Source organism: Lentzea rhizosphaerae (genome assembly GCF_042649515.1).
GTDB lineage: Bacteria > Actinomycetota > Actinomycetes > Mycobacteriales > Pseudonocardiaceae > Lentzea > Lentzea aerocolonigenes.
Genome location: NZ_JBHRZI010000009.1, coordinates 72,901 through 115,911, shown reverse-complemented (window position 1 = coordinate 115,911; position 43,011 = coordinate 72,901). Strand labels below are relative to the sequence as shown.

Here is a 43,011-nt window from a genome sequence, read left to right as displayed (position 1 = left end):
GGACTTGTTACAAAGACGCTACGCATCCACTGTGCGGTTCTGGAAGAACAACCAGAACCGGTTTGAGCTTCGGCTCATCGTTGGTTGTAATTTCATAGTGTTTCGGTGGTTATAGCGTTGGGGAAACACCCGGTCCCATTCCGAACCCGGTAGTTAAGCCCTTCTGCGCCGATGGTACTGCACTGGTTACGGTGTGGGAGAGTAGGTCGCCGCCGAACTTACGTACAGAAACCCCTGAGGGTAGAGCGAACAGCTCCCCTCAGGGGTTTTCTGCGTTGCGCCACCAACCATCACCCATCAGCGTGAACCTAGTCCGGATCCACGCCTGACACCGTCTAGTAGATGTCCCGAAACCATGGTCATCTTCGCCCGCCGCAAAAGGAAGGGGGCGCGAACCGGCATCAAGCGCACCAGCCACAACCCACCCAGGCCACCACCCACCCACGCCGGGAGAAGGAACGTCAGGTGCCCGGTACCTTCTGTGCCATGCACAACGAGCAGCGAACCGCCCGCCGGTCCGCCGGCGTCGGCCGGACCGCCGACCTCGCCACCAACCCTTTCCGCATCGACCGCGACCGGGTGGCGAGCTCCCCGTTCTTCGCGCGGCTCGGTGGGGTGACGCAGGTGGTCAGTTCCACCGGGTCCGGGTTGCTCGTGCACAACAGGCTCACGCACAGCCTCAAGGTCGCCCAGGCGGCGCGGGCCATTGCCGAGCGGCTCATCGGACGGCCTGAGCTCACCGCGGTGCTCGAGAAGCTTGGTGGGTGCGATCCCGACGTGGTGGAGGCCGCGGCTCTTGCGCACGACCTCGGGCACCCGCCGTTCGGGCACCTCGGGGAGCAGGTGCTGGATCGGCTGGCTCGGCATCGGTTCGGGTTGCCGGACGGGTTCGAGGGGAATGCGCAGTCGTTCCGGATTGTGACCACCACCGATGTGCGGGGGCCCAAGGCGTTGGGGCTTGATCTGACGGTGGCGGTGCGGGCCGCGATGTTGAAGTATCCGTGGACTCGGCATCAGGCGCTTGGGCTCGAGGTTGCGCCGCGTGGTGCGTCGGAGCCCGATGACATGCCGGGGACCGGTAGTTCGAAGTTCTCGGCTTACGTCACCGAGGTCGACGATCTCCGGCAGTCTCGGGAGCCCTTCGAGGGGCGGATCGAGGGGTGGCAGCAGACGGTCGAGGCCAGTGTCATGGACACCGCGGACGACATCGCCTACGCGATTCACGATCTCGAGGACTTTCACCGGGTCGGGGTTTTGCAGCACGCCACGGTCTCGGCCGAGCTCGGGACCTGGCAGGCGCAGGCGCTGGATTTGGCCGGGTTGAGCGATGCCGAGCTCGGCGCGGAGATCAGGATGCCCGGACGGTCACTTGAGACGTTGAGGCGCAGGTTGCACCTCAAGGATTCCTGGGTGATGAGTGACGAGGCGTTCGCGTTGGCTGTGCGGAAGGTCAGCAAGGAGCTCGTGGACGGGCTGTTGTCCGTGCCGTTCGACGGGTCGGTCGAGGCGGAGCAGGCGGTTGCCGGGTTCAGTGCTCGGTGGACGCGGCGGCTGGTGGACGCTGTTGGGGTCATCGAGGAGCCGACGCCGCGGTCCGGGCACGTCGTGCTGGCTGTGCAGCAGTGGCACGAGGTGCAGGTGTTGAAGTTCGTCCATCGGCGATTTGTGTTGCTGCGGCCCGATTTGGCGTTGCACCAGCGTGGTCAGGCGCGGTTGCTCACGTCGCTGGTGGACGCGTTGGAACAGTGGGTCACCGATCGGACCGAGGCCGATCGGTTGCCGCGGCGGTTGCACGATCTCGTCGAGCTGGCCGAAACGGAGTACGCAGGGCTCGCCCGGACGGAGCCGTCCACATTGGTCGGTCCGGCCGGTGAAGTGCCGGTGGGGCCTGATGTTGTGCGCGGGCTGGCGCGGGGGCGGGCTGTGGTGGACTTCGTCGCGTCCTTGACCGACAACCAGGCCGCCGCGTTGCTGGAAGCCCTTTCCGGGCGAACCGGTCAGTTGTGGACTGACGCTTTTGTTCTGTGAACTGTGATTGTGTCTGCTAAGTGAGAAGTAGCCCAATCGGATGCTGACTGTGATCAGTCGTGCGCCATACGTTGGCGCCTCGACCGGGATCATCCGGTCGCAGGCAGCGTGCTCGGGGGCACGCACAACGTTCGGGGGAGAAGCCCTGTGCGCCGATCTCGAAGAGGCACGACGTTAGTCACCGCAGGTACAGCAGTTCTTCTGGCCGCTCTCACCGCTGTCACGCCGGCTTCGGCAGACCCGGTCAAGGCGTCGAAGTCCATCACCGACCGCACCGCGGCGCAGATCGCCGCGCTGCAGAGCATCAAGAAGTCGCTCAGCTCCGCTGAGTCCAAAGTAGACAGCACGCTCGTCGTGGAGGCGCGCAAGCGCGGCCAGATGGGGACGATGAGCGCCCTTCCTCAGGTGCAGACCGGCGTTGCCGTGACGCCGCAGTCCACGACCCTCGTGGACATCCGCGCCAAGCAGTACTCCGAGGACCTCGTCAACGCTGTCCGCGCGGTGGGCGGACAGATCCGGGCGGTCTCCTCCGAGAACCGCACCGTGCGTGCCGAGGTTCCGCTCGCGAAGGTTGCCGAGATCGCCGGGCGCAACGACGTCACCCGCGTCGAGCCCGGCAGCGACGCGATGACGCAGGAAGTGAAGAACAAGCGGGACACCAAGTCCCGCAAGCAGGCTCCGTCCAAAGAGGACAAGGCGCGGGAGATCGAGCGCCGGTTGTCGGAGAAGCAGCTCTCCGTGCAGGCCGCGAAGGTCGCCGAGAGCGACAAGGCCCACAACGCCGAGGCCGCGCGTGGCTCGTTCCACGTGACCGGTGTCGGTGTGAAGCTCTGCGCGCTCTCGGACGGCGTGAACTCGCTGACCGTGTCGCAGGCCGCGGGTGAGCTTCCCGCCGTCGACATCGTGCCGGGCCAGGCGGGCTCCGGTGACGAGGGCACCGCGATGCTCGAGATCCTGCACGACATCGCGCCCAACGCCGAGCTCGGGTTCGCCACGGCGTTCAACGGCGACGCGAGCTTCGCGGACAACATCAAGAAGCTGCGGTTCGACCTCGGCTGCGATGTCATCGTTGACGACGTCATCTACTTCAACGAGTCGCCGTTCCAGGACGGCATCATCGCGCGCGCCGTGGACGCGGTCGCCGCGGACGGTGCGCTGTTCTTCTCCAGCGCCGGCAACCAGGGCAACGTCGCGGACGGCACCGCTGGTCACTGGGAGGGTCAGTTCGTCGACTCGGGTGTGGGCGTCGGCAAGTTCGCCGGCACCGCGCACGACTTCAACCCGGACCCGAACGCCAAGCAGCTGTTCAACCCGCTGTCGAACTACTCGGGCGACACTCCGGTGACGCTGCACTGGGCCGACCCGCTGGGGCAGTCGTTCAACGACTACGACCTCTACCTGGTCAACGCTCAAGGCAACGTTGTCACCTTCAGCCAGAACAACCAGGACGGCGCGCAGGACCCGTACGAGCGCCTCAACACGCCGGCCTCCTCGACCGGCACGCGTCTCGCGGTTGTGAAGTTCCGCGGTGAGGACAAGTACTTCGCGTTGTCGCTGTTCGGTGGCAGGTTCGCCGACTCCAACGACGGTCTCAAGAAGTTCGTCACGCCGGGCATGACCCGCGGCCACTCCGCGGCCAAGGGCGCGATCTCGGTCGCGGCCGCCCCGGCCGCCGCGGCGCTGCCGTTCGACCTGGAGCCCGGTGACCCGGCCAACCCGAAGGGCCCGTACCCCAACGCCTTCGACGGCACGCAGAAGCCGGAGCGGTTCACGTCCGACGGTCCGCGCAAGACGTTCTTCGCGCCCGACGGCACGCCGCTCGCCGAGACCCGGCAGAAGCCGGACATCACCGCGGCCGACGGTGTGACCACGTCGGTGCCGGGCTTCTCGCCGTTCTTCGGCACGTCCGCGTCGGCTCCGAACGCCGCCGCGATCGCCGGTCTGATCCTGTCCGGCAACCCGACGCTGAAGCCCGCCGACGTCAAGGAAGCCCTTGTCAACACGGCGATCGACATCGTCGAGTCCGGTGTGGACAACCGCACCGGTGCCGGCATCGTGATGGCCGACCGCGCCCTGCAGTACACGGGTGCTTCGCCGCAGGCGCTGGCTCGCGCGCAGAAGCCGTCGATCGTCAACGACGCCGACGGCAGCCAGTACCTCAAGCCCGGCACCACCGCCACGGTGACGCTGCCGGTGACCAACGGCGGCGACGGCTCGGCCGCGTCGACCTCGGTCGTGCTGACGACCCCGAGCGCGGGTGTGACCATCGCGCCGCGGTCGAAGTACTACGGCAACATCGACGTGGGCCAGACCGTCAGCAACACCTTCAAGGTGACCGTGCCGGCCGGTGCCGCGCTCGGTTCGGCGGTCAAGCTGGACGCGAAGGTGACGTACTCGGGCTCGACGTCGCCGACGACGTCGTCGTTCACCTTCCGCGTCGGTGAGCCGTCACGCGAGTTCAAGACGTTCGCGTACAGCGGCGCGCCGGTGGCCATCCCGGACAACGACCAGACCGGTGTGTCGATCTCGCTGCCCGTCACGGGTGTCGGTGGCGCGTCGAACCTGAAGTTCTCCGTGGACGGCGCCACGTGCTCGACGGCGGACGGCGCCACGACGGTGGGCATCGACCACACCTTCGTCGGTGACCTGGTCGGCACGCTGACCTCGCCGTCGGGCAAGTCCGTCACGCTGTTCTCGCGCTCTGGCAGCACCGGCAACAACATCTGCCAGGCCGTGTTCGACGACACCGCCACGAAGTCGTTCTCGACGGTGCTGAGCGGCGACGCGCCGTTCACCGGCAAGTGGCTGCCCGCCACCGGCACGCTGTCGTCGCTGCTGGCGGACCCGGCGGACGGCACGTGGACGTTCAAGGTCGCTGACGTGGTCGGGTCCGACAAGGGCTCCATCCGCGCCGTGACCCTGCACGTCGCCGGCTGGGTGTAACTGCTAAACGATGAACGGCGCTTTTGTCCACCTCAGGTGAACAAAAGCGCCGTTCATCGTTTTGGCTAGCGGTTCGGCCACTCCCAGCGGATGCCGAACACGCCGGGTCCGAACCCGAGCGCCACGGCGTGCACGCCGCCACCCGAGTCCAGCGTGAGGTTCCGGCGCCGCGACGGCGTCTCGTCTCCCGCCGGCACGCTGTACTGCTGCACGCGCGACGGCAGGTTCGCCTCGTCGAAGCGGACCTCGATCACGTACTCCCGCACGGGAAGCCGGAACTTCCGCGCGAACGTGTTGTTGCCCTTGGGAGCGTGGCCCTCCGGGAACACCAGCTGGTACTCCATGATGAGGGTCTCGCCGCGGGTCAACGGCCGTTCGAACATCATCTCCGCGACCATGATGTTGGCCTCGTGGTCGCGGGCGATGCGGCCGAGGTGGCAGTTGCGCACGTTCACGATCTCGGGGAGCACGTCGGACTCCTCGGTCTCGAAGACGAGCGCCCAGCGATCGGGGCCGTCCTGTTCCGCGCGCAGGATCTGCCGCACCCACACGGATTTCTGCCCGCCGTCGGCAGAGATCTCGATGCGGTCGTGCTGGCTGATCCGCCCGAGCTTCAGGTCGGAAGACGTGTCGACCTTCGAGAGCAGGTTCGCGACCCGCTCACGACGCGCCCAGAGGGCGTCGATCGGCATCATCGTCGTCGGGCGGCAACGGCGGCCTCGCGGACGAGGCGGTCCGAGCAGCGCCGACAGACCCGACTGAGGCACGCCCAGGACCGACTCGAGGTGCCGCAGCGCCTCCAGTGATTCAGGGCGTTCAGGCCTTCGCCGTCCTGACTGCCAGTAGCTGAGCGTCGCGACGCTGATGGTCACGCCGCGCAGTGCCAACCGGTGCTGGATGCGGTCGAGGCTGAGTCGGCTCGCCTTGATCGCAGCCCTCAACGCTTCCGGGAATGGTCCCGTCGTCAAGAGTTGCGTAAGGCTGCCGTGGCCCGTTGAGTCAGTGTCGTCAACGGTCAGTGTTGGTCGACCGGCAGCAGTGGTCATGGTGACTCCCCGCTGTCATAAGATCACGCCCCAGTGACCCTACCCGTCCGTGAACATCGCTGGTCGGCGCCGGATGGAGTCAATGGTTAATCCATACGGTTGATGAGTTCACGCTTTCGAGGCTCATCTGTCAAGCGATCCGAACCGATCAGTAACATTGATGTGCAGTTCACGCCTCGTGTCGGGTTGGCTCTAGTGTGTGCACGGTGAACGACCTCGACGTGCTGACCTCCGTGGCCGGTGCGGTGCTCGGACCCGGTCCGCACGCGGTCGTCGACCTGCTCGACGTGGTGCCCGGCGTCCAGGTGGACGCGGTGCGGGCGGCGGACGACCTCCTGCCCAGGCTGGCCCACGAGGAGTCCCTCGCGAACATCCTGCTCCTCGCCCACGCGTCGCTGCGGCCGGGCGGGGTGCTGGTGGCCGCCGTGCCCGAGTTCGACCGGCTCGGTGTGCTCAAGCCCACGGCGCCGCCGCCCAAGGTGAACGGCGACCGGGTCACCGTGCAGCTCTGGGACTGGGCTCCCGACGGCCTGTCGTACGGCCTGGAGGTCGTAACGCTGCTCCGGGGTATCTCGGGGTGGGAGATCTCCGGAACGGCTGCCACGCGCCACAGGGTCCTCTCCGCGGCGGAGATGGAGAACGGCCTGCACGCCGCGGGGTTCGTGAGCGTTCAACGACTCGCGCCCGGTGAGAGCGGTCACCGCGTCCCGGTGTGGGTGGCCGTCAGATGAGCCGGGTGCGGCCGGTTCCCGGTGGACGGGCCGTCGAGGTCGAGCCGGAACGCGTCGAAGGCTGGATCGGCAGGTTCGCCGACCGCCACGGCGCCGTCGAGATCCGGGTGGGGGAGACCGAGGTCGAGATCACCGCGGCCGACGGCGCGACCGCCAGGTTCGAGACGCGCGGCGGGGCCTCTGTAGAAGAAGTGGTTGAGAAGTTGACGGCACCGCGGCGCATCGGGCTCGTCCTCGTGCGGCTCGGCGGGCACAGCGTCGGTGTGGCGTTCGGAGTGAAGGTCGAGGTGTCCGCGACCGACCGCAAGCAGGTGCACGGCCGCATCAGGGCCGGCGGGTGGTCGCAGCAGCGGTTCGCCCGGCGCCGCGAGGGGCAGGCCCGCGTCGCGCTCCAGGCGGCCGCGGACGACGTCTTCCGGGTTCTGGTTCCGAGGCTTGCCCAGTTGGACAGCGTCGTGCTCGGCGGCGACCGGCAGGCGTTGGACGTCCTGCGCAACGACCGCAGGCTCTCAGACGTCTTCGCGAAGGCCGAGGACCGCGTCCTGGACGTCCCGGAACCCCGGCGCGCGGTGCTGGACGAGGCCGCTGAACGGGCCCGTTGCGTCGAGATCGTGATCCAGGACACACGGGCAACCGAACCGGGACCCGGCCGCATGGATACGGGTGAGGGTGCCTGACCGAGGCACCACCGATCACCCGCTGGAGTCGAAAAGTGCGCAAACGAATGGCGATCGTGGCTGGAGCCGTGGCGCTGGGTGCCGTCGGCATCGCGGTGCCCGCGCTGGCGCTGAGCGGTGGCGGCTCGACCGCGCCCACGACGACGAGCTCGACGCCCGCGACGACGCCTCCGGTGTCCTCGATCAGCACTTCCCCGGCGACCACACCTCCCGCGTCGTCGACCCCGCCGGACACGACCGTGACGACGTCGCCGGCACACGGGCCGACGTCCTCGCGGCCCGGCGCCCCGGCGACCACCCCGATGCCGTCGTCGCCGTCGTCGATCCAGACCTCGCCGCCGGTGTCCTACCCGCCGAGCACGACGACGGTGACGACGTCGCCGGGCTCGTACCCCTCGACGACGGCGTCGCCGACCTCGTCGGCCCCTGCGAAGTAGGAGTCACCCCTGAACTGGGAGGCCGAGTTCACCGACTGCTTCAACCGGTGCGCCGACTCGATGCGCTTCACGGCGTTCTTGTTGTGCGGCAACTGGCACGAGGCGGAAGACCTCATGCAGTCGGCGTTCTTGAAGCTCTACCTGGCCGGTCCGAAGATGTCGGACCGGTCAGGGCTCGAACCGTACCTGCGCCAGATCGTCGTGCGGACGTTCCTCGCGGAACGCCGCAAGGTGCGATGGCGCAGGGAGAAGCTGACTGACACACCCCCCGAGGGCCTGTCCTCCGTCGCAGGGGCGGAGGACAGGCTCGTGGTGTGGCAGGCGCTCACCGCCGTGCCCGCACGGCAGCGTGCTGTCCTCGTGCTGCGCTTTTGGCACGATCTGAGCGTCGAGGAGACTGCGACGGCGCTGAAGTGCTCGACGGGCACGGTGAAGTCGCAGAGCAGCAAGGGCCTGGAGACGCTGAGGCGCAAGCTGGGGCCGGAGTTCGATCATCTGAGGCTGGAGGTGTGATGGTTCGCGAAGACGACCTGCGGGCGACTTTCTCCGCTCTGCACGCGGAAGGGGCGCCGCCGCGTGCCATCACCGCGGCCGACCTGATCCAGCGCGGTACGGCCGTGCGGGCCCGGCGGCGCACCGTCGCGGTGGTCGGCACCGGGCTCGCGACCGTGGGGGTCGTGGCCGTGGCGCTGGCGATCCTGCCGGCCGCGACGCCGCCGGAACCCGCGGTGCCGGGGCCGTCCACCAGCACCACGACGACGACCACGACGCCCTCACCGCCGCCGCCGATCTCGACGTCACCGGACGTGCCCAGCTCGATCGAGTCGACGCGGACCACGACGTCACCGGGAACCTCCGCGCCGGGCACCCCTCCGATCCACACGACGACGCCCGGCACATCCGTGACAGGGCCCGAGACGACGGTCAACCCGACGTCCTCCGTGACCGGTAATTCGATGCCGCCGACGTCGCGCTGAGCGGCACAATCCGGGCATGACCGCTCAGATCCGCCTCGTCGAGGTGACCGACGCCAACCGCGACGCGGTGATCGCCGTGCGCGTGGCTCCGGCCCAGGAACGTTTCGTCGCGTCCGTTGAAGCGTCGTTCCGGCACGCGCGGGAGCAACCGGAGGGCAATCCCTGGTACCGGGCGGTCTACGACGGCGACGAGCCCGTCGGGTTCGTCATGCTCAGCTGGAACGTGACGCCGCGGCCCGGCCTCCTCGGGCCGTACTACCTGTGGCGGCTGCTCATCGGCGCCGGGCACCAGGGCCGCGGTTACGGCACCGCGATCCTCGACGAGGTCGTCGCGCTGGTCCGCGCGGACGGCGCGCGGGAGCTGATCACCAGCTGCGTGCCGGGGGAGGGCACGCCCGAGCCGTTCTACCGCCGCTACGGGTTCGTGCCGACCGGCGAGATCGACGAGGAGGGCGAGACCGTCCTGAGGCTGGATCTCAGCTCGCGACCGTGAAGTGCCGGTCCTGCCGCGGCTGCTCCAGCTCGTCGAGCACCGCCACGGCCAGGTCTTCCGCCGAGATGCGTTCACCGAGCAGCTCGTCGCGGCCGCGGCGGTAGCTGCCGGTGCGCTCACCGGGTTCGAGCAACGCGGGCGGGCTGAGGTAGACCCAGTCCGCCGCGTGCTCCTGGCACACCTCGAACTGTTGGACGCTCGCCGCCGCGATGGGCCGGATGTGCGGTGGCACGTAGCGACTGTCGTCGAGCACGAGACCACCGTTCGGTGAACGCAGCGGTGCAGCGCCACCGACGACGAGAATCCTGGTGCCCGCGGCCAGTGCGGCGTCCAGCAGTGCACGTGTTGTCGGTCCGGCTTCGGCTTCCTGGCCCGGTCGTGGCCGGGTGGCGGCGACGACGGCGTCCACTTCGGACAGCGCCAGCGGTGAGCCCCGGTGCACCGGAGTCACGTCGTGGCCGCGGTTCACCGCTTCGGCCACGACTCGCGATCCGACCATTCCGGCGGCGCCGACGACTGCGATCTTCACTGCAGTACTCCCCTGGAGAGAACGGGTGCGGGACGCTGGCTCGCGACGATCGCGGCCAGGGCGAGCGCGAAACCGGTGAGCTGCACCGGATCCAGCGTCTGGCCGAGCACGACGACGCCGAGCACCGCTGCGACCATCGGGGACAGCAGGCCGAGCATCGAGACCGAGGTGACCGGCAACGTGGTGATCGCCCGGAACCACAGGACGTAGGCGAGCAGCCCGCCGACTCCGCCGAGCCACAGGTAACCGAGCACCGCGGAGAGACCGATCGACGGCGGCAGGCCCTCGAACAGCAACGTCACCGGCACCAGGAACAGCCCGCCCGAGGTGAGCTGCCAGCCCGCGAACGCCGTCGGCCCTGCGTTCGCGGGCCTGCCCCACTTCTTCGTCAGCGTGACCCCGAGCGCCATCGTCGCGGCACCGCCGAGCCCGGCCAGCACGCCGACCAGGTCGAACCCGGCGGCCGGCCCCAGCACCACGAGCCCGACGCCGATCACGCCGATGACGCCCCACGCGAACCGCCACGCCGACGGGCTCTCCTTCAGCACGCCGACCGCCAGCAGCGCCACCACCAGCGGCTGCGCGGCGCCGAGCGTGGCCGCGACCCCGCCGGGCAGGCGTTCGGCGGCGATGAACAGGAACGGGAAGAAGAGGCCGATGTTCAGCACGCCGAGCGCGGCGGCCTTCGCCCACCACGAGCCTCTGGGCAGGGTTCTGGTGATGGCCAGCGCGATCAGGCCGGCGGGCAGTGCGCGGAGCAGGGCGGCGAAGAGCGGGTGTCCCACGGGCAGGAGCTCGGTGGTGACCACGTAGGTCGATCCCCAGACCACCGGTGCGAACGCCGCCAGCGCGGTGCGGGACAGGTCGTTTGTCATGTGGCCCAGTCTTGGACCGTTCGATCAATGAGTCCAACACATGCTTCTCATCCGATCTATCGTGATCCACGATAGATCCCGTGGAACTCCAACAGATGCGGTACGTGGTGGCGGTGGCCGAGACCGGCAGCTTCACGCAAGCGGCCCGGCGGTGCCTGGTCGTGCAGTCCGCGTTGAGCCATCAGGTCGCACGCCTGGAACGCGAACTGGGCGCCCGGCTGTTCTCGCGGACGAGCCGCAGCGTCCGGTTGACCCCGGCGGGCGCCGCGTTCCTGCCGTCGGCCAGGCAGTGCCTCGACTTCGCCGAACGGGCTTTCGCGGAGGTTGCCGCGGCGGTGGGGGAGGTGCGCGGACGGGTCGTGGTCGGCGTGATCCCGACGGTCGCGGCGGTGGACCTGCCTGGCGCGCTGAAGGTGTTCCGGGAGCGGTACCCGCAGGTGCGGGTGGCGTTGCGGATGATGCCGAGCCACGAGCTCGTCGACCAGGTCCGGCAGGGGGCGCTGGACCTCGCGTTCCTCGGCCTGCCACCGGGGGTGCAGCCCTCGGGTGTGCGGGGGCGCGAGCTGGCGCGCGATGAGCACGTGGCGGTGGTGTCGCCTTCGCATGCGCTGGCGGGGCAGGTCTCGGTTTCGTTGGCTGAGCTGGCTTCCGAGCTGTTCGTGGACTTTCCGGCCGGGTCGCCGGGACGGATGCAGTCGGATCAGGCGTTCACGGCTGCGGGGCTGGAGCGGGAAGTGGCGTTCGAGGTGACCACCGCGGAGCTGATGGCCGGGCTGATCTCGGAGGGGCTCGGGGTTGCGGTGCTGCCTTCTCGGTACGCGCCGCGGTTGAGCGGGGTGGAGACGGTGCCGGTGGTGGGTGGGCCTTCGCGGGTGGAGCACCTCGTGTGGAGCGCGGCCGGGCTGACGCCTGCGGCTGAGGCGTTCCTGGAGGTGCTCGGTGTGCCCGAAATTGTCGGTGGTGCCTGAGAGAATGAAAGCAGGGGACCCCCTGGAGGGGACCCCTGCGTGAGCGTGGGTCAGCCCGCCGTGCCCGTCGCGAGCATGCCGCCGTCCACCCGCACCGTCTCACCCGTGATCCACGAAGCAGCGTCCGAGCAGAGGAACGCCACGAGAGAGGCGACGTCCTCCGGCGTGCCGAACCGCTTCATCGGATAGGCCTGCACGCCCGTCTCCTCGCGGCCGCTCCACAGCGCCTCCGCGAACTTCGTCTTCACCACGGCGGGCGCGACGGCGTTCACACGCACCTTCGGGCCCAGCTGCCACGCCAGTTCCTCGGTCAGGCGGATCAGAGCCGCCTTCGACGCGCCGTACGCGCCGATGACGCCCGTGGAGCGGAGGCCGCCGATCGACGCGACGTTCACCACCGCGCCGCCGTGCTTGCTCATCCACGCCTTCCACGCGAGCTGCGTGAAACCGAGGGCGGCCACGACGTTGACGTCGAAGATCTTGCGGACGGCGTTGAGGTCGGCGTCCATCAGGAACCCGAACTGCGGGTTGATGCCGGTGTTGTTGACGAGCACGTCGAGGCTGCCGAACTCCTCGACGGTGCGTGCGACGACCTCCTCGCGGGACGCGTCGTCGCCCGCGTTGCCCTGCAGGCCCAGGACGCGGCCACCGGTGGCCTTCAGTTGTTCGACCGCCTCGGCCAGCTGGTCGGCCTTGCGGCCGGTGATCGTGACGGCGGCGCCGCGGGAGAGGAGCTCGCGTGCGATGCCGAAGCCGATGCCGCGGGACGCGCCGGTGACCAGCGCCGTCTTGCCCGAGAAGTCTTCGCTCATGGCCGCAATCTATGCGGCTGGACACAGGTGGGAAATTCGATGGCCGGCAACCCGTAGAATGGGTTGCGTGATCCTCCTGGAGTAGACCGACGAGTGCGTGCCGTGTCTTTGCCGTACCCATCTACCCGGAGTTTCTCTTGATCACCGCAACCGACATGGAGTTGCGCGCGGGCTCACGCATTCTCGTGAGCGGCGCCAACCTGCGCGTTCAGCCCGGCGACCGCATCGGCCTCGTGGGCCGCAACGGTGCCGGCAAGACCACCTCACTTCGCGTGCTCGCCGGCGAGGGCCAGCCCTACGGCGGTGCCGTCACGCGCAAGGGCGAGCTCGGCTACCTGCCGCAGGACCCGCGCGAGGGCGACCTGTCCGTCATCGCCAAGGACCGCGTGCTGTCCGCGCGCGGCCTCGACCAGCTGCTCCGCGACATGGAGAAGGCCCAGTCGAAGATGGCGGAGCTGGTCGACCCCGACGAGCTCGCGGTCGCCGTCACCAAGTACGGCAAGCTCGAGGAGCGCTTCGCCGCGCTCGGCGGGTACGCCGCCGAGTCCGAGGCCGCGCGCATCTGCTCGAACCTCGGCCTGCCGGACCGCGTGCTCGAGCAGCAGCTCAAGACGCTGTCCGGTGGTCAGCGCCGCCGCGTCGAGCTCGCGCGCATCCTGTTCGCCGCGTCCGAGGCGGGCATCGGCGCCAAGTCGAGCACGATCCTGCTGATCGACGAGCCGACCAACCACCTCGACGCCGACTCCATCATGTGGCTGCGGGGGTTCCTCAAGTCCCACGACGGCGGGCTCGTCGTGATCTCGCACGACGTCGAACTGCTCGACGACGTCGTGAACAAGGTGTGGTTCCTCGACGCGATCCGCGGCGAGGTCGACATCTACAACCTCGGCTGGAAGAAGTACCTCGAGGCCCGTGCGACGGACGAGAAGCGCCGTCGCCGTGAGCGCGCCAACGCCGAGAAGAAGGCCGGCGCGCTGATGACGCAGGCCGCCAAGATGGGTGCGAAGGCCACGAAGGCCGTTGCGGCGCAGAACATGGCGAAGCGCGCGCAGAAGCTGCTCGACGGTCTCGACGAGGTCCGCCAGAGCGACAAGGTGGCGAAGATCAGCTTCCCGTCGCCCGCTCCGTGCGGCAAAACTCCTTTGACGGCAGAGGGTCTGAGCAAGTCCTACGGCTCGCTGGAGATCTTCACCGGCGTGGACCTGGCCATCGACAAGGGCTCCAGGGTCGTCGTGCTCGGCCTCAACGGTGCCGGCAAGACGACGCTGCTGCGGTTGCTGGGCGGCAGCGAGAAGGCGGACGCGGGCTCGGTCGTGCCCGGTCACGGTCTGAAGATCGGCTACTTCGCGCAGGAGCACGAGACGCTCGACCACGGCGCGTCGGTGTGGGAGAACATCCGGCACATGGCGCCGGACGAGCAGGAGCAGCGGCTGCGGTCGTTGCTCGGCACGTTCCTGTTCAGCGGCGAGCAGCTCGACCAGCCCGCGGGCACGCTCTCCGGTGGCGAGAAGACGCGGCTGGCGCTGGCCGGTCTGGTGTCGTCGGCCGCGAACGTGCTGCTGCTGGACGAGCCGACCAACAACCTCGACCCGGCCTCGCGCGAGCAGGTGCTCGAAGCGTTGCGGCGGTACGAGGGAGCGGTCGTGCTCGTGACGCACGACCCCGGTGCGGTCGAGGCGCTGGAGCCCGAGCGGGTGATCCTGCTGCCCGACGGCACGGAGGATCACTGGTCCGAGGACTACCTCGAACTCGTGCAGCTGGCGTGATCTCCACCCCTCAAAGGATTACCGAGCGCGTCCTTTGATCAACTGAGTGTGATCGAATCGACCGTTCGGCGATCTCTTTGCTTGATCACCTGGCGTTCTGCCGGTTCCTGTTCGATCATTGCGACGACAGGGGCCGTAGAACGGCCCGACCTGCTCGTACGGAAGGCGGGACAAGGTGGCTGACCTGAAGAAGGGTGCCCGGATCACCGGCGCCACGCGGGACAAGCTGGCCGCTGACCTGAAGAAGAAGTACGAAAAGGGCGCGAGCATCCGGGCTTTGGCTGAAAGCACCGGGCGTTCCTACGGCTTCGTGCACCGGGTTCTGTCGGAATCCGGCGTCACGCTGCGCGGTCGCGGTGGCGCCACCCGGACGAAGAAGAAGTAGCTTCAACCCAGACTGCTACTCTCCGGTAACCAGTCCCTGGTTCGCCGGAGGTAATGACCGTGCCAGTGCCTTCCATCGACGCTGGCGTGCTCGAGCGCGGTGGCGTTCGGCTCGCGATTGCCGGACCGCTCGCCACGATCACGCTCGATCGTCCCGACGTGCTCAACGCACAGACGCCCGCCACCTGGCAGGCGCTGCGGCACATCGGCGAACAGCTGGACCCGGACGTCCGCGTCGTGGTCGTCCGGGGATCCGGCCGCGCCTTCTCAGCGGGGCTGGACCGGCGGATGTTCACCGGTGAGCCGGTCGACGGCGAACCCGGTGGCCTGGGTGCGTTGCTGTCCGTGCCCGCTGCGGAGGCGGACGCGAAGATCGCTTCGTACCAGGCCGGGTTCACCTGGCTGAGCGACCCGGCACGCGTGACGATCGCGGCGGTGCAGGGGCACGCCATCGGCGCCGGCTTCCAGCTGGCGCTGGCGTGCGACTTCCGCGTGCTCTCCGAGGACGCGCAGTTCTGCATGGCCGAAACCGGGCTGGGTCTGGTGCCCGACCTCGGTGGGACGCTGCCCCTGGTGCGGCTGGTGGGCTACTCGCGCGCGGCCGAGATGTGCGTGACCTCCCGGCGGATCTCCGCCGAGGAGTCGCTGCGCATCGGCCTCGCGAACTCCGTCGTGCCCGCTTCCGGTCTGGACGCGGCTGTCGAGGAGCTCGTGGCCGCCGTGCTGAAGCCGATGCCGGGTGCCGTCACGGAGACGCTGGCGCTCATCGCGTCGGCGGCGTCCGGTCCCGCGCCCGAGGCACAGCTCGCGCTGGAGCGCGCCGCACAGCTGCGCCGGCTGCAGTCTTTCGCGGCCATGTCCGCCCAGGGCTGAACTTTTCTGCTTCCCTAGCCGCGCGCGAAGGAATTGTCAGACCGCTGTGCTGTTCTAGTCAGCGTGGACGGCTACAGCTCTTGGCGATTCATGATGGGGGCGACCGCGGACGCGCCGACGAAGGTGCGCCGCGGCACGTTCCGGCGCGTGTTGGCGTTCGCTCGGCCGCATCGAGCGAAGCTGCTGGTGTTCCTGCTGCTGACGGTGATCTCGTCGGTGCTGGCGGTGACGACGCCGTTGCTGGCCGGTCGCGTGGTCGACGCGATCGTGAACGGCTCGGCGCCCTCGGTCGTGGTGTGGCTCGCGGTCGTGATCGCACTCATCGCGCTGCTCGACGCCGGCTTGGGCGTCGTCGAGCGGTGGCAGTCGACGCGCATCGGTGAAGGCCTGATCTACGACCTGCGGCGGGCCGTGTTCGGTCACGTGCAGAAGATGCCCGTCGCGTTCTTCACGCGCACGCGCACCGGTGCGCTGGTGTCGCGGCTGAACAACGACGTGATCGGGGCGCAGCGCGCGTTCACCTCGACGCTGTCGGGTTTCGTCACGAACATCATCCAGCTGGCGTTGTCCCTGGGCGTGATGTTCACGTTGTCGTGGCAGGTCACCGCTCTGGCCCTGGTGTTGCTGCCCGTCTTCGTGCTGCCCGCCAAGCGGATGGGCAAGCGGATGGCGGACATGCAGCGGGAGGCCTCCTCGCTGAACGCCTCGATGGTCACGCAGTCGACCGAACGGTTCTCGGCGCCGGGGGCGACGCTCGTGAAGCTGTTCGGGCGGCCGAATCGTGAGGAGCAGGAGTTCTCCGAGAAGGCGGCCAAGGTCCGCGACATCGGGATCCGGACCGCGATGGCTACGCGGTGGTTCATGACCGGGTTGACGCTGGTGTCGTCGCTGGCTCAGGCGCTGGTGTACGGGCTGGGTGGGTACTTGGCGCTGACCGGGCACCTGGCGGCTGGTGCTGTGGTGTCGTTGGCGTTGTTGCTCACTCGGTTGTATGCGCCGTTGACGGCGTTGGCCAACGCTCGGGTGGATCTGATGACGGCGTTGGTGTCGTTTGAGCGGGTGTTCGAGGTGTTGGACCTGGAGCCGATGATCCAGGAGAAGCCTGATCCGCGGACTGTGCCGTCCGGGGCCGTGTCGGTGGAGTTCGACGACGTGCGGTTCGCGTATCCGTCCGCGGAGAAGGTGTCGCTGGCCTCGTTGGAGTCTGTGGCCACTTTGGACACTCGGGGTGGCGAGGAAGTGTTGCACGGCATCAGTTTCAAGGCTGAGGCCGGGCAGCTGGTGGCTGTGGTCGGGTCGTCTGGGGCTGGTAAGTCCACGTTGGCTTCGTTGGTGCCTCGGTTGTACGAAGTGGATTCTGGGGCGGTTCGACTGTCTGGTGTGGACGTTCGGGATCTGTCGTTCGACTCGTTGCGCTCCACTGTTGGTGTGGTTACGCAGGATGGGCATCTGTTCCACGACACCATTCGGGCGAATCTGGAGTATGCGGCGCCTGGGGCTTCCGATGACGAGTTGTGGGATTCGTTGCGGCGGGCGCGGTTGCTTGACCTGGTGGCGTCGTTGCCTGATCAGTTGGACACCGTGGTGGGAGAGCGGGGGTATCGGCTGTCTGGTGGGGAGCGGCAGCGGTTGACCATCGCACGGTTGTTGTTGGCTCGGCCCCGTGTGGTGATTTTGGACGAGGCTACTGCGCATCTTGACTCGGAGTCTGAGGCTGCTGTGCAGGAGGCTTTGACTGAGGCGTTGTCGGGGCGGACTGCGTTGGTGATCGCGCACCGGTTGTCGACTATTCGGTCGGCTGATCAGATCCTGGTGCTGGAGCACGGAGAGATTGTTGAGCGTGGGACCCATGGTGAGTTGATGGCGGCGGAGGGGCGTTACGCGGATCTCTACAACACCCAGTTTGCTGAGCCTGTTGGAGCGCCGGTTTCGTAGGTGGTCGGCTCGCCGTTTCGGGTTCCTGTTCAGAGATTGGGACTCTGCCCTTACCCCGCCGATCTGATCAAAGACCGGCCAGCGCCGCGGGCAGGCTGATGGCACGCCTGACGCTTTGGGCGGCTTGCGGTTGCGTAGGGCGTGGGGTTCGGGTGGGTTGGTCCCCACCCGAACCCCACGCGAAGAGCTTGCTCGGCTTCGGCTTCGGCCCTATCCCTATCCCTTGAGGAAGGCTGCTGTGGCGGTTAGGGCGCTTTGTGATGAACCCGCGTTTTCTACGAACACTGCGAACGCCACGTTGTTCTGGTAGCCGACGAACCAGCCGTGGGCCGAGCCGCCGCCGGCTTCTGCTGTACCGGTTTTTCCTGCCAGGCCTGGGATTCCTGCCAGCTGCTTGGCCGTTCCTCCGGTGACCACCTCACGCATCATCTGGCGCAGGGGCTGCAGGACTGACTGGGGTGGGGCTGCTGCCACGTCGTTGGGTACGGGGGGCTTGCCGCGCATCAGCGTGGGGCTCGGGGTTTTTCCTGAGGCGGCTGTGGCGGCCACCAGGGCCATGCCGAAGGGGCTGGCTACCACGTTGCCCTGGCCGAAGCTGTTCTCCACCTGTTGGTCGCCGGTTGCCGGTGGGACCTTGCCGGTGTTGGTGTCGGCGCCCGCGATGGTCCAGTCGGCGCCCAGGCCGAAGCGTTTGGCCATGTCCGGGAGGGCGTTCGGTGGGAGTTTGGAGCCCAGTTCGCCGAACGTGGTGTTGCAGGAGACTGCGAAGGCAGTGTGGAACGGGAGGCTGTCGTAGCCGAAGTCCGCGTTCTTGATGCGGCGGGTGCCGATGGTGGCCTCTGCCGGGCAGGCCACTGCGGCGTTGGGTTGTACCAGGCCTGCGTTGAGGGCGGCGGCAGCGGTGACGATTTTCAGCGTTGAGCCCGGGGCGTAGCGGCCTACGAACGGGTTGGTGCCCGTCAGGGTCTTGTTCTGGGCCACGGCCAGGATTTCGCTGGTGTTGGCTTCGATCGCGACGATCGCTGCGCCTTGGGGGAGGGCGTCCACTGCCGCTTGGGCTGCTGCTTGGCGGGCCGGGTCGATCGTGACGGTGATCTTTTCGCCTGGCTCTGGTTTCTTGCCGTCCAGCTGGGTGAAGGCCGTGCCGTTGGCGATGCCGACTTCCCAGCCTTCTTTGCCCTTCAGGTCGCCTGCTTGGCCGGTGATCGTTTTGTAGAGGCCGTCCGGGATGGTGCCTTCGACCAGGGGCTTGCCGTCTCTGCCCAGGAGGGCGCCATCGGCGAGGGCCTTGCGGTAGACGAGGGTGGCGCCCTCGGTGAGTTGCGGGTGGATGACGGCCGGGGTCCAGTGGATCTTCCACGTGTCGGCCGTGCGTTGCATCGGGATCTTGATGTCGTACTTCAGCAGGGCCGAGTTCGGCATCGTCCAGGTCACGGAGGCCGCGATCTCCGTGGTGGTGGCGTCTGCTGACGGTGGCTGCACGGGGGCCAGGCCGGCCTGGTAGGCGGAGGACTCCATGCCCGACTTGGTGGCGGCCAGGACCTTGATGGCCTGGTCTGGTGCGTCGGTCAGCTGGCCCGCTGCGGTGGGGTCGGTGAAGGCCTTGTTCACGAACGACTGGGCCACCTGGGCCGGGGAGTCCGGCTGTTTCTTCGGTTGTTGCTCAGTCGAGTCGGCTGGGCCGCTGCCCCACAGCAGCGCGCCCGCCACGCCGAGGACGGCGGTTGTGGCGAGCGCGCCGCTGATCAGGATCCATCTGCGAGTCTTCTGCTCCACTGTCAAATCCCCCCAGGTAAGTGCTTTCCCCGGTGGGAGACTAACGCGGTGGGGGCGAGGGGGACTGAGTATTGCTACTCAACCCAGTTGCGGGATGCGGGTTTGGTAGTGCCTGAGGAGGTCGGCGTTGGCCGCGTCGCCGCCTTCCACGTTCGCGCTGCGCCACAGGGGCAGTTGGACGCCGGTTTCGGCTGCCTTGTCGACCAGGCGGACCATCAGGAGGTTCCAGAGGAACGCGGTGGCCACGGTGGAGATCGCTGCCGTGACCGGTGCCTGTTCCGGGTAGGTCGAGTCGCCGGGCGGGACCAGGTTGTCGAGGACGACGGTGGCCACTTCGGCGAGGGTCACGCCTGCTCGGCGGGGGGCCTGGGCGCTGGCGGACACCGAGGTCACGGCGACCACCGGGCAGCCGGCGTTCGCGGCTTCCTGGGCCAGTTCGACCGGATAGTGGTTGACGCCCGAGGTCGAGAAGACGAACAGGACGTCGTGCGGGGCCAGGCCCGCCTCGCGCAGGACCTCGCTCGCGAGGCCCGAGCGGCGTTCGGCCGAGGTGCTGCTGATGGCGCCGTGCATCGGGAGCAGTTCCGGGTGGTAGATCGGGCGGACGCAGGCCAGGCCGCCTGCCCGGTAGAAGGTTTCGGCGACCGCCGCCAGGGAGTGGCCCGCGCCTGCCGTGAGGATCATCCCGTCCGCCTGCACGGCGGCCAGCACCAGCTCGGCCACGTCGTCGAGCGCGGCCGCGTTCTGCTGTTCGACGCGCGTCAGGTGCGTGCGCACGAGGTTGCCGTAGTCGGAGCCGGGCACGGTGTCGGTCGTCATGCGGCTCAGTAGTACCGGATCATCGATGACCTCACCAGTAACCCGCGCACCACAAAGCTCGATAGGCGCGATAACAGGGACGAACGGCTCTGGCGGACGGGGGTGGGTTTGATCAGACGGCACTTCTACGTCTGGGTGGTGCTGACGGCCGTGTTCGCGGCCGCGGGCGCCACGAACATCGCGCTGGCCGTCACCTACTCCGAGCTGTGGCCGGTGTGGGTGGCGTCGGCGCTGCTCGTCGTCGCTTTCGGGTGTGCGCGGGCGGCGGTGCACGCACGGCCTTAGGCCAGCAGTTCGACGCCCAGGGCCGAGGCGGTGTGGAGCACCGAGTTGCGGTGGCGCTGGGCCACGGCGAGGCCCGCGTCGCGCAGCACCGTGGCGTGGGCGCTGGCGGACGCGGCGGAGATGCCCAGGCGGCGGGCGAGCTCGGTGGTCGTGCAGCCGCCCGCGATGACCTCCAGGGCGGCGGCGCGAGTGCGGCCCAGCAACGCCTCCAGCGAACGTTTGCCCGCGCTCGTCACGTGCAGGTCGCGGGCCACCGGGTAGACGAGCACCGGGGCGTGGCGCTGGTCGCGGAGCATGATCGGGCGCTCCCAGCAGAAGTACGACGGGACGAGCACGAGCCCTTTGCCGCGCAGGTGGACGTCGCGTCGCGGGATGCGGGACTCGATCGACAGCACCGGCGGCGCCCACGAGATCGTCGGGTGCAGTGCCGAGAGCATGCCCTCGCAGCCGCTGTCCAGAAACGAACGCGCCCGCACCGCGCGGTCCGCGTCGACGACGGCGCGGACCTCGTCCCAGATCGGCGCGAGCGCGTGCCCGTAGTAGGCGCGCAACGCCTCGCCGAGCGAGTCCAGAGTGGCCACGTCACCGCTGGCCAGCCGGTGGGTGCGCGGGTCGAGGCGTTGCTGGCTGCCCAGGTGGGCGAGATCCGCGCGCAACGACTCCAGCGGCGTGGACAGCACCGCGTCGATGCCGGCGTCCACCGCGCACGAGCCGGCGGTGGGCGTCAGGAAGTCGGGGGAGTAGCCGACCGGCGGTGCGAGCTGCATGAGCCAGCGCGTGTCTTCTGGCAACGTCGTCCGCACGGCCGCGCGCCACGTGCCGAACACCGGCGCCGCCGAACGCTGCCGCAGCACGTGCAGGCTCAGCAGGATCTCCCACATCGGGTCGGGACCTGCGGCGACACGCACCCTCGCCAGGTCCTCCGCCGTGAAGTGGACACGCAACACGGCAAGCAGACTGGCACAGCGCCACGGGGCTCGTCCCGGATTCGAGACGACTCGGTCCCAATGGTGCACCGTGCCCACCCTGAGTGGGTGTTGACGCGGTCCTGAGTGGTCCTACCTGGCTTTTTAGGGTGTGGCCGAATGTGGTGGCGACCCGATCACGGCCGCCGCCAAGCTTGCGCCGAGCGCCGCGCCAGGGGGTCGGCGCCACCACTGAGGGGAACGAACGATGAAGCTTGCGAAGATCACCGGGGCGGTCGCGGCCGTCGGTGTCGCGATGACGATCCTCACCGCGCCGGTCGTGCTGGCCGCTCCGGGCGAGACCGTCATCCCGGCCGCGGCCGAGCTCGGCATCCAGGGCGAAGGCGTTCTGCCGCACGAGTTCCAGGTCCAGAAGACCGGCTACTGGTGCTCCGCTGCCGCCGCCCGCATCGCCCTGACCGCGCGCGGCAAGAAGGTCGAGCAGTCCACGCTGGCCTCCTACATGAAGGTCACGACCAACGGCCTGCCGAACATCAAGAACCTCGAGAGCGCCCTCGACCACTACACCGGCTCGACCTACTACCAGGTCAAGCAGTGGTCGAGCGACACGCAGCTGCTGCAGCGGCTCAAGGAAGACGTGATCTACAACGCCAACAAGGGTCACGCCGTGGTGATCAACGTGATCCGCCTGAACGGCCGCAGCTACTCCGGCGGCCACTACGCCACGATCGTCGGCTACCGCGCGGGCGGCAACGAGTTCGCCGTGGCCGACCCGGCCTACGCGGGCGGCCGGCTCGCGTGGCTGAGCGCTTCCAACGTCTCGTCGGGCATCAAGCTCCGCCGGTACGTCGCCTGATCCCGGGCCTGAGGTCCTCCGGCCGGTCCACGTCCGCACCGTCCGCCACGTCAGCGCACTCGACGTGGCGGACGGTGTTGGCCTTGAGGTAGTCCCGCGCGCCCTGGTCACCCGCCGCCGACGCCATCACGCCCGCGAAGTGGCCGGAGCCGATCAGCACCGGGTGCCCGATCTCGCCGTCGTAGGTGGCACGCGCGAGCACGGTCGGCTCGGCCAGCTCCATCAGGCGGTGCAGGGCTCCGACGGTGACGCCGGGGGTGTCCACGGGGAGCACGAGCACGGCGTCCGCGGTGCCGATCGCGTGCAGGCCGGTGCGCAGCGACGACCCCATACCGGTTTCCCAGTGGGGGTTGTCGACCACGGTCACGCCGTCCAAAGTGGCCTGCGCCCTGACCTCGCCGGCCTGGGCGCCGAGCACGACGACGACCGGTTCGCATCCGGCGGCCCGCAGGAGCTCGGCGGCCGAGTCGACGAAGAGCTTGCCGTCGAGCGGAACGAGGGCTTTCGGGGTGCCGAACCTGCGGCCGGCCCCCGCGGCTAGCAAGAGACCGGCCACGCGCATGCCTGTGAAACTACCTCTTCTGGAACTGTTCGTTCATGATCAGGAACGCGCCGATGCCGTGCAGGTCGTTCACCGCCCGCGGCCGCGCGAGGTAGAACGGCAGGTCACCGACGTTCGTGCCGATGCAGATCTCCGAGATCTCGGTGAGGCCGTCGGCGTTGATCTTGACGCGGTCCAGCACACCCCGGTGGCCCCGCCGCGCCACCACGTCGTACTTGCGCGAGACGTACCCGCGTTCCACGGCGCGGGAGATCGCCATCGAGTACATCGACGAGCACGACGTCTCGGTCCAGTTCTCCGGGTGCGTTCCCTTGTCCACGACCTGGAACCAGCGTCCCGTCCTGCGGTCCTGGTGCCTCGCGAGCGCGGCGACGAGCTTCGCCAGGATCGCGATCAGCTTCGGCCGGCCGGGGTGGGTGCGCGGCAGGTCCTCCAGCACGTCGCAGCACGTGATCGCGTACCAGCCCATCGCGCGGCCCCAGAACTCCGGCGACACCCCGGTCGTGGGGTTCGCCCAGCTCACCGTGCGGGACTCGTCGTAGGCGTGGTGGAACAGGCCGCTCTCGTGCTGGAGGTTCTTCGCGTAGACGAAGAGCTGCTTGAGCGCCTCCGCGGTCGCCCAGTCCTTCTCCCCGAACGTGTAGCCGTGCCGCATGATGAACGGGACGACCATGTAGACGCCGTCGGACCAGTTCTGCCAGTCGCGGGTGCCGCCCTCCGCGTGCCAGAAGCCGCCCTCCTTCGTGCGCGAGTAGGTGGTCAGGCGTTCGCGGATCTGCGTCGACGCCACGCGGTACCGCACGTCACCGGTCGCGTTGTAGAGCAACGGCAACAGCTGGCCGGCGCGCATCGAGTCGAGGTGCGTGAACGAGCGGCTGAACCTGCCGTCCGGTCCGACGAACCTGTCCACCCACGCCTTGATGAAGTCGAAGTACTTCTTGTTCCTGGTGCGCTGGAAGACGAGCCACTGCCCCCACAGGTACAGGCCGCGCGTGTAGCCCCAGCCGCCGAGCGTCTCCGGCGTGTACTGCCTCATCGTCGACTCGACGACCTCGACGGACCAGTCGATCCGGTCCGCGGCCGAGGCCGTGCCCGTGTCGAGTGCGAGGCCACCGGCGAGTGCGGCGCCGCCGAGTCTGACGAAGTCGCGCCTGGACGTGGTCATGGGTGTCCCTCCAAGGGGCGTGCCGTGGCGGCGGCACTCCAGACCTAACCGAGGGACAACTCCGATGTCTAGACCTAATCGGTGACGCGGGCGAGCTGGAACCCGAGCGCCATGCGTGATCGCGTGCCGTAGCGCTGTTGCAGCTGTGCCACGACGGAGCGCACCGTCCGGCTGCTCATGCCGAGGCGGGCGGCGACCTGGTGGTCGGTGGCGCCGTCCAGCAGAAGTCCGATGACTTTGGTCTCACGGCTCGACAGGCCCGTATCGCCCGGAGTGCCGTCCGGAGTGCGGGCGTCGGACCACATGAGTTCGAAGAGCTCGCCGTAGGTGACGGCGAGCGGGCTGCGCAGGAGCATGGCGCCCGCGTTGAGGTCGCTCGCGTCGAGCGGTAACACGGCGGTGCGGTCGTCGAAGACGAGCATGCACCGGGCGGGCCTGGCGAGCACCCTGGCCGGCACCTGGTGGGTCGATCCGACGTGTCTGGCGAGGTCGCCGTCGAGCAGCAGCCGTCCGCGTTCGACGGTGCTGGTCACCAGCTGGAGCAGGGCGTGGTCGACGCCGCCCTGGCTCGACAGCACACCGCGAACCGAGGCGGAACGAACCACGAGGTTCTCCACCGTGCGCATCGTTGTCGAGCGGTCGTGCAAAAGCTCGACGAATTCGGTGCGGACTGCTGGAGATCGTCGCAACACGACTCGCCTCTCTTCCGTCTGCTGACCGGCGTAGTCATGCTGGCATTCGTCGTAGCGGTTGCTCTACCTCCATCCAGGGGATATTTCGGCATCGAACGACTTCGAATTCTCGACGAAGTCACCCGCAGTGAGACTGCCATAGAAATCATTAATGGCGAGTAACTCGTCGTGCGTGCCCTGGGCGAGTACTTCGCCCGCGTGCAATACCACGATCCGATCGGCCTCGCGAATTGTCGACAGCCGGTGGGCGATGACCAGCAATGCGCACTCCTGTGCGGCACGGGTGATCGCGCGGTGCAGCGCACGTTCGTTCACCGGGTCGAGGTGTGCCGTGGGCTCGTCGAGAAGCAGCAGCTCAGGGCGGGTGAGCAGGGCGCGGGCGAGTGCGATGCGCTGGCGTTCCCCGCCGGACAGCGCCCGGCCGCGTTCGCCGAGAGGGGTGTCGAGACCTTCCGGAAGGCGTGCCACGAGTTCGTCGAGATTTGCGAGTTCCAGTACTTCGTGAAGATCGCAATCGCTTGCGTTCGGCATTGAGTAACGAAGATTGTCACGGAGTGTGCCGTTCAGCACGGGGCAGTCCTGGTCGACCAGTGCGATTCGGCCTCGCCAATCGTTGGTCGAAAAGTTTCGGAGGTCCGTGCCGTTTGCGAGGACTGCTCCAGAATCGGGCTCGTAGAACCGTTCGATCAGGGAGAACAGCGTCGACTTGCCGGCTCCGGACAGACCTGCCAGTGCGACGTGCGAACGCGGCTCGACGGTGAACGACACACCGCGCAGCACCGGCCGGTCGCGATAGCGGAACCAGACGTCACGGAATTCGAGCGTGATTCCGGTCCGCTCCGGCACTGCCGCGCCCGAGTCGTCCTCGACCGGCAACGACTGCACCTCGGCGACCCTGCCGAGCGCGCCCATGCCCTTCTGGAGCAGGCCGATGCCCTGCAACACCGAGGTGAAGGGGATGACGAGATAGGTGGCGTAGAGCAGGAACGCCATCAGGTCGCCGACCGACGCCGCGTCCCTCGCCACCCGCGCGCCGCCGACCAGCAGCACGACGAGCAACGACCCGCGCATCGCCAGTTCGACCGCCGGGCTCATGACCGACGTGATCCGCGCGGCCCGGATCCCGGCGGCGCACGCCTGCTCGGCGCGTCGCCCGATCAGTTCCTCTTCACGTTCCTCCGCACGACACGCGCGCACGGTGCGCAACGCCCCGAGCGCGCGCTCCAGGTCCGCTGTCATGTCACCGACCCCGCGCTGCATCTGCTCGCCCGCCACCCGCAGCCTGCCGACCAGCGAGTAGACGACCACGGCCGCGACCACGACCGTCGTCAGCACCCACCCGAACAGCACCGGGTCGATCAGCAGCATCAGCACGACGGTGCCCACCCCGGTCAGCGTGCCGGTGATCAGCTGGACCGAGGCGGTGGAGACCACTTCGCGCAGCACCGTCGTGTCGGTGCCGACCCGCGACATCAGGTCGCCCACCCGGTGCTCGTCGAACTCCTTCATGCGCAGCCGCAGCAGCCTGGCCACCAGCCGTCGGCGCACCCCGAGCACGACGCGTTCGCCGGTGCGCTCCAACAGGAACAGCCCGACGCCGTCGACGCTCGCCTGCACCGCGAACAACGCGGCCATCGCCACCAGCAGCTGCCACGGCACCGACGACGTCGCGGCCGCGTCGACGGCCTCGCGCACCAGCTGGGGTTGCAACAGACCGAGTCCGGACGCCACCAGCGTCGCCGTCACGGCCAGGGCGAGCGCGCGGACGTGCCCGGTGGCCAGGCGGAACAGCTCGAGTGTCCTCATACGGTCATCAGCGGCCGGAAGTACTGCGCGGGCAGGTTCTCGTCGACCGGCACGCCGTCGGCCTCGACCCACGCGTGCGCACCGAACGGCGGCATGATCCGCACTCCGGCACACCACTTCGGCCACGTGCCGGACATCCGGCACAGCAGCACCACGGCCACCGATCGCGGCAGACATCCTTGCGGGCCAAGACAACGCAGGCTCACGGCGAGCACCGCGTCCCGTGCCGTCTTGGCCGTGTCGTAGCCGGCCGGCCGGGCACCGCGCTGAACGACGCCGAGCACCTGGCGGAGCCTGCGCGGCTTCAGCTTCACCAGCGGTGTCGCGAGGGCGACGGCGAACCGGGCGGCCATCCGGCGTCCCAGCGGCACACCGGTCGGGCGGCTCAACGAGCTGGGTGTGGTCACGCCGTCACCAGCCCCGCGCCGCGCAACCCCTCGACCAGCGCCGACACGTCCTGCCGCGCCTGCGCCTCGCCGACGGAGTACGTGGAGGTCAACGCGGCGACCGCGGCGTCCTCGTCGGCGCCGTCGAGCAGTGCCCGCACCACGACCACCCCGGTCGGGTTGAGCTGCCAGTAGTGCCCGGTGCGTTCGTCGAGCAGCACCTGCCCGTAGTCGGTGTCCGCCACGGAGACATCAGCGCGCAGTCGCATGGTCCGCTTCCTGGTCCAGGCTGCGCAGCCACACCTCGCAGCCGATCGTCGAGTACAAGATCCCCGTCCGGAGCTCGGGGGTGTCGGGCCGCAACGCGAGGTCGGTCAGCCGGCGCCGGTCGACCAGCCCGAGGTCGGCGAGCTTCGAGCCCTCCCACAGCTCCGCGAGATCGCCGCGGTGCTTGCGCAGACCCGCGGTGGCCTCCAGTGACGCCGTCGCCTTGTTCGTGCGGGCAAGGCACTCGTCCGGAACGACGCCGCGCATCGCCTCGGTGAGCACGGGCTTGTAGCGCCACGGCGTGACGCGTTCCTCCGGCCGCACCGCGAAGCACGCCTCGATCACCCGGTCGTCGAGGAACGGCGACTGGATCGGAAGTCCTGCCCGCGCGCTCATCTGCTCCCACTGCCGGATGATGCGCGAGCAGGACAAGATCGCTTCGAGGTCCACGTGCTCGCCTCTGGTGCGCCCCAACGGTTCCGCGGTCGCCGCGGCTTCCTTCAACGCGTCGCGGGCCAGCGCGTGCGCCTTCGGCGTGATCCAGTCGAACAGCCGCGGCCCGGTGCTCCAGCCGAGCGTGCCGGTCACGGTCGGCTCCCGCCTCGCGCGCAGGTTCTCGGCCTCGTCCGCGAGCCAGGCACCGTAGGACCGCGAGTCGGCGAGCGCCGCGATCATCGGTCGCAGCGGCCAGTGGAACAACGCGCGGAACGCCCGCAGCTGCCGGATCGCGAACAACGGCCGCCTGCGCAGCATCGAGTGGTAGTGCGCCTCGGAGCACCAGGCGACGTGATCGCCACCGATGCCGGTCAGCCGGACACGGCATCCCTTGTCCGCCAAGCCGTTCAGGTCTTCGAGGAGCCGCTGGCGGTCCATCATTCCGATGGTCGGCTCGTCCATCGGGTCGTCGATGCCGAGCAGGTTGTCGTACACCAGCGGGATGCGTTCGGGAGGCCACACGACGTGCTCGACCTCCGGCAGGTGCGCCGAAGCCCGCCGCGCCCAGGCGACGTCCTCGTCGGCCGGGTCGAGCGAGGGCCACGTGCTGGCAACGATCCGCGCGTCCGACCGGGCGGCGAGGAAGGTGATCGAGGTGGAGTCGAGCCCTCCGGACAGGTCGCACGCCACGGTTCCGCCGCGCCGCGTGCGCACGTCGACGGCCTGGGCGAGCGCATCCCTGATCAGCGGGGCGGACTCCGCGATGCCGCGCACCGGTTCGGGGTTGCGCCACCAGCGGTGCAGCCGTGCGCGGTCGCCGTCGACCAGCAGCGCGCTGCCCGGCGGCACGCACTCCACGCCGCGCCACATCGTCCGCTCCAGCAACGGATGCGGCGTGGGGAACAGCAACCGGACGGCGAGGGACCGTTCGTCGACGTCGGTCCCGCCGAGCACGTCGGCCCGGTCGGCCGCGACGACGATCCCGTCGATCCGGCGGTGGAAGACCAGCCGCAGACCGGAGGCCGTGCCCTGCACGCGGCACCGTCCGCCGAGCGACGCGACGAGGTGGAAGCTGCCCGCGAGACGTGTCGCGAGGTCGTCGAGTTGGGTGAGGTCGCGCAGGCGGGAAGCCGCGCGTTCCAGTTCCGCGACGCTGACCGGGCACCAGCCGATCACCGCCAGCCGGACGTCACCCGCCTCGGCGACGGTGATCTCGTCGTCGTGCCACTGCCCGACGAGCCACGGCCGTCCCGAGGCGTGCGTGATCGTCCTGCGCACACCGTTGCGACGGGCCACGGCGAGCGCGGCCTCGTGGTCCGGCAGGACCACGAAGTGCGACTCGCCGTGACCCCGCGAGCCCTGTTCAGGCATTCGCGGTGGTGCCGTGTCAGTTCTTGCTGAAGATCAGCCGATCGTTGCCGGACCGCTGGAGCAGGCCCGTCTGCGCTTCGAACGTGCCGAGGTCGATCAGCTGCGGGGTCTCGTACATGATTCGCACCTCTCCTCGTGGGGATCTTCGATTCAGCGCGCGCAAACTGAACGTAACGAGGAGCCGAGCCGCTGACCAGGCAGAACGGCTTCCGCTTCCGGCAGTTGCCGCAAGCGGAAATCGAGGTTTAGGAGAGGTGTTCGAGGAGCAGTGAGCTCGCCGCCTCCGGGATCTCCTCGGGAATCCAGTGGCTCACGTCCTCGACCATCTCGAACCGGTACGCGCCCGTGCACCACTTCTCGGTCTCGAACGCGGCCGCCGATCCGAACGCCACGTCCTCGGTGCTCCACACGTACATGGTCTTGACGCCGACCTTGTCCGCGGTGCCGTGCGGCTTGCCGGCGCGGTACCAGTTCAGCGCGGCGGTGAGCGCCCCCGGCTCGCTCAGGCGCTGGACGTACTCCTCGACGTGGGAGGGCCGGACCCGCCACTCGAACATCTGCTTCAGGGCGTGGGCGTTGTTGTCCAGCATGCGCTTCTCGGTGCTGCGCTCCCGCCAGTCGAGCATGTACTGCGACCGCATCCGCTGCTCCTCGTCGGTCTGCAGCGCGGTCTTGAGCGCACCGGGGTGCGGAGTCGAGAAGACGGCGAGGCTGCGCAGCCGGTCCGGGTGCTCGATCGCGGTCCACCACGCCACCGCGCCACCCCAGTCGTGCCCGACGAGGTCGAACGTGCCCCAGCCCAGCGAGTCGGCCATCGCGATGACGTCGCCGACCAGGTGCGTGACCGTGTACTCGGACGCCTGCTCGGGCCGGACGCCGGGGGAGTAGCCGCGCTGGTCGGGGGCGACCGCGCGGAAACCGTTCACGCCGAGGACCGCGACCTGGTGCTCCCACTCGATGGCGGCCTCGGGGAAACCGTGCAGCAGCAGCACCGGGCGACCGTCCTCGGGGCCGGACGCGATGGCGTCGAAGGTGCCTGCCTCGGTGGGGATGCTGAGGTGCTCGATCACGAGTTCGAACAGTACCTGTGTGACCTGGCTCTCAACGGGCGAGCCGAAGGGCGTGGACCCACGAACACCAACCGTGCATCCGCATGTCGACGTGCTCAAACCACCGGGCGATACGAACGCCGTCGTGCTCGTGCTGCACGGCGGCCGGGAACACGGCACCGAACCGGTCCGCCGCCACAACCTCGCGTACCTGCGGATGGTTCCGCTGGCCCGCGCGCTGCGGGCGCCCGGCGTCGAGGTCTGGAACCTGCGCTACCGGGTCCGCGGCTGGAACGCGCCGAGCCTCGACCCGGTCAAGGACGCGCGGTGGGCGCTCGACCGGATCACCGAGCTGCATCCCGGCCGGCCGGTTGTGCTCGTCGGGCACTCCATGGGTGGCAGGACGGCGTTGCGGGTCGCCGGGCATCCGAGTGTGAAGGCCGTGTGCGCGCTCGCGCCGTGGATCGTGCCCGGTGAGCCGTTCGAGCAGCTCAGGGGCAAGGCGCTGCTCATCGCGCACGGAGACCAGGAGCGGATGACGGATCCGGCGAAGTCGCTCTGGTACGCGCGGCAGGCGAAGAGCGTGACCGACCGGGTCGCGCGGTTCACCGTGGAGGGTGACGGTCACGCGATGTTGCGGAGGGCGCGGGACTGGACTCGGCTCGTCGTCGACTTCGTGCGGGGTGAGCTCGGGCTCGAACCGGTGGCGCCGGACATCGCGAACGCCATGCGGGAGGCCTCGCCGCGGGGCCTCGACGTTCCTCTGGGAGGTTCGCGTGGCTGAGGTCGCCGTCATCGGAGCCGGGGTCGCGGGGCTCACCGCCGCCCACCTGTTGCAGCGCAAGCACGACGTCACGCTGTTCGAGGCCGACGACCGGCTCGGCGGCCACGCGCACACGCACGACCTCGGCGGAGTGGCCGTCGACAGCGGGTTCATCGTCCACAACGAACGGACGTACCCGAACCTGATCCGGCTCTTCCGCGAGCTGGGCGTGTCCACTCAGGACTCCGAGATGTCGATGAGCGTCCGCTGCGACGGGTGCGGGCTTGAGTACGCGGGCGCGCGGAAGCTGGCGGGGCTGTTCGCGCAGTCGAAGAACGCCACCAACGGCCGGTACCTGCGGATGCTCGCCGAGATCACGCGCTTCTACCGGCACGCCCGGCGCGTGCTCGCCTGCGAGGAGGCGCACGACGTCACGCTCGGGGCGTTCCTCGCGATCGGCGGGTACAGCAGGTACTTCGTGGACCACTTCATCATCCCGCTGGTCAGCGCGGTGTGGTCGTCGGGAGCGGCGCTGAGCACGCGGTACCCGGCCTGGTACCTGTTCGAGTTCCTCGCCAACCACGGGATGCTCTCGATCGGGGGCACGCCGCAGTGGAAGACCGTCGTCGGCGGGTCGCGCACGTACGTCGACCGCGTGGTGAAGAACCTGCACGCGGTCCACGTGAGCACGCCGATCCGTGCCGTGACGCGCACGAACGGCGGTGTGGAGATCCGCGATGACAACAACGTGCTGCACACCGCGGACCACGTCGTCATCGCCACGCACCCGGACCAGGCGCTCGGCCTGCTCGCCGACCCGACGCGCGCGGAGAAGGAGGTGCTCGGCGCGTTCCAGTACTCGCGCAACGAGACCTGGCTGCACACCGACGCCTCGATCCTGCCGCGCACCAGCGGCGCGAAGGCGTCGTGGAACCTCTACAAGCGAGCTTGCCGGGAGACGAGCGACCAGGTGCTGGTCAGCTACCACATGAACCGGCTGATGCGGCTCGACGAACCACGCGAGTTCGTCGTCACGCTCAACCCGCACGACGTCGATCCCGCGCGGGTGCTCGCGCGGATGACCTACGAGCACCCGATCTACACGCCGGAGTCCGTTGCGGCACAGCGACGCCTGCCCGAGATCAACAGCGGCGCGACCGCCTTCGCCGGCGCGTACCACGGCTGGGGCTTCCACGAGGACGGCTGCGCGTCGGGAGTGCGCGCGGCCAGGCACTTCGGGGTCGACTGGTGATCTACGACGTCGTCATCACGCACACCCGCCGCGAGCTGATCGACCGGGCCTTCAGCCATCGCGCGTTCCTGTGGCTCGTCGATCTCGACGCGCTGCCGCGGCTGCCGTGGTGGGCGAGGCCGTTCGCGCGGTTCGAGGCCCGTGACCACATCGGATCGCCGGGGAAGTCCATCAGGGAGAACCTCGACGAGTGGCTGTCCGATCGCGGGATCGAGCTCGGCGGCGGGCAGGTCCTCATGCTCGCCAACGCCCGCTCGTTCGGCTACGTCTTCAACCCGCTGACCGTCTACTGGTGCCACGACGCGTCCGGAGAGCTCGTGTGCGTGGTCGCGGAGGTCCACAACACCTACGGCGGCCGTCATTGTTACCTGCTGCGCACCGACGACCACGGACGGGCGTCGGTGGACAAGGAGTTCTACGTCTCCCCGTTCCTCGAGGTCGACGGCCACTACGTGATGCGGCTGCCGAAACCGGGAAGCCGGCTGTCGGTGACCATCGCGTTGCGGCAGAACGGGAAGACGACCTTCAGCGCCACGATGCGGGGTGAGCGCAGCCCGGGCCTGCGCCTGCTGTTGCGCCGTCCGCTGATGCCCCAGCGCGTGTCGGCCCTGATCCGCCGCCACGGCATCGCGCTGTACTTCCGTCGCCTGCCGATCGTTCCCAGGAGCAAGTAAAGATGAGCACGTTGTCGCTGCCTCGGCCCAACCAGGGCATTTGGCCGGGGTTGTTCACCGCGCCGCGCTCGCCGTTGCGCGCCAGGATCGCGGAGTCGCTGTTCCGCAACGCGGTCCGCACGCTGCCCGTGACCGTGCGGTTGCCCAACGGCACGACCTGGGGCGCCGGAGGTCCCGTCATGCAGCTCGTGCGGCCCGCCGAGTTCTTCCACCGGCTCGGCGCCGACGCCAAGATCGGCTTCGGCGAGGCCTACATGGTGGGGGACTGGGTCTCCGACGAGCTCGCGGACGTGCTCGCGGCGTTCGCGGCGCGGCTGTCCACTCTGGTCCCGCCCGGCCTGCAGCGGATGCGGCGGTGGGCCGAGCGGCGGCAGACCGAGGTCAACGACGTCGCCGGGTCGCGGCAGAACATCCACCGGCACTACGACCTGTCGAACGAGCTGTTCGCGTTGTTCCTCGACGAGACCATGACGTACTCGTCCGCGTTGTTCGAGAACAGGGACGTGGACCTGCGCACCGCCCAGCTGCGCAAGATCGACGGCGTGCTCGACCACGCGGGCGTCCGGCAGGGTTCGCGCGTGCTGGAGATCGGCACGGGCTGGGGCGCGCTGGCCATTCGGGCCGCCGAGCGCGGCGCCACCGTCACGTCGCTGACGATCTCCGAGCAGCAGCGGAAGCTGGCGCTGGACCGGGTGAGGGACGCGGGCCTTCACGATCGGGTGACGGTCGAGCTGCGTGACTACCGAGAGGAGCACGGTCAGTACGACGCCGTCGTCAGCGTCGAGATGATCGAGGCAGTCGGTGCCGAATACTGGCCCGAGTACTTCTCGGTGCTCGACCGCGTGCTCGCGCCGGGCGGCCGGGTGGGCCTCCAGGCGATCACCATGCCGCACGACCGCATGATCGCGAGCAAGGCTTCCTACACCTGGATCCACAAGTACGTATTTCCCGGCGGGCTCATCCCGTCCGTCCGCTCGATCGAGGAGTCGGTCCGCGACCACACCCGGCTGCGGATCGTCGAGACGCGCTCGTTCGGGCACGACTACGCCGAGACCCTCCGCCGGTGGCGCGACACGTTCCTCACCCGTTGGGACGAGGTCGCCGACCTCGGCTTCGACGACACCTTCCGCCGGATGTGGGAGTTCTACCTGGCCTACTCGGAGGCAGGTTTCCGCGTCGGCTACCTCGGAGTCCAGCAGTTCGCAATGGCCGAAAGACTGGGCCGTTAGGACCACGTTCTACCCCAAAAGGGTGCTGCTGTCCCCACCCGGCTGGACTTCGTGGTCCTCTTGGGAAGCAGGCGGTATCAAATGGCTCGCTGCGTTCTCTTCTTCAGTGAAGCCCCTAGTGTCGCTGTAGTGAGGAGGTCGCCGGGATGGTCCAACCCACAGCCGTGCGGACCGGTGGCGGTGTCGGCGTCCTCGAACCTGAGGAGGCCTGGAACCGGCCAACGGTGCCCATGCGCCGTCGGGTGCGCCAGGCACCGGTCTCCAACCAGTGGCTCGCCGAAGCCGAGTTCACGGATCTCGTCGATGCCGCCCTAGACGGAGACAGACGGGCGGTCGAGCACCTGCTCGGCCGCATCCAGCCGCTGATCGTGCGCTACTGCCGCGCCCGCGTCGGCGGCCGTGAGCGAACGCTGGTCTCGGCCGAGGACATCGCGCAGGAGGTCTGCGTGGCGGTGCTCGGCGCGTTGTCCAGGTACCGCTACGAGCCGGGTTCGTTCCTCGCCTTCGTGTACGGCATCGCCGCGCACAAGGTCGCCGACGCCCGCCGGCGCGCCGTCCGCAACCGCGCCGAGGTCGTGCCGGAGCTGCCGGACTGCCCTTCGCTCGACGACGGACCGGAGCAGCACGCGGTCAACGGCGAGATGATGGCCCAGGTCACGCGGTTGCTGCACAAGCTGCCGGCCCGGCAGCGCGAGATCCTCGTGCTGCGGGTGGCGGTGGGACTGTCCGCGGAGGAGGTCGCGCTGGCGGTGGAGTCGACGCCGGGTGCGGTGCGGGTCGCTCAGCACCGCGCGCTCACCCGGATGCGGGAGATGATCGCGGAAGAGGGCTGAGCTCCTGTCACCACCCGCGGTGGCGCGTCCACGTCGCCTCGATGCTGTGCGCGCCGCGGACGACGTGGTAGCGATCGTGCTGAGCCGCGGTGGCGCAGGCGTGGTTGGGCAGGATCCGCAACCGGGTTCCGACGGGCAGCTCAGGCACCGGCTTTCCGTCCCGCGTGCTCAGGACACCGTGTTCCTGGCTCGCTCCGGTCATGAGCAGATCCGGGATCAGGTGGCCGCCGACGTCGGTGACGAGTCCGTAGCCCTGGTCGACGGCCTGGGCCTGGGTGCCCCGGTCCCGTGAGGTGGCCATCCACCCGCCGTCGGTGATGATCCAGTTCTTGTCGTGCCGGTGGCCGATCACGGTGACGACCACGGAGAGGGCGAGGTCGTCGGTGCCGCAGACGCCGATGCCGGCCATGACGAGGTCGAAGAAGACGTAGTTGCCCGCGCGGACCTCGGTGACGCCCTTCAGGTCGGTCGCCGCGTGCGCGGTGGGAGTTGACCCGACGCTGACGACCGGGCACGACAGCCCGGCCGCGCGCAAGGTCGTGGCCGCGGCGACGGCAGTGTCCCGTTCGTTCTGCGCGGCATGATGCAGTGCTTCCGCGGTGTAGGCGAAGTAGGACTCACCCGCGTGCGTGAGCACTCCGGCGAGGTTGCCGCCGAGTGCCCTGCCGATCTCGACGAGGGCCGGATCCGCCGTGGCGACACCACCTCGGTGCCCGTCGCAGTCGATCTCGATCAGGGCGGGGACGTGGATCTGTTCCTCGTGCGCGAACCGGGCCAGCGCTTCTGCCTGCGCGAGACTGTCGAGCAGGACCGTGAGCGTCACGCCGCGCCGCAGCAGAGCGGCGACGCGCGGCAGCTTGTGCGGGTCGATGCCGACCGCGTAGAGGACGTCCCGGTAGCCGGCGTCGGCGAAGTGCTCGGCCTCCGCGAGGGTGGACACCGTGATCGGTCCGCCCGCCTGGACCCGATCGGCGACCTCGACGGACTTGGCCGTCTTGACGTGCAGGCGCAGCGGCACGCCGAGCCCGCGCAGGTGTTCCCGGAGCCGGGCGGCGTTGCGGTCCAGCCGGTCTGCGTCGATCACGGCAAAAGGGGTGTCCGGGGTGTCCAAAGTGGTCATGCGGGTTCTCCTGGAGAGGTGGCGCGACGGCGCAGCAGGGCGGCGGCGAGGGTGAGGTCCTGCAGGGCGAACCCGGAGCTGTCGAACACCGTCACGTCCTCCCGCGAGGTCCGGCCGTCCGCGGCACCGGCGAGCACGGCCCCCAGTGCAACGGGCACTGCGGACGGGAAGTGCTGGAACTCGCCGATCGCGCACGACTGCTCCGGCAGGTCGCAGAACAGCGATGCCCGGTCGTGCAGCTCGACCGGGAGCTCCTGCTTGCCAGGACCGTCGGCACCCATGGCGGAGATGTGCGTGCCCGGCGCGACCCAGCTCGCCTCGAACAGCGGCTCCCGCGCGGTCGTGGCCGTGACGAGCACGTCCGCCGCTGCGACCCCGGTCCTGGCATCGGCGGGTGCGGCGGGCAGCCCGGTCAGCGAGGTCACCTCCGCGGCGAACGCACGTGCCGCGTCGGGCCGTCTGCCGACGACGAGGACCCGTCCGATCGGGCGCACCCGGCTGACCGCCCGCACCTCGTGCAGGGCCTGATGACCTGTTCCGATCACGGTCAGCGTGCGGGAGTCCGCACGGGCCAGCGTGTCGACGGCGAGAGCGTCGGCGGCGGCCGTGCGGTAGGCGTTGGCGGCCGCTGCCTCGACGACGGCGCTCAGCCTGCCCGTGGCGGGGTCGAGCAGCACGATCGTCGAACTGTGCCGCGGCAGCTCGGCGTTGTCCGGCCAGAAACTGCCGACCTTCACGCCGACCAGGTCGCCCGCGGAGCCGGATTTGAGGGTGAACCTGTTGTGCGGCGAGGAGGAATGCCCGATCACGACCGGGAACGTCGATCCTGTGGCGGTGGCCAGGAACGCCTCCCGGGCGGCGGCCAGTGCGAGCTCGTCGTCGACGAGGGCGGCGGACTCGGCCTCGCTGATGAAGACGGGACCGGCGCTCACGGCTTGCCGGCCTTCAGCTCGGCGAGATCGTTGTACAGGCCGGTGCGGGAGATGCCCAGCCGCTTCGCGATCCGTCCGGGGGCGCCGCGCAGACCGAACACGCCGGCGTCGTTCAGCTCGCGGACGAGAGTCAGGCGTTCGGTGCGCCCGAGTGCCGCCACGGGCACGGCGTGTGCGCGTTCGGCCCGTTCGACCAGCGACTCGACCACCTGGTCCAGATCGCCGGAGAAGTTCGTCGTCGTGACGGGGCTCGGCTCTTCCAGGGCGGACAGTCCGAGCAGGTCCGACAGCACGCCGGTGGCACGCTTGATGGCCGAGACGTCGATGTTGATGCACAGTGCGCCGATCAGCGTCCCGTCACCGTCGCGCAGCGGCAGCGTCGTGCACTTGAGGACCCGCCCGTCCTGGGCGCGGGTCACGTAACCGACCTCGTTGCGGGCGTCGGGTCCCGCGGCGAGCACCCGCAGACCGATCTCACTCATGGCGTCGCCCACCGTCCGGCCCGTGACGGAACCGGCGACCGCGACGACCGAGTGCTCCTGGTCGCGGTAGTCGTGCAGGACGACCTCGCAGCTCTGCCCGAAGGTCGCCACGATGCCGTCGATCACCGGGGTCAATGCGGCGAACACCGCGTCCGCGGTGCTGGTCGGTTCAGGGACGTCTCGCACGGCAGCCGGCTCCTCTCAGTCCCTGAACAAACTGTCAGCTCCTGAACAAAGTGTCAAACCGTGCTGAGCACGGTCTCACGCAAGGTCCGCGCCACGAACTCGGTGTAGGCGTCGTCCGGTTTGCCGTCCAGGCGCACGAACCGGACGTAGGTCTCGACGCTGGTGATGACGCAGAACGCTTCGACCAGGTCGTCGAACGGCACGTCCGTGCGCAGCCGGCCCCGTTCGGCGAAGACGCGGAAGACGTGCTCGACCTGCCGCCGCAGCACGCCGAGCAGGTGCGCGTAGTAACCGCGGAGCTCCTCGTCGCTCTGGGCCGCGCTGGCGACCGCCACCCAGAGCCCCGCCGAGGCGGCGTTGATCGCGAGCATCGCGCTGCCGATCAGCGCGGCGAGCTCAGCGGTGTCGCGGACCTGGAGCATGGACTTCCCCAGGTCGGTGGCGAACAGGTCGGTCTCGCCCTCGACCCCGAACGACGCGAGCTCCAGCGCGGCCTGCAACAGCGCCGACTTGGGGCCGTGGCGCTGCACCGTCTCGACGGACACGCCCGCCTCGGTCGCGAGCTGTGCGAACGTCGTGGCCTGGTACCCCTGGCGGCTGAAGAGCTCCGCTGCCGCGCCGACCACTCTCAGTCGCGTCTCGGCTGCCTGGCGTTGTCGCAGCTCGGAGCGGTAGCGGCGGGTGGATTCGGTCATGTCGGCCATTATTGACTACTACGCCGTACAGGTTAATACTGCTCGACAGTCTTCAATCTCTCTCCCCAGGTCAGGCAGGTGACGTCATGGCGTCCCTCATCATCGCGACGGTGCCCGTCCACGGGCACGTCACGCCTCTTCTGGCAGTCGCCCGCTACTTCACCGAACGGGGCGACCGCGTCCGGTTCATCACCGGTTCCCGTTTCGCCGAGGTGGTGAAGGCCACCGGGGCGGAACACGTCGCACTGCCGGAGGAAGCCGACTTCGACGACCGGCAGGACTGGACGGAGACGTTCCCCGAGCGGACGGCGCTCAAGGGGCCGAAAGCGATCGCGTTCGACCTGGAGAACATCTTCGTCCGTCCGGGGCGCGCCCACCACGAGGCGATCGAGACGGCGCGGTCGGCCGAGCCTGCCGACGTCGTGATCACCGAACCTGCGTTCCTCGGAGGCGCGTTCCTGCTCGGTCGTCCGCTCGGGGAGCGGCCGCCGGTGGTCGTGTGCGGTGTGCTCCCGCTCCCGATCGCCAGCCGTGACACCGCGCCGTACGGCATGGGCATCACGCCGTTGCGCGGACCTCTGGGTCACCTGCGCAACGCCCTGCTCAGCAAGATCGCCGCGCGCACCGTGTTCCCCGCGGCCGAGCGCCTGGCCCAGGAGATCAACCAGGAGCTGCACGGGTCCCGGCTGTCTTTCCCGATCATGGACTGGCCGCGGCACGCCGAGGCCGTCGTGCAGTTCACCGTGCCCGAGTTCGAGTACCCGCGCTCCGACGCGCCCGCCTGCCTGCACTTCGCGGGCCCGATCTCCGCCACCGGTTCGCAGGCGCCGCTGCCGTCCTGGTGGGACGAGCTCGACGGGTCGCGGCCCGTCGTCCACGTCACGCAGGGCACGGTGGCCAACCACGACCACCGGCAGATCATCGGCCCCACCCTCACCGCTCTCGCTGACGACGACGTGCTCGTCGTCGTGAGCACCGGCGGCCGCCCGCTCTCCACCCTGCCGCCCCTGCCTGCGAACGCCCGCGCCGCCGAGTACCTCCCCTACGACGAGCTCCTGCCCAAGACGCAGGTCTACGTCACCAACGGCGGATACGGCGGCGTCCAGTACGCCCTGCGCCACGGCGTCCCGATCGTCACGAGCGGCGGCAAGGAGGACAAGCCCGAGGTCGCCGGGCGAGTCGCCTGGTCCGGCGTCGGTCGCGCCCTCAGGACCGAGACGCCCTCGCCCGCCGCCGTGGGCCGAGCGGTCCGCACGGTGCTCCGCGATCCGCGCTACCGGGACAGCGCGCAACGCATCGCCGCGAGCATGGAGCGCTCGGGCGGGCTGCCGCGGCTCGCCGAGATCGTCGACCAGGTCAGCCGCTGACGTCAGGAAGGCTGCACGACCGGTGTCTTGAGATCCGTGAACACCGCGACCACCGCGGTGACCAGGATCAACGCGCCGCACGCCAGCAGCGCCGCCGCCCCGCCGACGAGGTCCGCGCCGAGCACCGGCGCGAGAGGCGTGAGCGCACGGGCGGCGAAGTTCAGCACGGCGTCCATCCGTCCCGAGACGGCGCCACCGAGCCACAACAGCTGGAACTGGACGTTCTTTCTGAGCGGTACCCCCACGAGGACCGTTTCTAGCGCATGATCACCGGCCGCGGGTGGCAAGGTTTACGCATGGCTGACCCGGACTACGACGTGCTGCTCACCGGCACCGTCTTCCTCGACATCATCTTCACCGGCCTGCCCCGCCCGCCGGCCGCGGGGACAGAGGTGTGGGCGGAGGGGCTCGGGTCGTGTCCCGGCGGGATCGCGAACCTAGCGGTGGCGTTGCGGAGGCTGGAGCTGCGGACCGCGCTGGCGGCGGCGTTCGGCGAGGACGCGTACGGCGACTTCTGCTGGGACGTGCTGGCCGACCAGGAGGGGGTCGACCTCTCTTATTGCCGTCGTTTCTACGGCTGGCACTCGCCCGTGACTGTATCTATGGCGATGGAACGCGACCGCAGCATGGTCACGCACGGGCACAAGGCCCCCGTCGTCGCGGACGACCTCTTCTGCCCGCCGCCGTCGGCACGGGCGTGCTTCGTGCACATCCAGGCCGAGGACGAGCAGTGGGTGCGCACGGCGAAGGAGAACGGCGCGAAGCTCTTCGCCGACATCGGCTGGGACCGCACCGGGGCTTGGTCGCCGGAGCTGTTGCGTCGGCTCGACGGTTATGACGTGTTCCTGCCCAACCACGTCGAGGCGCAGGGGTACACCCGCACCGACTCGCCGGAGGCCGCGGCGCGCAAGCTCGCCGAGCACGTGCCCGTGGTGGTCGTCACACGGGGCGGCGGGGGAGCGGTCGCGGTCGACAGCGCGTCCGGCGAGGTCGTGGACGTGCCGGGACTGAACGTGGCGCAGCTCGACGCGACAGGTGCCGGCGACGTGTTTGGCGCGGGGTTCGTGATGGGCACTCTGGCCGGGTGGCCGCTGGAGCACCGGGTGCGGTTCGCGAACCTGTGCGCCGCGCTGTCCGTGCAACATTTCGGTGGCTCGCTGTCCGCTCCCGGATGGGGAGACATCGCGGTCTGGTGGCGGACGGTGAGCAGGCGGCCGGACGAGGAACTGTCGCGTTACGGGTTCCTCGACGACCTGCTGCCCGACCACGCGGGCGTCGAGGTGCGGAGGGCTAGTCCGACGATCGGCCTGCGGTTGCTCCGGTAGGTTGAAAACAGTCGATCAGCGGACGCAACCTCACGGGCCTCCCGCGCGACTTAATACGTAGAGACTCTCTGGGGATGTTGTTCGGAAGGAGTTGCGGGTTGTTCGCCGCACGCGCGTCAGGCTTGGTCAAGTTGCTGGGGTTGTGCCTGACGGCGGGTGTGCTCCTCGCCGCGATGGTGTTCCCGTTCGTCGGAGGGCTGGGGCTGGCGTCGAACCGCGCCGCCGACACCGTCGACCAGACGTCCGGTGACCTCGCGAAGGGCGAGCTGCCGCTCGTCACGACCATTGAGGACATGAACGGCCAGCCGATCGCCTACCTGTACGACCAGTACCGCATTCCGCTGGAGTCCAACCAGATCTCGGACACCATGAAGGGCGCGATCCTCGCGATCGAGGACAAGCGGTTCTACGACCACCGCGGCGTCGACTGGCAGGGCATCGCCCGTGCCGCCGCCAAGGCCGGTGTGGACGGTGGGGCGACGCAGGGCGCGTCGACGCTCACCCAGCAGTACGTGAAGAACTACATGGCGTTCGTGCTCGGCGCCGACAACGAGCAGGAGGCCTGGGAGAAGGCCACCGAGGCGACGATCGGCCGCAAGATGCGCGAGGCGCGTGTCGCGTTGCAGCTCGAGCAGCAGATGAGCAAGGAAGAGATCCTCACCGGCTACCTGAACATCGTGCCGCTGGGCAACCAGACCTACGGCGTCGGCGCGGCGGCCAAGGCGTACTTCAACAAGACCGCCGACAAGCTGACCGTCCCGGAGGCCGCGCTGCTCGCCGCGATCGCGAACCGCCCGTCGTCGCTCAACCCCGGAGCCTCTCCCGACAAGGCCCTGGAGCGCCGCAACATCGTCATCGACAAGATGCGCGAGAACGGCGCGTTCGGCACCGACCAGACCGAGGCCCAGAAGAAGGCGGACGAGTTCAAGGCCGCGCCGCTGGGCGTCGTCGAGGACCTCAAGATCCTGCCCAAGGGCTGCGTCGGCGCCGGTGACGGCCCGATCTACGGCTTCTTCTGCTCGTACCTGCTCGACTACCTGCGTGAGAACGGCATCACCGACAAGCAGCTGCAGCGCGGTGGTCTCACCATCAAGACCACCATGGACCCGAAGGCCACCAAGGCCGCGAAGGCGTCGGCCGAGCAGCAGGTGTCGAAGACCCAGAACGGCATCTCGAACGTCATGTCCGTCGTCGAGCCGGGCAAGGACAGGCACAAGGTGCGCGCCCTCGTCGCCTCCCGCGACTACGGCAACAACGCCGAGCTCGGCCAGGTCGCCCGCCCCGTGCCCGCCGAGGTCCTCCCGTTCGGCCCCGGCTCGGTGAACAAGGTCTTCACCGCCGCCGCGGCCCTGGAGAAGAAGGTCATCGGCATCGACAAGGAGATGTCGGTCCCCGCCACCTACTACTCCCGCGTCTACCCGAACGGCGGCGCGCCGTGGAAGGTGGAGAACGCCGGCAAGTACAACGACAAGATGTCGCTGACCCAGGCGCTCGCGACCTCCCCGAACACCGGCTTCGTGATCCTGCAGGAGAAGGCCGGCCTCGACAGCGTCGTGGACATGGCGTACCGCCTGGGCATGCGCGAAACCCTCCAGGGCGTGAACCGCTCGGGCGAGCCCCTGAAGGCCGACAAGTCGAACGGCCCGTCCCAGGGCGACTGGACGAAGCAGAACAACGCGGGCTCCTACACCCTCGGCCCCGGCGCGACGAGCGTCCTGGAACTGGCGAATGTGGCCGCGACCATCGTCTCCGGCGGCACCTGGTGCCCGCCGACCCCGGTGGAGAAGGTCATCGACCGCTACGGCAAGGAGATCCCGCTCAAGGAAAAGCCCTGTGAGCAGGCCGTGAACACCGACCTGGCCAACTCCCTGGCCCAGGGCATGTCCCACGACACGACCGGCTCGGGCACCGCCGCCGCAGCCGCCTCCGCCTCAGGCTGGAACCGCCCGGCAATCGGCAAGACGGGCACCACCGAGGAGCACAAGTCGGTGGCGTTCATGGCCGCGACCCCGCAGTACGCGGGCGCCGTGATGACCTACGCGGACGGCAACCGCCCCGAGGTGATCTGCGCGAACCCGATCCGCTTCTGCCCAGGCAGCTCGCAGGGCGTCTTCGGTGGCCAGGTAGCGGCACCGACGTGGTTCAACGCGATGAAGGCGATCCACGAGGGCCTGCCGGTGGTTCCGCTGCCGCCCGCCGCGCCGCAGTACAAGTAGCCGCTGAGCCAGCTCGGGGCCGTCGGACGCCAAGTGCGTCCGACGGCCCTTTGCTTTGTGGCTACGCG

Annotated in this window: 44 protein-coding genes and 1 rRNA gene; 24 read left to right on the top strand and 21 right to left on the bottom strand. The window is 69.1% G+C overall.

The window, feature by feature from the left end:
• The first annotated feature begins 101 nt into the window (after positions 1 to 101).
• From rrf to ACFOWZ_RS06415, 3 genes are all read left to right on the top strand, one after another.
• A 5S ribosomal RNA gene (gene rrf / locus ACFOWZ_RS06425) occupies positions 102 to 218 on the top strand.
• Between the two features lie 268 nt (positions 219 to 486).
• Positions 487 to 2,028 (top strand): deoxyguanosinetriphosphate triphosphohydrolase family protein, encoded by a 1,542-nt coding sequence (locus ACFOWZ_RS06420; protein WP_382370117.1) that lies wholly within the window; start codon positions 487 to 489, stop codon positions 2,026 to 2,028.
• A gap of 147 nt (positions 2,029 to 2,175) precedes the next feature.
• Positions 2,176 to 4,971, top strand: a complete 2,796-nt coding sequence (locus tag ACFOWZ_RS06415) for a S8 family serine peptidase (RefSeq protein WP_382370115.1) — start codon at positions 2,176 to 2,178, stop codon at positions 4,969 to 4,971.
• A gap of 65 nt (positions 4,972 to 5,036) precedes the next feature.
• Here the strand turns inward: ACFOWZ_RS06415 and ACFOWZ_RS06410 are convergent, their stop codons facing one another.
• Positions 5,037 to 5,912, bottom strand: a complete 876-nt coding sequence (locus ACFOWZ_RS06410; protein ID WP_382370113.1) for a hypothetical protein — start codon at positions 5,910 to 5,912, stop codon at positions 5,037 to 5,039.
• Between the two features lie 311 nt (positions 5,913 to 6,223).
• Between ACFOWZ_RS06410 and ACFOWZ_RS06405 the strand changes: the two genes are divergently transcribed.
• Genes ACFOWZ_RS06405 through ACFOWZ_RS06380 form a run of 6 tightly spaced genes read left to right on the top strand, consistent with a single transcriptional unit; the run spans position 6,224 to position 9,332 of the window.
• Positions 6,224 to 6,748: a hypothetical protein gene (locus tag ACFOWZ_RS06405; protein WP_382370111.1), complete on the top strand. Its 525-nt coding sequence runs from the start codon at positions 6,224 to 6,226 to the stop codon at positions 6,746 to 6,748.
• Entirely contained in the window at positions 6,745 to 7,425 is a 681-nt protein-coding gene (locus ACFOWZ_RS06400) for an acVLRF1 family peptidyl-tRNA hydrolase (protein ID WP_382370109.1), read from the top strand. The genes ACFOWZ_RS06405 and ACFOWZ_RS06400 overlap by 4 nt, the downstream gene beginning before the upstream one ends.
• Positions 7,426 to 7,460: 35 nt before the next feature.
• Complete coding sequence (locus ACFOWZ_RS06395; protein ID WP_382370107.1) at positions 7,461 to 7,862, top strand: hypothetical protein; 402 nt, start codon at positions 7,461 to 7,463, stop codon at positions 7,860 to 7,862.
• A 9-nt stretch (positions 7,863 to 7,871) separates the two neighbouring features.
• Positions 7,872 to 8,375, top strand: a complete 504-nt coding sequence (locus ACFOWZ_RS06390) for a SigE family RNA polymerase sigma factor (RefSeq protein WP_382370121.1) — start codon at positions 7,872 to 7,874, stop codon at positions 8,373 to 8,375.
• Complete coding sequence (locus ACFOWZ_RS06385; protein WP_382370105.1) at positions 8,375 to 8,839, top strand: hypothetical protein; 465 nt, start codon at positions 8,375 to 8,377, stop codon at positions 8,837 to 8,839. The genes ACFOWZ_RS06390 and ACFOWZ_RS06385 overlap by 1 nt, the downstream gene beginning before the upstream one ends.
• Before the next feature lie 16 nt (positions 8,840 to 8,855).
• On the top strand, positions 8,856 to 9,332 hold the full coding sequence (locus ACFOWZ_RS06380; RefSeq protein ID WP_382370103.1) for a GNAT family N-acetyltransferase: 477 nt from the start codon (positions 8,856 to 8,858) through the stop codon (positions 9,330 to 9,332).
• Here ACFOWZ_RS06380 and ACFOWZ_RS06375 read toward each other — a convergent pair.
• Together ACFOWZ_RS06375 and ACFOWZ_RS06370 are read right to left on the bottom strand one after the other, a co-directional pair.
• Positions 9,316 to 9,861, bottom strand: a complete 546-nt coding sequence (locus ACFOWZ_RS06375) for an NAD(P)-dependent oxidoreductase (protein WP_382370101.1) — start codon at positions 9,859 to 9,861, stop codon at positions 9,316 to 9,318. The genes ACFOWZ_RS06380 and ACFOWZ_RS06375 overlap by 17 nt on opposite strands.
• Complete coding sequence (locus ACFOWZ_RS06370) at positions 9,858 to 10,736, bottom strand: EamA family transporter (RefSeq protein ID WP_382370099.1); 879 nt, start codon at positions 10,734 to 10,736, stop codon at positions 9,858 to 9,860. The genes ACFOWZ_RS06375 and ACFOWZ_RS06370 overlap by 4 nt, the downstream gene beginning before the upstream one ends.
• Before the next feature lie 80 nt (positions 10,737 to 10,816).
• Between ACFOWZ_RS06370 and ACFOWZ_RS06365 the strand changes: the two genes are divergently transcribed.
• Positions 10,817 to 11,704: a LysR family transcriptional regulator gene (locus ACFOWZ_RS06365; protein ID WP_382370097.1), complete on the top strand. Its 888-nt coding sequence runs from the start codon at positions 10,817 to 10,819 to the stop codon at positions 11,702 to 11,704.
• Positions 11,705 to 11,754: 50 nt separating this feature from the next.
• Here the strand turns inward: ACFOWZ_RS06365 and ACFOWZ_RS06360 are convergent, their stop codons facing one another.
• Positions 11,755 to 12,516: an SDR family oxidoreductase gene (locus ACFOWZ_RS06360; protein ID WP_382370095.1), complete on the bottom strand. Its 762-nt coding sequence runs from the start codon at positions 12,514 to 12,516 to the stop codon at positions 11,755 to 11,757.
• A gap of 137 nt (positions 12,517 to 12,653) precedes the next feature.
• Here ACFOWZ_RS06360 and ACFOWZ_RS06355 point away from each other — a divergent pair, with 137 nt between their 5' ends.
• The 4 genes from ACFOWZ_RS06355 to ACFOWZ_RS06340 all read left to right on the top strand — a co-directional run bounded on the left by ACFOWZ_RS06355 (position 12,654) and on the right by ACFOWZ_RS06340 (position 17,474).
• Positions 12,654 to 14,282: an ABC-F family ATP-binding cassette domain-containing protein gene (locus ACFOWZ_RS06355; protein WP_030473246.1), complete on the top strand. Its 1,629-nt coding sequence runs from the start codon at positions 12,654 to 12,656 to the stop codon at positions 14,280 to 14,282.
• A gap of 175 nt (positions 14,283 to 14,457) precedes the next feature.
• Positions 14,458 to 14,667, top strand: coding sequence for a helix-turn-helix domain-containing protein (locus tag ACFOWZ_RS06350; RefSeq protein WP_030473247.1), 210 nt, complete (start codon positions 14,458 to 14,460; stop codon positions 14,665 to 14,667).
• A 59-nt stretch (positions 14,668 to 14,726) separates the two neighbouring features.
• A complete protein-coding gene (locus ACFOWZ_RS06345; RefSeq protein ID WP_382370092.1) occupies positions 14,727 to 15,539 on the top strand; it encodes an enoyl-CoA hydratase/isomerase family protein in 813 nt (270 codons plus the stop codon).
• Between the two features lie 93 nt (positions 15,540 to 15,632).
• On the top strand, positions 15,633 to 17,474 hold the full coding sequence (locus ACFOWZ_RS06340) for an ABC transporter ATP-binding protein (RefSeq protein WP_382370090.1): 1,842 nt from the start codon (positions 15,633 to 15,635) through the stop codon (positions 17,472 to 17,474).
• 216 nt (positions 17,475 to 17,690) lie between these two features.
• Here ACFOWZ_RS06340 and ACFOWZ_RS06335 read toward each other — a convergent pair whose 3' ends face one another.
• Positions 17,691 to 19,250 carry a penicillin-binding transpeptidase domain-containing protein gene (locus ACFOWZ_RS06335; protein ID WP_382370088.1) on the bottom strand — a complete coding sequence of 520 codons (1,560 nt, stop codon included), beginning with the start codon at positions 19,248 to 19,250 and terminating at the stop codon, positions 17,691 to 17,693.
• 78 nt (positions 19,251 to 19,328) lie between these two features.
• The gene (locus tag ACFOWZ_RS06330; RefSeq protein ID WP_382370086.1) at positions 19,329 to 20,069 is read right to left on the bottom strand and encodes an SIS domain-containing protein; all 741 of its coding nucleotides are present in this window, start codon (positions 20,067 to 20,069) and stop codon (positions 19,329 to 19,331) included.
• Between the two features lie 102 nt (positions 20,070 to 20,171).
• Here ACFOWZ_RS06330 and ACFOWZ_RS06325 point away from each other — a divergent pair, with 102 nt between their 5' ends.
• A complete protein-coding gene (locus tag ACFOWZ_RS06325) occupies positions 20,172 to 20,354 on the top strand; it encodes a hypothetical protein (RefSeq protein ID WP_382370084.1) in 183 nt (60 codons plus the stop codon).
• On the opposite strand, the gene ACFOWZ_RS06320 is transcribed toward ACFOWZ_RS06325, so the two are convergent.
• Positions 20,351 to 21,301 carry an ArsR family transcriptional regulator gene (locus ACFOWZ_RS06320; RefSeq protein ID WP_382370082.1) on the bottom strand — a complete coding sequence of 317 codons (951 nt, stop codon included), beginning with the start codon at positions 21,299 to 21,301 and terminating at the stop codon, positions 20,351 to 20,353. The genes ACFOWZ_RS06325 and ACFOWZ_RS06320 overlap by 4 nt on opposite strands.
• A gap of 226 nt (positions 21,302 to 21,527) precedes the next feature.
• Between ACFOWZ_RS06320 and ACFOWZ_RS06315 the strand changes: the two genes are divergently transcribed.
• Entirely contained in the window at positions 21,528 to 22,136 is a 609-nt protein-coding gene (locus ACFOWZ_RS06315; protein ID WP_382370080.1) for a C39 family peptidase, read from the top strand.
• Here ACFOWZ_RS06315 and ACFOWZ_RS06310 read toward each other — a convergent pair.
• The 9 genes from ACFOWZ_RS06310 to ACFOWZ_RS06270 all read right to left on the bottom strand — a co-directional run bounded on the left by ACFOWZ_RS06310 (position 22,111) and on the right by ACFOWZ_RS06270 (position 29,890).
• Positions 22,111 to 22,698: a nucleotidyltransferase family protein gene (locus ACFOWZ_RS06310; RefSeq protein ID WP_382370078.1), complete on the bottom strand. Its 588-nt coding sequence runs from the start codon at positions 22,696 to 22,698 to the stop codon at positions 22,111 to 22,113. The two genes, ACFOWZ_RS06315 and ACFOWZ_RS06310, sit on opposite strands and share 26 nt — an antisense overlap.
• A gap of 10 nt (positions 22,699 to 22,708) precedes the next feature.
• Complete coding sequence (locus ACFOWZ_RS06305; protein WP_382370076.1) at positions 22,709 to 23,863, bottom strand: glycoside hydrolase family 88/105 protein; 1,155 nt, start codon at positions 23,861 to 23,863, stop codon at positions 22,709 to 22,711.
• A gap of 74 nt (positions 23,864 to 23,937) precedes the next feature.
• A complete protein-coding gene (locus tag ACFOWZ_RS06300; RefSeq protein WP_382370074.1) occupies positions 23,938 to 24,480 on the bottom strand; it encodes a helix-turn-helix transcriptional regulator in 543 nt (180 codons plus the stop codon).
• Between the two features lie 138 nt (positions 24,481 to 24,618).
• Positions 24,619 to 26,361 (bottom strand): ABC transporter ATP-binding protein, encoded by a 1,743-nt coding sequence (locus ACFOWZ_RS06295; RefSeq protein WP_382370072.1) that lies wholly within the window; start codon positions 26,359 to 26,361, stop codon positions 24,619 to 24,621.
• Positions 26,358 to 26,768 carry a lasso peptide biosynthesis B2 protein gene (locus ACFOWZ_RS06290; protein WP_382370070.1) on the bottom strand — a complete coding sequence of 137 codons (411 nt, stop codon included), beginning with the start codon at positions 26,766 to 26,768 and terminating at the stop codon, positions 26,358 to 26,360. Before ACFOWZ_RS06290 ends, ACFOWZ_RS06295 begins: the two co-directional genes overlap by 4 nt.
• A complete protein-coding gene (locus ACFOWZ_RS06285; RefSeq protein ID WP_382370069.1) occupies positions 26,765 to 27,016 on the bottom strand; it encodes a lasso peptide biosynthesis PqqD family chaperone in 252 nt (83 codons plus the stop codon). Before ACFOWZ_RS06285 ends, ACFOWZ_RS06290 begins: the two co-directional genes overlap by 4 nt.
• A complete protein-coding gene (locus tag ACFOWZ_RS06280) occupies positions 27,000 to 28,820 on the bottom strand; it encodes a lasso peptide isopeptide bond-forming cyclase (protein WP_382370067.1) in 1,821 nt (606 codons plus the stop codon). Before ACFOWZ_RS06280 ends, ACFOWZ_RS06285 begins: the two co-directional genes overlap by 17 nt.
• A 16-nt stretch (positions 28,821 to 28,836) precedes the next feature.
• Complete coding sequence (locus tag ACFOWZ_RS06275; protein WP_382370065.1) at positions 28,837 to 28,938, bottom strand: keywimysin-related RiPP; 102 nt, start codon at positions 28,936 to 28,938, stop codon at positions 28,837 to 28,839.
• A gap of 127 nt (positions 28,939 to 29,065) precedes the next feature.
• Positions 29,066 to 29,890 carry an alpha/beta fold hydrolase gene (locus ACFOWZ_RS06270; RefSeq protein ID WP_382370063.1) on the bottom strand — a complete coding sequence of 275 codons (825 nt, stop codon included), beginning with the start codon at positions 29,888 to 29,890 and terminating at the stop codon, positions 29,066 to 29,068.
• 73 nt (positions 29,891 to 29,963) lie between these two features.
• Between ACFOWZ_RS06270 and ACFOWZ_RS06265 the strand changes: the two genes are divergently transcribed.
• From ACFOWZ_RS06265 to shbA, 5 genes are all read left to right on the top strand, one after another.
• Entirely contained in the window at positions 29,964 to 30,653 is a 690-nt protein-coding gene (locus tag ACFOWZ_RS06265) for an alpha/beta hydrolase (protein ID WP_382370061.1), read from the top strand.
• Positions 30,646 to 31,884 carry an NAD(P)/FAD-dependent oxidoreductase gene (locus ACFOWZ_RS06260; RefSeq protein ID WP_382370059.1) on the top strand — a complete coding sequence of 413 codons (1,239 nt, stop codon included), beginning with the start codon at positions 30,646 to 30,648 and terminating at the stop codon, positions 31,882 to 31,884. The genes ACFOWZ_RS06265 and ACFOWZ_RS06260 overlap by 8 nt, the downstream gene beginning before the upstream one ends.
• Positions 31,881 to 32,558 (top strand): DUF1365 domain-containing protein, encoded by a 678-nt coding sequence (locus ACFOWZ_RS06255; protein WP_382370057.1) that lies wholly within the window; start codon positions 31,881 to 31,883, stop codon positions 32,556 to 32,558. The genes ACFOWZ_RS06260 and ACFOWZ_RS06255 overlap by 4 nt, the downstream gene beginning before the upstream one ends.
• A gap of 2 nt (positions 32,559 to 32,560) precedes the next feature.
• On the top strand, positions 32,561 to 33,787 hold the full coding sequence (locus ACFOWZ_RS06250) for a class I SAM-dependent methyltransferase (protein ID WP_382370055.1): 1,227 nt from the start codon (positions 32,561 to 32,563) through the stop codon (positions 33,785 to 33,787).
• Positions 33,788 to 33,933: 146 nt separating this feature from the next.
• A complete protein-coding gene (gene shbA / locus ACFOWZ_RS06245; protein ID WP_382370053.1) occupies positions 33,934 to 34,620 on the top strand; it encodes an RNA polymerase sigma factor ShbA in 687 nt (228 codons plus the stop codon).
• A 7-nt stretch (positions 34,621 to 34,627) separates the two neighbouring features.
• Here shbA and ACFOWZ_RS06240 read toward each other — a convergent pair whose 3' ends face one another.
• Genes ACFOWZ_RS06240 through ACFOWZ_RS06225 form a run of 4 tightly spaced genes read right to left on the bottom strand, consistent with a single transcriptional unit; the run spans position 34,628 to position 38,035 of the window.
• On the bottom strand, positions 34,628 to 35,740 hold the full coding sequence (locus ACFOWZ_RS06240; RefSeq protein ID WP_382370051.1) for an alanine racemase: 1,113 nt from the start codon (positions 35,738 to 35,740) through the stop codon (positions 34,628 to 34,630).
• On the bottom strand, positions 35,737 to 36,672 hold the full coding sequence (locus ACFOWZ_RS06235) for an ornithine cyclodeaminase family protein (protein WP_382370049.1): 936 nt from the start codon (positions 36,670 to 36,672) through the stop codon (positions 35,737 to 35,739). Before ACFOWZ_RS06235 ends, ACFOWZ_RS06240 begins: the two co-directional genes overlap by 4 nt.
• Positions 36,669 to 37,340: a helix-turn-helix transcriptional regulator gene (locus ACFOWZ_RS06230; RefSeq protein WP_382370047.1), complete on the bottom strand. Its 672-nt coding sequence runs from the start codon at positions 37,338 to 37,340 to the stop codon at positions 36,669 to 36,671. Before ACFOWZ_RS06230 ends, ACFOWZ_RS06235 begins: the two co-directional genes overlap by 4 nt.
• Positions 37,341 to 37,393: 53 nt before the next feature.
• Complete coding sequence (locus tag ACFOWZ_RS06225; protein ID WP_382370045.1) at positions 37,394 to 38,035, bottom strand: TetR/AcrR family transcriptional regulator; 642 nt, start codon at positions 38,033 to 38,035, stop codon at positions 37,394 to 37,396.
• Positions 38,036 to 38,121: 86 nt separating this feature from the next.
• Between ACFOWZ_RS06225 and ACFOWZ_RS06220 the strand changes: the two genes are divergently transcribed.
• Positions 38,122 to 39,402 carry a glycosyltransferase gene (locus tag ACFOWZ_RS06220; protein WP_382370043.1) on the top strand — a complete coding sequence of 427 codons (1,281 nt, stop codon included), beginning with the start codon at positions 38,122 to 38,124 and terminating at the stop codon, positions 39,400 to 39,402.
• 2 nt (positions 39,403 to 39,404) lie between these two features.
• On the opposite strand, the gene ACFOWZ_RS06215 is transcribed toward ACFOWZ_RS06220, so the two are convergent.
• Positions 39,405 to 39,647: a hypothetical protein gene (locus tag ACFOWZ_RS06215; RefSeq protein ID WP_382370041.1), complete on the bottom strand. Its 243-nt coding sequence runs from the start codon at positions 39,645 to 39,647 to the stop codon at positions 39,405 to 39,407.
• Between the two features lie 51 nt (positions 39,648 to 39,698).
• Here ACFOWZ_RS06215 and ACFOWZ_RS06210 point away from each other — a divergent pair, with 51 nt between their 5' ends.
• Both ACFOWZ_RS06210 and ACFOWZ_RS06205 read left to right on the top strand, forming a co-directional pair.
• Complete coding sequence (locus ACFOWZ_RS06210) at positions 39,699 to 40,727, top strand: carbohydrate kinase family protein (RefSeq protein WP_382370039.1); 1,029 nt, start codon at positions 39,699 to 39,701, stop codon at positions 40,725 to 40,727.
• 98 nt (positions 40,728 to 40,825) lie between these two features.
• Positions 40,826 to 42,943 carry a transglycosylase domain-containing protein gene (locus ACFOWZ_RS06205; protein ID WP_382370037.1) on the top strand — a complete coding sequence of 706 codons (2,118 nt, stop codon included), beginning with the start codon at positions 40,826 to 40,828 and terminating at the stop codon, positions 42,941 to 42,943.
• The last annotated feature ends 68 nt before the right edge of the window (positions 42,944 to 43,011 follow it).

What these genes read in the sequence shown, in the direction of transcription:
- ACFOWZ_RS06330 (WP_382370086.1), bottom strand. Translation starts at nt 20,069, where the DNA reads ATGACGACCGACACCGTGCCCGGCTCCGACTACGGCAACCTCGTGCGC.
- ACFOWZ_RS06250 (WP_382370055.1), top strand. Translation starts at nt 32,561, where the DNA reads ATGAGCACGTTGTCGCTGCCTCGGCCCAACCAGGGCATTTGGCCGGGG.
- ACFOWZ_RS06370 (WP_382370099.1), bottom strand. Translation starts at nt 10,736, where the DNA reads ATGACAAACGACCTGTCCCGCACCGCGCTGGCGGCGTTCGCACCGGTG.
- ACFOWZ_RS06385 (WP_382370105.1), top strand. Translation starts at nt 8,375, where the DNA reads ATGGTTCGCGAAGACGACCTGCGGGCGACTTTCTCCGCTCTGCACGCG.
- ACFOWZ_RS06310 (WP_382370078.1), bottom strand. Translation starts at nt 22,698, where the DNA reads ATGCGCGTGGCCGGTCTCTTGCTAGCCGCGGGGGCCGGCCGCAGGTTC.
- ACFOWZ_RS06420 (WP_382370117.1), top strand. Translation starts at nt 487, where the DNA reads ATGCACAACGAGCAGCGAACCGCCCGCCGGTCCGCCGGCGTCGGCCGG.
- ACFOWZ_RS06400 (WP_382370109.1), top strand. Translation starts at nt 6,745, where the DNA reads ATGAGCCGGGTGCGGCCGGTTCCCGGTGGACGGGCCGTCGAGGTCGAG.
- shbA (WP_382370053.1), top strand. Translation starts at nt 33,934, where the DNA reads ATGGTCCAACCCACAGCCGTGCGGACCGGTGGCGGTGTCGGCGTCCTC.
- ACFOWZ_RS06295 (WP_382370072.1), bottom strand. Translation starts at nt 26,361, where the DNA reads ATGAGGACACTCGAGCTGTTCCGCCTGGCCACCGGGCACGTCCGCGCG.
- ACFOWZ_RS06315 (WP_382370080.1), top strand. Translation starts at nt 21,528, where the DNA reads ATGAAGCTTGCGAAGATCACCGGGGCGGTCGCGGCCGTCGGTGTCGCG.
- ACFOWZ_RS06275 (WP_382370065.1), bottom strand. Translation starts at nt 28,938, where the DNA reads ATGTACGAGACCCCGCAGCTGATCGACCTCGGCACGTTCGAAGCGCAG.
- ACFOWZ_RS06220 (WP_382370043.1), top strand. Translation starts at nt 38,122, where the DNA reads ATGGCGTCCCTCATCATCGCGACGGTGCCCGTCCACGGGCACGTCACG.
- ACFOWZ_RS06210 (WP_382370039.1), top strand. Translation starts at nt 39,699, where the DNA reads ATGGCTGACCCGGACTACGACGTGCTGCTCACCGGCACCGTCTTCCTC.
- ACFOWZ_RS06225 (WP_382370045.1), bottom strand. Translation starts at nt 38,035, where the DNA reads ATGACCGAATCCACCCGCCGCTACCGCTCCGAGCTGCGACAACGCCAG.
- ACFOWZ_RS06240 (WP_382370051.1), bottom strand. Translation starts at nt 35,740, where the DNA reads ATGACCACTTTGGACACCCCGGACACCCCTTTTGCCGTGATCGACGCA.
- ACFOWZ_RS06360 (WP_382370095.1), bottom strand. Translation starts at nt 12,516, where the DNA reads ATGAGCGAAGACTTCTCGGGCAAGACGGCGCTGGTCACCGGCGCGTCC.
- ACFOWZ_RS06380 (WP_382370103.1), top strand. Translation starts at nt 8,856, where the DNA reads ATGACCGCTCAGATCCGCCTCGTCGAGGTGACCGACGCCAACCGCGAC.
- ACFOWZ_RS06340 (WP_382370090.1), top strand. Translation starts at nt 15,633, where the DNA reads ATGGGGGCGACCGCGGACGCGCCGACGAAGGTGCGCCGCGGCACGTTC.
- ACFOWZ_RS06285 (WP_382370069.1), bottom strand. Translation starts at nt 27,016, where the DNA reads ATGCGACTGCGCGCTGATGTCTCCGTGGCGGACACCGACTACGGGCAG.
- ACFOWZ_RS06305 (WP_382370076.1), bottom strand. Translation starts at nt 23,863, where the DNA reads ATGACCACGTCCAGGCGCGACTTCGTCAGACTCGGCGGCGCCGCACTC.
- ACFOWZ_RS06280 (WP_382370067.1), bottom strand. Translation starts at nt 28,820, where the DNA reads ATGCCTGAACAGGGCTCGCGGGGTCACGGCGAGTCGCACTTCGTGGTC.